At 69.1% G+C, this 55448-nt stretch carries 61 protein-coding genes and 1 pseudogene (2 of these 62 cut by a window edge); 10 read left to right on the forward strand and 52 right to left on the reverse strand.

Annotated features, from left to right (window positions below; translation table 11 throughout):
• The 5 genes from RKE50_RS17945 to fliK form a co-directional block, all read right to left on the reverse strand.
• On the reverse strand, positions 1–269 hold the 5' end (the start) of the coding sequence (locus tag RKE50_RS17945) for an inactive transglutaminase family protein (RefSeq protein WP_350038843.1). The gene continues 1249 nt to the left of window position 1, outside the view; the window shows 269 of its 1518 coding nt (coding positions 1–269); it begins with the start codon at positions 267–269; its stop codon lies beyond the left edge, outside the window.
• Positions 266–1063 (reverse strand): ATP-dependent zinc protease family protein, encoded by a 798-nt coding sequence (locus tag RKE50_RS17950; protein WP_350038845.1) that lies wholly within the window; start codon positions 1061–1063, stop codon positions 266–268. The genes RKE50_RS17945 and RKE50_RS17950 overlap by 4 nt, the downstream gene beginning before the upstream one ends.
• Positions 1064–1094: 31 nt before the next feature.
• A complete protein-coding gene (locus tag RKE50_RS17955) occupies positions 1095–2606 on the reverse strand; it encodes a diguanylate cyclase (protein ID WP_350038847.1) in 1512 nt (503 codons plus the stop codon).
• A 66-nt stretch (positions 2607–2672) separates the two neighbouring features.
• Complete coding sequence (locus RKE50_RS17960) at positions 2673–2978, reverse strand: EscU/YscU/HrcU family type III secretion system export apparatus switch protein (RefSeq protein ID WP_350038849.1); 306 nt, start codon at positions 2976–2978, stop codon at positions 2673–2675.
• A complete protein-coding gene (fliK, locus tag RKE50_RS17965; RefSeq protein WP_350038851.1) occupies positions 2975–4063 on the reverse strand; it encodes a flagellar hook-length control protein FliK in 1089 nt (362 codons plus the stop codon). The genes RKE50_RS17960 and fliK overlap by 4 nt, the downstream gene beginning before the upstream one ends.
• A gap of 123 nt (positions 4064–4186) precedes the next feature.
• On the opposite strand from fliK, the gene pomA reads away from it, so the two are divergent.
• Genes pomA through RKE50_RS17980 form a run of 3 tightly spaced genes read left to right on the forward strand, consistent with a single transcriptional unit; the run spans position 4187 to position 6452 of the window.
• Complete coding sequence (gene pomA, locus RKE50_RS17970) at positions 4187–4951, forward strand: flagellar motor protein PomA (RefSeq protein ID WP_350038853.1); 765 nt, start codon at positions 4187–4189, stop codon at positions 4949–4951.
• Positions 4948–5871 carry a flagellar motor protein MotB gene (locus tag RKE50_RS17975; protein WP_350038855.1) on the forward strand — a complete coding sequence of 308 codons (924 nt, stop codon included), beginning with the start codon at positions 4948–4950 and terminating at the stop codon, positions 5869–5871. Before pomA ends, RKE50_RS17975 begins: the two co-directional genes overlap by 4 nt.
• Positions 5868–6452, forward strand: a complete 585-nt coding sequence (locus RKE50_RS17980; protein ID WP_350038857.1) for a PilZ domain-containing protein — start codon at positions 5868–5870, stop codon at positions 6450–6452. Before RKE50_RS17975 ends, RKE50_RS17980 begins: the two co-directional genes overlap by 4 nt.
• A 33-nt stretch (positions 6453–6485) precedes the next feature.
• Here RKE50_RS17980 and RKE50_RS17985 read toward each other — a convergent pair whose 3' ends face one another.
• The 43 genes and pseudogenes from RKE50_RS17985 to flgB all read right to left on the reverse strand — a co-directional run bounded on the left by RKE50_RS17985 (position 6486) and on the right by flgB (position 44953).
• On the reverse strand, positions 6486–6659 hold the full coding sequence (locus RKE50_RS17985) for a hypothetical protein (RefSeq protein WP_350038859.1): 174 nt from the start codon (positions 6657–6659) through the stop codon (positions 6486–6488).
• 22 nt (positions 6660–6681) lie between these two features.
• Positions 6682–7542, reverse strand: a complete 861-nt coding sequence (gene motD / locus RKE50_RS17990) for a flagellar motor protein MotD (protein ID WP_350038861.1) — start codon at positions 7540–7542, stop codon at positions 6682–6684.
• Positions 7539–8312, reverse strand: a complete 774-nt coding sequence (locus RKE50_RS17995; RefSeq protein ID WP_350038863.1) for a flagellar motor protein — start codon at positions 8310–8312, stop codon at positions 7539–7541. Before RKE50_RS17995 ends, motD begins: the two co-directional genes overlap by 4 nt.
• Positions 8313–8319: 7 nt before the next feature.
• Positions 8320–9027: an RNA polymerase sigma factor FliA gene (locus RKE50_RS18000; RefSeq protein WP_350038865.1), complete on the reverse strand. Its 708-nt coding sequence runs from the start codon at positions 9025–9027 to the stop codon at positions 8320–8322.
• Positions 9020–9871, reverse strand: a complete 852-nt coding sequence (locus RKE50_RS18005) for a MinD/ParA family protein (RefSeq protein ID WP_350038867.1) — start codon at positions 9869–9871, stop codon at positions 9020–9022. Before RKE50_RS18005 ends, RKE50_RS18000 begins: the two co-directional genes overlap by 8 nt.
• Before the next feature lie 53 nt (positions 9872–9924).
• Positions 9925–11031 (reverse strand): flagellar biosynthesis GTPase FlhF, encoded by a 1107-nt coding sequence (gene flhF / locus RKE50_RS18010; protein ID WP_350038869.1) that lies wholly within the window; start codon positions 11029–11031, stop codon positions 9925–9927.
• Complete coding sequence (flhA, locus tag RKE50_RS18015; RefSeq protein WP_502937901.1) at positions 11031–13151, reverse strand: flagellar biosynthesis protein FlhA; 2121 nt, start codon at positions 13149–13151, stop codon at positions 11031–11033. The genes flhF and flhA overlap by 1 nt, the downstream gene beginning before the upstream one ends.
• Positions 13138–14301, reverse strand: coding sequence for a flagellar biosynthesis protein FlhB (gene flhB, locus RKE50_RS18020; RefSeq protein WP_350038870.1), 1164 nt, complete (start codon positions 14299–14301; stop codon positions 13138–13140). Before flhB ends, flhA begins: the two co-directional genes overlap by 14 nt.
• Positions 14302–14310: 9 nt before the next feature.
• A complete protein-coding gene (fliR, locus tag RKE50_RS18025) occupies positions 14311–15078 on the reverse strand; it encodes a flagellar biosynthetic protein FliR (RefSeq protein ID WP_350038872.1) in 768 nt (255 codons plus the stop codon).
• Positions 15078–15347 carry a flagellar biosynthesis protein FliQ gene (gene fliQ / locus RKE50_RS18030; protein ID WP_350038874.1) on the reverse strand — a complete coding sequence of 90 codons (270 nt, stop codon included), beginning with the start codon at positions 15345–15347 and terminating at the stop codon, positions 15078–15080. Before fliQ ends, fliR begins: the two co-directional genes overlap by 1 nt.
• 3 nt (positions 15348–15350) lie before the next feature.
• The gene (gene fliP, locus RKE50_RS18035) at positions 15351–16106 is read right to left on the reverse strand and encodes a flagellar type III secretion system pore protein FliP (protein ID WP_350038876.1); all 756 of its coding nucleotides are present in this window, start codon (positions 16104–16106) and stop codon (positions 15351–15353) included.
• On the reverse strand, positions 16103–16537 hold the full coding sequence (gene fliO / locus RKE50_RS18040) for a flagellar biosynthetic protein FliO (RefSeq protein ID WP_350038878.1): 435 nt from the start codon (positions 16535–16537) through the stop codon (positions 16103–16105). Before fliO ends, fliP begins: the two co-directional genes overlap by 4 nt.
• Positions 16534–16890 (reverse strand): flagellar motor switch protein FliN, encoded by a 357-nt coding sequence (gene fliN / locus RKE50_RS18045; RefSeq protein ID WP_350038880.1) that lies wholly within the window; start codon positions 16888–16890, stop codon positions 16534–16536. The genes fliO and fliN overlap by 4 nt, the downstream gene beginning before the upstream one ends.
• Positions 16887–17852: a flagellar motor switch protein FliM gene (locus RKE50_RS18050; RefSeq protein ID WP_350038882.1), complete on the reverse strand. Its 966-nt coding sequence runs from the start codon at positions 17850–17852 to the stop codon at positions 16887–16889. The genes fliN and RKE50_RS18050 overlap by 4 nt, the downstream gene beginning before the upstream one ends.
• A gap of 13 nt (positions 17853–17865) precedes the next feature.
• Positions 17866–18393 carry a flagellar basal body-associated FliL family protein gene (locus tag RKE50_RS18055; protein WP_350038884.1) on the reverse strand — a complete coding sequence of 176 codons (528 nt, stop codon included), beginning with the start codon at positions 18391–18393 and terminating at the stop codon, positions 17866–17868.
• A gap of 375 nt (positions 18394–18768) precedes the next feature.
• Positions 18769–20136: a flagellar hook-length control protein FliK gene (locus RKE50_RS18060; RefSeq protein WP_350038886.1), complete on the reverse strand. Its 1368-nt coding sequence runs from the start codon at positions 20134–20136 to the stop codon at positions 18769–18771.
• A gap of 84 nt (positions 20137–20220) precedes the next feature.
• Positions 20221–20679, reverse strand: coding sequence for a flagellar export protein FliJ (gene fliJ / locus RKE50_RS18065; protein WP_350038888.1), 459 nt, complete (start codon positions 20677–20679; stop codon positions 20221–20223).
• Entirely contained in the window at positions 20676–21983 is a 1308-nt protein-coding gene (locus RKE50_RS18070) for a FliI/YscN family ATPase (protein ID WP_350039076.1), read from the reverse strand. Before RKE50_RS18070 ends, fliJ begins: the two co-directional genes overlap by 4 nt.
• A 59-nt stretch (positions 21984–22042) precedes the next feature.
• Positions 22043–22633 (reverse strand): FliH/SctL family protein, encoded by a 591-nt coding sequence (locus RKE50_RS18075; RefSeq protein WP_350038890.1) that lies wholly within the window; start codon positions 22631–22633, stop codon positions 22043–22045.
• Positions 22626–23630 carry a flagellar motor switch protein FliG gene (fliG, locus tag RKE50_RS18080; protein WP_350038892.1) on the reverse strand — a complete coding sequence of 335 codons (1005 nt, stop codon included), beginning with the start codon at positions 23628–23630 and terminating at the stop codon, positions 22626–22628. The genes RKE50_RS18075 and fliG overlap by 8 nt, the downstream gene beginning before the upstream one ends.
• On the reverse strand, positions 23623–25269 hold the full coding sequence (gene fliF, locus RKE50_RS18085) for a flagellar basal-body MS-ring/collar protein FliF (RefSeq protein WP_350038894.1): 1647 nt from the start codon (positions 25267–25269) through the stop codon (positions 23623–23625). Before fliF ends, fliG begins: the two co-directional genes overlap by 8 nt.
• Before the next feature lie 72 nt (positions 25270–25341).
• Positions 25342–25665, reverse strand: a complete 324-nt coding sequence (gene fliE / locus RKE50_RS18090; protein WP_350038896.1) for a flagellar hook-basal body complex protein FliE — start codon at positions 25663–25665, stop codon at positions 25342–25344.
• Positions 25662–27038 carry a sigma-54-dependent transcriptional regulator gene (locus RKE50_RS18095; RefSeq protein WP_350038898.1) on the reverse strand — a complete coding sequence of 459 codons (1377 nt, stop codon included), beginning with the start codon at positions 27036–27038 and terminating at the stop codon, positions 25662–25664. Before RKE50_RS18095 ends, fliE begins: the two co-directional genes overlap by 4 nt.
• A complete protein-coding gene (locus tag RKE50_RS18100) occupies positions 27035–28255 on the reverse strand; it encodes a sensor histidine kinase (RefSeq protein ID WP_350038900.1) in 1221 nt (406 codons plus the stop codon). Before RKE50_RS18100 ends, RKE50_RS18095 begins: the two co-directional genes overlap by 4 nt.
• A gap of 138 nt (positions 28256–28393) precedes the next feature.
• A complete protein-coding gene (locus tag RKE50_RS18105; RefSeq protein WP_350039078.1) occupies positions 28394–28858 on the reverse strand; it encodes a helix-turn-helix domain-containing protein in 465 nt (154 codons plus the stop codon).
• Positions 28747–29544: pseudogene (locus tag RKE50_RS18110) on the reverse strand (sigma-54 interaction domain-containing protein); the annotation flags it as partial. The gene RKE50_RS18105 and the pseudogene RKE50_RS18110, both read right to left, overlap by 112 nt.
• 51 nt (positions 29545–29595) lie before the next feature.
• The gene (locus RKE50_RS18115; protein WP_350038902.1) at positions 29596–30180 is read right to left on the reverse strand and encodes a PilZ domain-containing protein; all 585 of its coding nucleotides are present in this window, start codon (positions 30178–30180) and stop codon (positions 29596–29598) included.
• Between the two features lie 70 nt (positions 30181–30250).
• Positions 30251–30619 carry a flagellar protein FliT gene (gene fliT, locus RKE50_RS18120; RefSeq protein ID WP_350038903.1) on the reverse strand — a complete coding sequence of 123 codons (369 nt, stop codon included), beginning with the start codon at positions 30617–30619 and terminating at the stop codon, positions 30251–30253.
• The gene (gene fliS, locus RKE50_RS18125; protein ID WP_350038905.1) at positions 30612–31007 is read right to left on the reverse strand and encodes a flagellar export chaperone FliS; all 396 of its coding nucleotides are present in this window, start codon (positions 31005–31007) and stop codon (positions 30612–30614) included. The genes fliT and fliS overlap by 8 nt, the downstream gene beginning before the upstream one ends.
• Positions 31008–31030: 23 nt before the next feature.
• Entirely contained in the window at positions 31031–32476 is a 1446-nt protein-coding gene (fliD, locus tag RKE50_RS18130; protein ID WP_350038907.1) for a flagellar filament capping protein FliD, read from the reverse strand.
• Positions 32477–32543: 67 nt separating this feature from the next.
• A complete protein-coding gene (locus RKE50_RS18135; RefSeq protein WP_350038909.1) occupies positions 32544–32948 on the reverse strand; it encodes a flagellar protein FlaG in 405 nt (134 codons plus the stop codon).
• A gap of 102 nt (positions 32949–33050) precedes the next feature.
• The gene (locus tag RKE50_RS18140) at positions 33051–34862 is read right to left on the reverse strand and encodes a flagellin N-terminal helical domain-containing protein (protein ID WP_350038911.1); all 1812 of its coding nucleotides are present in this window, start codon (positions 34860–34862) and stop codon (positions 33051–33053) included.
• A 202-nt stretch (positions 34863–35064) separates the two neighbouring features.
• The gene (flgL, locus tag RKE50_RS18145) at positions 35065–36267 is read right to left on the reverse strand and encodes a flagellar hook-associated protein FlgL (RefSeq protein ID WP_350038913.1); all 1203 of its coding nucleotides are present in this window, start codon (positions 36265–36267) and stop codon (positions 35065–35067) included.
• A 15-nt stretch (positions 36268–36282) separates the two neighbouring features.
• Complete coding sequence (gene flgK / locus RKE50_RS18150; RefSeq protein WP_350038915.1) at positions 36283–38199, reverse strand: flagellar hook-associated protein FlgK; 1917 nt, start codon at positions 38197–38199, stop codon at positions 36283–36285.
• A 6-nt stretch (positions 38200–38205) separates the two neighbouring features.
• Positions 38206–38613, reverse strand: a complete 408-nt coding sequence (locus tag RKE50_RS18155) for a rod-binding protein (RefSeq protein WP_350038917.1) — start codon at positions 38611–38613, stop codon at positions 38206–38208.
• A gap of 1 nt (position 38614) precedes the next feature.
• Positions 38615–39739: a flagellar basal body P-ring protein FlgI gene (locus tag RKE50_RS18160; protein WP_350038919.1), complete on the reverse strand. Its 1125-nt coding sequence runs from the start codon at positions 39737–39739 to the stop codon at positions 38615–38617.
• Between the two features lie 40 nt (positions 39740–39779).
• Positions 39780–40457 (reverse strand): flagellar basal body L-ring protein FlgH, encoded by a 678-nt coding sequence (gene flgH / locus RKE50_RS18165; protein WP_350038921.1) that lies wholly within the window; start codon positions 40455–40457, stop codon positions 39780–39782.
• A 20-nt stretch (positions 40458–40477) separates the two neighbouring features.
• On the reverse strand, positions 40478–41263 hold the full coding sequence (gene flgG, locus RKE50_RS18170) for a flagellar basal-body rod protein FlgG (RefSeq protein ID WP_350038923.1): 786 nt from the start codon (positions 41261–41263) through the stop codon (positions 40478–40480).
• Positions 41264–41286: 23 nt separating this feature from the next.
• A complete protein-coding gene (locus RKE50_RS18175; RefSeq protein WP_350038925.1) occupies positions 41287–42027 on the reverse strand; it encodes a flagellar basal body rod protein FlgF in 741 nt (246 codons plus the stop codon).
• Positions 42028–42045: 18 nt separating this feature from the next.
• A complete protein-coding gene (flgE, locus tag RKE50_RS18180; protein ID WP_350038927.1) occupies positions 42046–43311 on the reverse strand; it encodes a flagellar hook protein FlgE in 1266 nt (421 codons plus the stop codon).
• Between the two features lie 84 nt (positions 43312–43395).
• Positions 43396–44094 carry a flagellar hook assembly protein FlgD gene (locus RKE50_RS18185; RefSeq protein ID WP_350038929.1) on the reverse strand — a complete coding sequence of 233 codons (699 nt, stop codon included), beginning with the start codon at positions 44092–44094 and terminating at the stop codon, positions 43396–43398.
• A gap of 29 nt (positions 44095–44123) precedes the next feature.
• A complete protein-coding gene (flgC, locus tag RKE50_RS18190; RefSeq protein ID WP_350038931.1) occupies positions 44124–44540 on the reverse strand; it encodes a flagellar basal body rod protein FlgC in 417 nt (138 codons plus the stop codon).
• The gene (gene flgB / locus RKE50_RS18195; RefSeq protein WP_350038933.1) at positions 44537–44953 is read right to left on the reverse strand and encodes a flagellar basal body rod protein FlgB; all 417 of its coding nucleotides are present in this window, start codon (positions 44951–44953) and stop codon (positions 44537–44539) included. The genes flgC and flgB overlap by 4 nt, the downstream gene beginning before the upstream one ends.
• A 250-nt stretch (positions 44954–45203) precedes the next feature.
• Here flgB and flgA point away from each other — a divergent pair, with 250 nt between their 5' ends.
• The 7 genes from flgA (at position 45204) to RKE50_RS18230 (ending at position 49639) form a co-directional block, all read left to right on the forward strand.
• On the forward strand, positions 45204–45923 hold the full coding sequence (gene flgA, locus RKE50_RS18200; RefSeq protein ID WP_350038935.1) for a flagellar basal body P-ring formation chaperone FlgA: 720 nt from the start codon (positions 45204–45206) through the stop codon (positions 45921–45923).
• A 97-nt stretch (positions 45924–46020) separates the two neighbouring features.
• Entirely contained in the window at positions 46021–46329 is a 309-nt protein-coding gene (gene flgM / locus RKE50_RS18205) for a flagellar biosynthesis anti-sigma factor FlgM (protein WP_350038937.1), read from the forward strand.
• Between the two features lie 5 nt (positions 46330–46334).
• Positions 46335–46799 (forward strand): flagella synthesis protein FlgN, encoded by a 465-nt coding sequence (locus RKE50_RS18210; protein WP_350038939.1) that lies wholly within the window; start codon positions 46335–46337, stop codon positions 46797–46799.
• Between the two features lie 164 nt (positions 46800–46963).
• On the forward strand, positions 46964–47884 hold the full coding sequence (locus RKE50_RS18215) for a GGDEF domain-containing protein (RefSeq protein WP_350038941.1): 921 nt from the start codon (positions 46964–46966) through the stop codon (positions 47882–47884).
• Positions 47881–48096, forward strand: a complete 216-nt coding sequence (locus RKE50_RS18220) for a hypothetical protein (RefSeq protein WP_350038943.1) — start codon at positions 47881–47883, stop codon at positions 48094–48096. Before RKE50_RS18215 ends, RKE50_RS18220 begins: the two co-directional genes overlap by 4 nt.
• A gap of 77 nt (positions 48097–48173) precedes the next feature.
• Complete coding sequence (locus RKE50_RS18225; RefSeq protein ID WP_350038944.1) at positions 48174–49478, forward strand: DASH family cryptochrome; 1305 nt, start codon at positions 48174–48176, stop codon at positions 49476–49478.
• Positions 49478–49639, forward strand: a complete 162-nt coding sequence (locus RKE50_RS18230; protein WP_350038946.1) for a DUF2256 domain-containing protein — start codon at positions 49478–49480, stop codon at positions 49637–49639. The genes RKE50_RS18225 and RKE50_RS18230 overlap by 1 nt, the downstream gene beginning before the upstream one ends.
• 4 nt (positions 49640–49643) lie before the next feature.
• Here RKE50_RS18230 and RKE50_RS18235 read toward each other — a convergent pair whose 3' ends face one another.
• From RKE50_RS18235 to RKE50_RS18250, 4 genes are all read right to left on the reverse strand, one after another.
• The gene (locus RKE50_RS18235; RefSeq protein ID WP_350038948.1) at positions 49644–51182 is read right to left on the reverse strand and encodes a cryptochrome/photolyase family protein; all 1539 of its coding nucleotides are present in this window, start codon (positions 51180–51182) and stop codon (positions 49644–49646) included.
• 49 nt (positions 51183–51231) lie between these two features.
• Positions 51232–53700, reverse strand: a complete 2469-nt coding sequence (locus RKE50_RS18240; RefSeq protein WP_350038950.1) for a penicillin acylase family protein — start codon at positions 53698–53700, stop codon at positions 51232–51234.
• Between the two features lie 118 nt (positions 53701–53818).
• The gene (locus tag RKE50_RS18245) at positions 53819–55159 is read right to left on the reverse strand and encodes an ABC1 kinase family protein (RefSeq protein ID WP_350038951.1); all 1341 of its coding nucleotides are present in this window, start codon (positions 55157–55159) and stop codon (positions 53819–53821) included.
• Positions 55156–55448, reverse strand: the 3' end of a protein-coding gene (locus RKE50_RS18250; protein ID WP_350038954.1) for an ABC1 kinase family protein. 1108 nt of this gene lie beyond the right edge of the window; only the last 293 of its 1401 coding nucleotides appear in the window; its start codon lies beyond the right edge, outside the window; its stop codon occupies positions 55156–55158. Before RKE50_RS18250 ends, RKE50_RS18245 begins: the two co-directional genes overlap by 4 nt.

Here is a 55448-nt window from a genome sequence, read left to right on the forward strand (position 1 = left end):
CCGTCCTCCACGATGGAGAAACCGAAGCCCGGCGAGGCGGCCTGCTCCTGGGTGATGGTGAACTGCGGCAGGTCCTCGGGCACGGAAAGGCTCACGGAGACCGGACCACCGAGGGCGACGAGGTCCACCCGCGCTTCCACCTGCCACACGGAACGCTCCTGCCCGGGCAGGAACGGCGTGCCCGTTTCGAGGAACCTGAGGACGGCGACCAGAATGCCGGAAGCGGCAAGCAGCGCCACCGTGGCGAAAAAGGTGGCGCGGGGGTTCACTGTGCGGGCGGCTCGGGCGCGCGGTAAGGTGCGATATTCGACTGACCCACGTCGACGACCATGAGGTCCTTGAGGATATTCCGGCCGACGAGCATCTGGAAGTCCAGGTGGCTGCGGTCGCTTAGCGTGAACTCGGCCATCTGCCGTACCTCGCCGAGGACGATACCGAGTTCGATGACGGCTCGCCGCTCTGCCTCCTCGGACGTGGACTGGAGGATACGCACGACGCGGGCCACCGGTCGCTCGAGGGTCAGGGGCTCACCGGTCCCGGGATGGACGATATCGAAGCGGACCCACTCATCACCGTCGCGCTCGAACTCACGGATGTTGCGCGCGTCGAGGGAAGCCGTTTCGGCACCGGTATCGATGCGGGCGGGGAGTGCGAGCTGAAGGTCTTCGACCCAGACTTCCTCGCGGCGGCCGACCACCTGCTTGTCCCCCAGGCCGTCGGCGTCGTCCGCGCGGTCGCAGGCGGCCGCAGGCGTAAACGCCGGTGCCGTCTGCTCCGCCGCGACGAATTTCTCCATCGACTCGAGCATCGCGGGCACACCGGCGAGGCTCGCCTGCAGGGTCGCTACGTTGCCGGCCAGCGCCTGGCGTTCCTCGCGCGCTGCCTCCAGCCCCGCGGAAAGCCCGGCCAGTTCGTCCGACAGTCGATCGATGCGCTCGCCCACGCCCTGCGCTTCCGGCTCCGCCGGCGGCAGTTGCGCGCAGGCCGTGAGCAATGCGAGGAGGGATAGCAACCAGGCTGCCCGGTATCGCCCCAGCAGCGCCGCGGAGCGCTTTGGCCTCATGTTGTTACGCAGGGTCAGGCGCAAGACAGACTCAGGCGACCGCCTGGACCCGAGTGCCCTCGAGCTTCTTGGCGTTGTACATGGCCTCGTCTGCGCGAGCCAGGGCGGTCTCCATGGTGTCGTCATCGTTGAGTTGCGTCACCCCGCAGGAGATAGAGACGTCGAGCGGACGGCCGTTGTCGTTGAAACCGGCATGCGCGACTTCCTGGCAGACGCTGCGGGCAAAGATCTCCGCACCGGAGAGCGGCGTATCCGGCAGCAGCAGCAGGAACTCGTCGCCCCCGTAACGGCACACGATATCGCTCGCGCGGGAGCGCTCGTGAAGGATGTCCGCGACTTTCATGAGCACGAGGTCCCCGGCCGCGTGGCCGTAGGTATCGTTGATTTCCTTGAACTTGTTGCAGTCGACGAACACGATCGACAGCGGTGCCGCGGCCCGCTTCCAGCGCGCGTAGAGCTCCACCGAGCGCTCCTCGTACCCGGCCCGGTTATACACCCCCGTGAGCGGGTCCTTCAGCGCGAGGTCCGCCTTGTCGCGGATCTCGTTGCGCAGGCTGTCCGCCTCCTGCTCCAGCGTTTCCACCTGCTCGGAGAGTTCTTTCACCCGCGCCTGGGCCGCCTCGTACTGCTCGCGCTCCTCGGCGACGTGCCGCGCGAGACGCTCCGTGATGCGCAGCAGGGAGCCGTGCACCGCCTCCTGGTCGATACCGTGGGTCACCGCCTCGGACAGCCCGCTCACATCTGCGCCGACGTCGACTTCCAGCGCTTCCGACCGCTCCAGGGAGCGCCGCCCTTCGTCCGCCACGGAGGTGACGGCGTCTTCAAAGGACTCGAGCCGCTCGCGCAGGCTGCCGAGGAAATTGGACGCGTGCGCGCGCTCCTGCCGGATGCGATCGTCGATGCGATCGATCTCCCGGGTCACTTCCTTTAAGAGGGCCTCGGCCTGTTCGAGCGCCTGCAGCCCCTCGAGGCGCTGCCGGAGTTCGCCGCCGCGGGACGGCGAGCCGTTGAGTACATCGATGTGATCGACAAGGCGCGTGAGCAGCTCGACGAAGAGCATCACGGAGCGGTCCCGCTGCCCCTCCTCGCGGTCGGTACGCCGGCGCCCGAAGAGCCCGCGCGCGGCCCCGCTCTCGCTGCGGCCGCGGGCCGCGACCTCGACCAGTGCTTCTGCCGCGGCCTTCAACAGTGAGCTGAGGGCGGCCTGACGCTCCAGGGCGCTCTGGCCGGCGGCGATCCGGCGCACGAGGCCGTCGAGGTGCTGCTGGTCCTCGGAGCGGACGGGCATGCGCTTGACGAGCTGACTGAGCCCGGTGACATCCAGGGCGCCCGGCATGGCCTGGTTGCTATCGACGCCGACGCCGGTCGCCGAGAGCACATGGTGAGCCAGTTCCTCGGAGGCTTCGCCGAGCTGGTTGCCATCGGCCCCTTCGCGGACGAGACCCCGGATCTTGCCCAGCACCGCATCCACGTCGGCGTCGACGCCCTCGGCCATGCGCAGCAGCCTCAGGGTCAATCGCGCGAGCGCCTCGTCCCGATCCATGGTTGATGTCATCCCTTGTTCACAATGCCGCGGTCGCGGCCGACGTCCCGGCGCCGGACGCTGGCGTCAGGCGCGCTCCGACAGCGCCATTTCAAGCCGGTAGACGTACGCCAACACCTCCGCCACGGCAACATACAATGTTTCCGGTATTTCGTCACCCAGTGGAATTTCGCAGAGCAGCGTCGCGAGCCGCTCATCCTCCTGCAGGGGCACGCCGTGCGCCTCGGCAATGGCGCGGATACGCTGCGCGATATCGCCCTCTCCGCTTGCGACCACCCTCGGGGCGCCGACACCCGCGTAGACCAGTGCGGCGGACCGGGGCGGTACCCTGTTGTGGGTTTCGTTATGGTCTTCGTTGCGGTCGTCGTTCATGCCTTCCAGCCCGTCACGACGCCGCCGTCACTCTCCGTGCCGGCAGCTGCCTGCTCCGGCCCCAGCCGGACCTCGAGACCCTCGAGGGTAAGGCCCCGCGCCTTCATCGCATCACCGAGCTGATGCAGGCTGCCGCCGAGCACGGCGCCGCTGTCCGGCTTCTCCGCCTCGATACTCACCCGCGCCTGCTCCGGCCCCGCGTGCACGTGGACGACCAGCGCGCCGAGGCGCGGGAGATACAGGGACAGCACTGCATGCCAGCGGCGGGTGCCCGCGTCGCCGTCGGGCCGTTCGCGCCCTTCTTCCTCGTTGATGGACAGGCGTGCGCTGTGGATATCCTCGCCGAGGAAAAAGGGCAGATCGATGCGCCAGCTACGCCCTGCCCCCGCATCGCCGGGCAGTGAGGCGAGCTGGTTGAGCTGAAGGGCACCGAGCATGCCCTCGAGCTCGCGGGCGAACGCGCCCGCCCCCCGGGCGGAGGTCGCTTCCTCGCCCGACCCGCCGGCGCCCCGCAGCACCACCAGCAGGCGCTGCACGAGGACCTTGAGATCGCGCTCCGCCGACTGGCCCCCGCTCGCGAGCAGGCGGGCTTCGGAAAAGGTGCCGGATTGCTCGACGGCCCGCTTCAGGTTCCTCGCCTCGCCCAGCTGCGAGAGCCGGGGCAGCAGGTCCAGCAGCTGGCCGATGAGTGCCTGGGCATTGCCCGGCAGCCGCGCGATGCCCTCGGCACCCAGGGCCTGCAGGGCGGAAACGAGCGAAGGCGCGCCCGGGGTGGCGGCGGCGCGGACTGCGCCGCCCGTTTCCACGGCCTGGCCCGCCGGCGGGGGGATGGAGCGCAGCACCCGCAGCACCGGCACGGGCTCGAGTTGTTTCACCTCGAGCAGCAGCCGCGTACCCGGCTGCACGGGCACATCGGTAGCCGCAGTCAGCTGCTGCCCGCCCACTCGCAGCACGAGTTCACCGCTGGGTCGCTGCGAGGCAACCAGTGCATTGAGCACCTGCCCGACCTGCCAGTTGCGCAGCCAGATGCCGAAGTTCTTCTGGTCTACCCGGGTTGCAGTGAGGGCCAGCTGGACGTCTTCCACGACACCTCCGACGCGGTCTCTCGACTCAGTCTAGCACCGGGAAAACCCGACGGCTGCTAGGCAACCGACACGTGCGTTGGATACACTCTCCCTTCCGCTTTTTGCGAAGGTAGACCACAGCGCATGGATCTGGCCACGCTCCTCGGCCTGGTGGGCGCCATCGGCGTCGTCATGGCGGCGATTCTCACCGGCGGCTCTGCCATCGTCTTCTTCAATGTCCCCTCGATTCTCATCGTGCTCGGGGGCACCGTGCTCGTGGTGATGATCAAGTTCTCGCTGGCGCAGTTCTTCGGTGCCTTCCGCGTGGCCGCGAGAGCCTTCGTCTTCCGCCTCGATGATCCCGAGGCGCTCATCGCCCAGATCGTCGAGCTGTCCAACATCGCGCGGAAAGAGGGCATGCTGGCGCTCGAGAACCAGGAAATCGAGAACGAGTTCCTCGACGACGGCATCAAGATGCTCATCGACGGGAACAGCCGTGAGGTCGTCAGCACGGTCATGCAGAAGGACCTGCAGCAGACCATCGAACGCCACAACTGGGGCATGAAAGTCTTCAGCGCGACCGGCGATGTCGCGCCGGCCATGGGCATGATCGGCACCCTGATCGGGCTGGTGCAGATGCTGTCCTCCATGGACGACCCCAAGGCCATCGGGCCGGCGATGGCGGTTGCGCTGCTCACCACGCTCTACGGCGCGATCCTCGGCAACATGGTTGCCCTCCCCATCGCCGACAAGCTGAAGCTGCGCAAAAGCGAGGAGGGGCGCATCAAGGCCATGTGCATCGACGGGGTGCTCGCCATCCAGGAAGGCCAGAACCCGCGCATTGTCGAATCCATGCTCAAGGCCTACCTGGAACCCAAGAAGCGCAACAACGGTGACAGCGAGGAATGATCGACTTCGAGGACCCGGAAGACGAGCAACAGGGCGCGCCGGCCTGGATGGCGACCTTTGCCGACCTCATGTCCCTGCTCATGTGCTTCTTCGTGCTGCTCCTGTCTTTCTCGGAGATGGATGTCGAGAAATACAAGCAGATTGCCGGCTCCATGAAGCTGGCCTTCGGGGTCCAGAACCGCGTCAAGGTCGACGACATTCCCAAGGGAACGAGCGTGATTGCCAGGGAGTTCAGCCCCGGGAAGCCGGAACCGACGATCATGGACACCATCAACCAGGTCACGCAGCAGAACACGGAAAACTCCCTGCAGGTCGGCAACCCCGACGCACCGGAGCTCGACGACGAGCAAACGCGGGAGCTGCTCGAGAAAAAGGTGGAAGCGCTCCTCGAGGAGACCAAGGAAGACGCGGAGGAACTGCGCGAGATCCTGGCGCAGGAAGTGCAGACCGGGAAGGTCGACATCGAGACCGAAGGGCGGTCCATCATCGTCAGGATCCGCGAGAACGGTTCCTTCCCGTCGGGCTCGGCAACCCTGAATACCGACTTCCTGCCGGTCATGGACCGGCTGCGGGAAGCGCTGCTGGAGATTCCCGGCACGATCGCCGTCGAGGGCCACACGGACGACGTGCCGATCAGCGGCGGCCGCTTCCGCTCCAACTGGGATCTCTCGGCGAGCCGGGCACTGTCCGTGACCCACGAGCTGCTGAAAAGCGGTGAACTGTCCAATGACCGCCTCATGGTCGTCGGCTACGCCGAGACAGAGCCCTTCACGAACAATGAGAGCCCCGAGGGACGCGCGATGAACCGGCGGGTGGAACTGGTGATCAGGCAGTCCCTCGAGGACAGCCGCCAGGAGGACCTCGATGTCATCCGGGAGGCCAACTCGGACGTCGTCGACGTGCTGGAGCTGGATCGATGAGCGGGGGCGCTGACCGGAACCACGGAGAACGACGTCAGTTCTACCGCATCGCGGACCGGGTCAAGCTGCGCTACGAGACGATCGAAGAGGGGTCGGAAGCCAGCGGACAGGCAGGCGGGGCCATCGGCCTGAGTACCGGGCAGCTGCTGGGAGAGCTCGACGACGAGCTGGCGGAATGCATCAACCTGCTCGGGCGTGAAGACCCCCTGGCCGCGCGTGCGCTGGGCCTCCTGAACCGCAAGGTGTCACTGCTCGCCACCCTCAGCCTCTCCGAAGACGGCGATGAAGCCGCCAGCTACAAGGAGATGCTGGTCAGCCTCAGCGGCTGCGGCCTTGCCTTCGAGGCCGGCGAGCAGCTGCCGCCGGGCACCGCCCTGAAGCTGTGGCTTATCCTGCAGCCGTCGCAGCTGGAGGTGAGCATTACCGGACGGGTGGTCGATGCAGCGCCTGCCGGCCCCCCCGGGGAAGCACGCTTCTGGACACGCGTGGATTTCGATGATGAAGCCTGGGCCCGCGAGGAACTCATCCGCCACGTGGTGCAGAAGCAGGGCCTGCTGGTCGCGGAGCGCTCGGAGCAGTAAAGAGCCCTGGCTCCCGGGCCGGGGAATCCCGGGTCAGCAGTGCTCGTCGATGCGCCCGCGGCGTTTACCGCCGTCGCGGGGCCGGGTGCCATCCTGCTCCGCGGTCTTTTCCCGCTCGGCGCGCCGTCGCTTTTCCTCGGCACCGCGATGCACCGGCCGTGTCGGCCGCAGCGGTTTGATGCCTTTCGGATCGATGGGATCGACCATGGGTCCCTCCTCCCTCATCCGTTCACCCGGCGGCTGGATTGCGCCCCGCCGCGAGCATGATGCCGGGCAGGCGCTCCCCGGAGGCCGCGGATGACATGACCACCAGGACGACGCGGCGGTTCCGCGCCCTGCCCTCCGGCGTGTCATTGCTCGCGATGGGCCGGTGCTCACCGTAGCCGGTTGCAGACAGGCGCTCCGGCGCAATGCCGTTCTCCTCGAACAGCCGTACCACCGTCGCCGCGCGGGCCGCGGACAGCTCCCAGTTCGAGGGGAAGCGCCCGTTCAGGATCGGGACATTGTCCGTAAATCCCTCGACGTTGACCAGGTTGGGCACATCGCGCAGCACGAGCGCAAAATTCTCGAGCACCGGCACGGCATCGGAAAGCAGCACCCGGCTCCCCGAGGCAAAGAGCAGCTGCGCCTTGATCTCGATCTCGAGCCAGTAGTCGTTGCGCTCGACCTTAATCAGTTCCTCGTCGATGAAATCGGACACGCGGTTCTCTACGGCCCCGGCAAGGCGGTTGATCTCGCCCCGTGACTCGGCGGCGGCATCACCGGGCTCTGCCTGTGAAAGCCCCGGGTTGAGAAGCTCGGGCTTGAGCGGAATCAGCGCCTGGGAGGCATCGGCACCCGGCGCGCCCGCGGACCAGGCATCGGGCATCGGCACCCCGCCCGAACTGTCCCGCTGCAGCGCCAGGAGCGGCGTGTTCAGGGCGCGAACAATGGAATCCGAGAGGACGCGATAGCTGCCGTCCCGGGCCGTGGAAATCGAGTACATGACCACGAAGAAGGCGAACAGGAGCGTGATGAAGTCGGCATAGGAAACCAGCCACCGCTCGTGGTTCTCACTGTGCTCGAGCTGGCGCCGGCGCCGCCCCTTCACCCCAGGTAGCCCTCGAGCTTACTCTGAATCGCGCGCGGGTTCTCGCCCTCCGCGATCATGATGACACCGTCCAGCATCATTTCCTGGTACTGCAGCTGTTCGCCGTAGAGCGCCTTGAGCTTGTTGGCGACGGGCAGGAAAAGCAGGTTGGCGAAGGCGACACCGTAGATGGTGGCCACGAACGCCACCGCGATACCTGCCCCGAGGGCGGACGGATCGGACAGGTTTCTCATGACGTGGATCAGCCCGATGACCGCGCCGAGGATGCCCAGCGTCGGGGAATAGCCCCCCATGGACTCGAACACGCGCGCGCCGCGCTCCTCGCGGACGAGCTTGCTGTCGATTTCCACTTCCATGATGGCGCGGATCTCGTCGGGCTCGACGCCATCCACGAGTAGCGTGAGGCCCTTGCGCAGAAACGGGTCGGCCACGCCCTGCGCCTGCTTTTCGAGGGACAGGAGCCCGTCGCGGCGCACGCGCCGGCTCCATTCGAGCACGTCATTGATCAGGGGCTGCCGGTCGAAGCGCGGCGTGCGCAGCACCCACTTGAGCCGGCGCATGGCAAAGAGGAAATCCGCGAGGGGGGTCTGCAGCAGCACCGCACCGAGCGTACCGCCCACGACGATGACGAAGGCAGTGAGCTGCAGGAGGCTGGTAACGCGCCCACCCTCCAGGATGGTGCCGCCGACGATGGCACCGACCGACAGCGTGACGCCGATCAGGGTGAGGTAATCGAAGGCCGAGCCGGCCGGTTTGCCCTTGCGCGCCATCCTTAGATCAACCTGTCCAGGCAGAAAGCTTGCCGCGCAGCCGGGCGATGGCCTGGCCGTGCAGCTGGGAAACGCGTGATTCGGTCACCTCTAGCACGCCGGCGATTTCACGAAGATTCAGGCCCTCACTGTAATACAACGACATCATCAGCGCCTCCCGCTCGGGAAGGCGGGCGATGGCGTCCGCGAGCGCCCGGCGGAAAGCCTCGCGCGTCGTCTCGCCGGCGGGGTCTGCCTCGGCGGACGCGACGGCGTCCTCGCCCCCGAGCTCTTCCAGCGTGGTCATGCGCGCGCAGGCGAGTTCCGCCGCGAGCTCCCGGTACTCATCCACGGGCAGCTCCAGCTGCCGGGCAATGGCCTCATCGGTAGCGAGCTGCCCCTGCTCCTGCTCGACCACGGTGATCGCCTCGGAGACCTGGCGCAGCTTGCCCTGTACCGAGCGCGGCAGCCAGTCGTGGCGACGGAGTTCGTCCAGCATCGCGCCGCGGATGCGGATACCGGCGTAGGTCGCAAAGCTGGCGCCACGCGTGGCATCGTGGTCTTCGCTGGCCTTGAGGAGACCGATGAGCCCCACCTGGATGAGGTCGTCCGTGTCCACCGAGGCGGGCAGGCGCGCCGCCAGGTGCAGGGCGATCTGCTTCACGCGGGGAAGGTGTTCGAGCACGAGAGCCTGTTTCGGATCCCCTGCCGCGCCGGCGCTCGCCACTTCAGCCATGCTCGGCCTCGGCCTCGATCAGGCGCTCGAGGAAGAACCCGATGCCCCCTGAGACCGCGGTCGCGCGCAGCGTTTTCTGCACCCGCGCCGCGGCGCGACGGAAGGCCTGGGCAGAGGGCGCGCGGGGATAGGCCGTCATGACGGCCTGCTGCTGCCGCACGGCCCGCCGCAGGTAATCGTCCCGCGGAATGTGGCCGAGGTAGCCCAGGTGAACATCGAGGTAGCGGTCCGCAACCCCGCAGAGCTTGTCGAACAGGCGGCGCCCCTGGAGCTCGTTGTCGACCATGTTGGCAAGCAGTTGAAAGCGCTTGACGCCGTGATCCCGGCTCAGGACCTTGATCAGCGCGTAGGCATCGGTGAGCGAGGTCGGCTCATCACAGACGACGACGATGATCTCCGGGCAGGCGCTGGCGAAGGTCAGTACGGCACTGTCGATCCCGGCGCCGGTATCGACGAGGAGTGTGTCCAGGGGTCCCGGCAACTCGCTGAAGGCGCTCACCAGGCCCGCCTGCTCGGACGCGCTCAGGCTCGCCATGCGCGCCACGCCGGACGACGCGGGCACGATGCGTATACCGGCCGGCCCGGCAACGATGGTTTCGGCCAGGGTGCACTCACCGGCCAGCACCGCGCTGATATCCCGCTCGGGCTTGAGCCCCAGCGCGACGTCGACATTGGCGAGGCCCAGGTCGGCATCGAACAACAGCACGGCCTCGCCGGTTTCGGCAAGCGCCACGGCGAGATTGACCGCTACACTGGTCTTGCCAACGCCCCCTTTACCGCTACTGACTGCAATGACGTTGATAGGGGCTTCCTCGCCCTGGTTACGGCCCAAAGTGCGGCCCATAGTGCGCCTGCCTCCAGCGCCAGTGACATTGACCCATGCTCAGGCCGGGAGGCTCAACTCGCCACGGCCCCGGGCAGGGTGCTCCGACGCGACCGGGCGTCTGTCAGGGCCATGGCCACCCGCACCAGTTCCCCCGCCTTGGCGGGCTCAATATCGTCCGGCACACGCTGGCCGTCGCAGGTAAGCAGCGCCGGCAATTCCGTGCGGACCAGGGCCTCGAGGACGCCGCCCAGGCTGGTCGCTTCATCCATCTTGGTGATGATAGCACCCGCCAGCTGCTGTCTTCCAAAGGCGAGTACCACTTCCTTCGTCTGCGCGGCCTGGGCCGCCGCCGAGAGCACCAGGCACAGGGTCACCGGCGCTATCCGGCCCCCCAGCATTTCGCACTGGTCCAGCAGTCGCCGGTCCCGCTGGCCCATGCCGGCGGTGTCGATGAAAACCCGGCGGTCGCGGAAGCCCGCCAGGGCCTCGTCGAGCGCCTCGCGGGTAGTGGCGCTCACGTGGGGGATGCCGAGCAGGCGGGCAAAGGTCGCGAGCTGCTCGTCCGCGCCGATTCGGTAGGCGTCCGCGGTGACGAGCGCCACGCTGTCGCGGCCGTGACGCAGCGCGGACAGGCCGGCCAGTTTGGCGACCGTGGTCGACTTGCCCACCCCGGTCACGCCGACGCAGGCCAGCGCCTCGCCCGGTTCGATCGCCGGTGGCCGGGCCGTGCGGATCCGGTCGGCGAGCACCTGCATGGCGATCCGCCACTGGGCGTCGAGCCCCCCGCGCGGCGGGACTGCGTCGAGCAGGCTCCCGCTGATGCCTCGGGATAACCCGAGCCGGGCCAGCCGCTGGCCCACGGCGGCGCGCACCGGCGGCACGCCCGCGCTGTCCTTCCAGCTGCGACCCCTGAGCTGCTGTTCGAGCACGCTGCGCAGCTCCACGAGCTCGTCCTGGAGGCGCTGCATGGTGAGCTCCCGCGCCGGGTCGGCGGCTACCCGCGGCTCGGCCCCGCCGAGCGCCTCGATGTGCTGCTCGTCGAGCTCCCGCGCCGCCACCAGCTCCACGCCGTCGGCCGAGCGGCGGGAGGAGAGGATGACCGCCTCCGGCCCCAGCGCCTCCCGGACCTGGGCCATGGCCGCGCGGCTGTTCTTGCCTCTGAAACGCCTGATATCCACTATTGACCTCCTTCAGCGGTCGCCGTCGCCGCGGGAGCGGCGCTGCCGATCGTTGCCACGACCCTGATCGACTTGTTGGGGGGAATCTCCTCGTAGGCGAGGATGTAGAAATTCTCCATGCGCCCGCGCAGCAGGCGCGACAGGAAGGCCCGCAGGCCGCTGGACACCAGCAGCACGGGCGTGCGGCCCTCGGCCTCGAGCTTCTTCGAGCCGTCCATGACCTGGCGGATCACGCTGTCGACGAGCGTGGGCTCCAGGCCGCCGGCCCCGCCCTGCAGCGAGTTGTTGAGGATCTGCTCCAGCTGCGAATCCAGCACCATCACCGGCATCTCCCTCGCCGTGCCGTTCACGGCCTGGAAGATCGCCGGCCCGAGCGCCACGCGGACCCGCGCGGTCAGTTCCTCGACATCCTTTTCCTTGCCCGCCTGGGCCGCGAGCGCCTCGGCGATGGTGCGCATGTCGCGCACGGGAACGCCCTCCTCGAGCAGGTTCTGCAGCACGCGGGTCACCTCCGCCAGGCTCATGGTCGTGGGCACCAGGTTCTCGACCAGCTTGGGCGAGGAGCGGGCCAGCTTGTCCAGCAGCTGCTGCGTACCGTCCTGGCCGAGCAGTTCCCGGGCATGGTTCTTGAGCAGCTGGCTCAGGTGCGTGGCGATAACCGTGCTGCTGTCGACCACCGTGTAGCCCTTGGACTGGGCGTCATCGCGCTGCGACGGGTCGATCCACACCGCCTCGAGACCGAAGGTGGGATCCCGGGTGGCGACGCCCTCGAGTTCGCCGAAGACCTGCCCCGGGTTGATCGCCAGCTCGCGGCCGGGAAACACTTCGCCCTCGCCGACGACGACATCGTGCAGACTGATCCGGTAGCTGTTGGGTGAGAGATCGAGGTTGTCGCGAATGTGCACGGAGTGCACGAGGAATCCGAGTTCCTGCGACAGTTTCTTTCGCACCCCCTTGATCCGCGCGAGGAGGTCTCCGCCCTGGTTGCGGTCGACCAGTGAAATGAGCCGGTAGCCGACCTCGAGGCCGATCTCGTCCACGTCGCTGACATCGTCCCAGCTCAGCTCCGCGGGCTCCGACGGCCGCGCTTCACGCTCCTCCACGGCCGCTGCGGCCGGCGGCTCCTGGCCGCGCTGCCAGCGCAGCCAGGCGACGCTGCCGAGGATCCCCGCAATGGCCAGGAAGACGAGGTTGGGCATCCCCGGCACCAGCCCCATGAGGCCGATGCTGCCCGCCGCGACGATCATCACCCGGGGATTGTCGGTCAGCTGGCTGGCCACGGCCTCGCCCATGTCCTGGGCACCGGACATGCGCGTTACGATGATCGCCGCCGCGGTCGACAGGAGCATGGACGGTATCTGCGCGACCAAGCCGTCACCGATGGTCAGCAGCGTGTAGTTCTGTGCCGCCTGGGCGGCGGTGAGATCGTGCTGCAGCGTGCCGATCGCGAAGCCACCGATGATGTTGATGAACAGGATCAGGATCCCGGCGACGGCATCGCCGCGGACGAACTTGCTCGCGCCGTCCATGGCCCCGTAGAAGTCCGCTTCGCGGCCGACCTCTTCGCGCCGGGCCAGGGCGTCCTCCTGGGAGATGAGGCCGGCGTTCAGGTCAGCATCGATCGCCATCTGCTTGCCGGGCATCGCGTCCAGGGTGAAGCGGGCGGTCACCTCGGAGATGCGGCCGGCACCCTTGGTCACGACCACGAAGTTGATCACCACCAGGATGGTGAACAGCACCAGGCCGACCGCGTAGCTGCCGCCGACCACGAATTCCCCGAAGGCGCGGATCACGTTACCCGCGGCATCCGTGCCCGTGTGGCCCTCCAGCAGGACCACGCGCGTCGAGGCGACGTTGAGACCGAGGCGCAGCAGGGTCGCGATGAGCAGCACCGTGGGAAAGACCGCGAACTCCAGGGGCCGCGCCGCGTAGACGGCGGCCAGCAGCACGATGATGGCGAGGGCAATGTTGAAGGTGAACAGCAGGTCCAGCGCGAGCGGCGGCAGCGGCAGGACGATCATCACCAGCATCAGCAGCAGCACGAACGGCGTGCCGACGCCCTTCAGTAACATGCCGATACCCGGTGCTGCGGCGCTCTCGAGGGCGTCACTGGTCGCCATCTGCAGGCTCCTCGTCCATGTTGTCGGCAGCCGCCCACTCCTCGGGGACCTCGAGGTCCGCCGGCGGCGGCACGTAGTCGGTCGGCCCCGCGCGGCGCAGCTGCAGCAGGTAGGCGAGCACGCGCGCTACGGCCAGGTAGAGCTCGCGCGGAATCTCCTGCCCGAGCTCCGTCGTCGCGTAGAGCGCACGGGCCAGGGGCGGGGCCTCGAAGACCGGCACCTCGGCAGCGCGGGCGACGCTGCGGATCTGTAGCGCGACAAGGTCCCGGCCCCGGGCCACGACCGTTGGCGCCCCGCCCCCGGCCTCGTCGTAGCGCAGCGCGACGGCGACGTGCGTCGGGTTGGTAATCACCACGTCCGCCTTCGGAACGTCCTGCATCATGCGGCGCTGGGCTACATCCCGCTGCAGCTCGCGGATCCGCTGGCGCACCTCCGGGCGGCCGTCGGTCTCTTTCAGCTCCTCGCGCACCTCCTGCCGGGTCATGCGCAGCTGGCGGTTGAAGTTCCAGAGCTCGAACGGCACGTCGAGGGCGGCGATGAAGACCAGCGTTCCGGTCAGCAGCAGGAGCCCCCAGAGCAGCACCTGCACCGCCGCGCGGCTGGCATAGCCGGGCTCGTAGGCGCCCAGGGTCAGGATGTCGCGCTCGAAAAGCACGAAAACGACCAGCGTGGCGCCGAGCAGCAGCAGGAACTTGCCCAGCGCCTTCAGCATCTCGACCAGCCCCTTGGCCGAGAAGACCCGGGCGATGCCCTTGACCGGGTTGAGCTTTTCCAGGCTGAAGGCGATCGCCTCGCCGCTGAAGGTCCAGCCGCCCATGGCCAGGGGTCCGGCGAAGGCGGCGACGATGGCCACTGCAAAGAGCGGCAGCAGGAGCAGGATCGCCTGCGCCAGCATCCAGCCCAGGTGTACGGGCAGCCGCTCGCTGGCGAAGACCAGCTCCCGGCTCACCGAGAAGCCGTCGGCGAGCAGCGCCTGGAACCCCCGCACGAGCGTGCCCCCGAGGACGAGAAGGCCCAGGGACAGGGCCAGCAGCGACAGCAACGTGTTGAGTTCTTTCGAACGCGGCACCTGGCCGCGGCGCCGGGCCTCCTGCTTGCGGCGCTCTGTCGGCTGTTCTGTGCGTTCCTGGCCGGTCTGCTCTTCTGCCACAGCGCCCCCTCAGAACACGAGCAGGGTGCGCTGCAGCCCCGCCTCGATGAACCGCCGGAGCGTGTCCAGGAACCCGGGGAGCGCGAGCAGCATGAAGAAGAAACCCGCGAGGATGGTCACGGGGAAGCCGACGGCAAAGATGTTCAGCTGCGGCGCCGCGCGCGTGATGACGCCGAAGGCGATGTTGATCATCAGCACGGCGGTGAGCGCCGGCAGCGCCAGTAGCAGCGCCGTGGCGAAGATCTGTCCGCCGAAGGCGGCGACGTTGCCGAAGCTGTCGAAGGCGAGGCCCGGCTGCGCAACCGGCAGCAGGCGGAAGCTCTCGGCCAGCGCCATGAGGAGCACCAGGTGCCCGTCGATGGCAAGGAACAGCAGCGTGGCGAGGATGACGTTGAGCTGGCTGACCACGGGCACCTGCACCCCGTTCTGCGGGTCCACCGTCATGGCGAAGCCGAGGCCCATACTCATGGCCACCGTTTCACCGGCGACGATCACCGACGCGAAAACCATCTGCATGATGAAGCCGATGCACAGGCCGATGGCCACCTCGCGCACGGCGAGCAGCAGGCCGATACCGCTGATCGCGTCCGGCGGCGAGGCGGGCGCGGCCAGCGGGGCGAGCAGGGCCGCCACCACCACCGCCAGCGCGATACGCACGCGCACGGAAACGGTGCCGGCGCTGAACACCGGCGCGACCAGCAGCAGCGCAGACAGGCGCAGAAACGGCCAGTACCAGCCGCGCAGGGTCGCCAGGATCAGGTCGAGGTCCAGGGCCACTAGCCCAGCAACCCCGGGATATCGCCGTAGAGGCGACGCGCGAAACTGATCGCGACCTGCAGCATCCAGGGCCCGGCGATGAACAGGGCCGCCACCAGCGCGATGAGCTTGGGGATGAAGCTCAGCGTCATTTCCTGGATCTGGGTCGCCGCCTGGAAGATACCGATGAGCAGGCCGATCGCCAGCGCAGACAGCAGCAGGGGCGCGGCGAGCAGCACCGCGAGCCAGAGGGCATCGCGCCCGACATCGAGTACCTGCTCCGGTCCCACGGCTTACACCGCGAAGCTGGAGACGAGCGTCGCCGCAATCAGCGACCAGCCGTCAATAAGCACGAACAGCATGAGCTTGAACGGCAGCGATATCAGCATGGGGGAGAGCATCATCATCCCCATGGACATCAGCACCGCCGCCACCACCAGGTCGATGACCAGGAAAGGCACGAACATCAGGAAGCCGATCTGGAAAGCGGTTTTCAGCTCGCTGGTGAGGAAGGAGGGCAGCAGGACGACCATCGGCACGTCATCCGGCGTCGCGAACGGATCATAGCCCCCCAGCTCGCCGAACATGATCAGGTCGTTCTCGCGGGTCTGGCTGAACATGAAGTCGCGGAAGGGCCGCTGCGCCGTGGTGAGCGCCTCCTCGAACCCCACGGACTCGTCCAGGTAGGGCTTCAGGGCCTCGTCGTACGCCGTCTGCAGCACCGGCGCCATGATGAACAGGCTGAGGAACAGCGAGAGACCGAGGATGATCTGGTTCGACGGTGTCTGTGCCGTACCCAGCGCCTGGCGCAGGATGGCGAGCACGATCAGGATCCGCGTGAACGAGGTCATGGTGATCAGCGCCGCCGGCAGCAGCGTGAGCACGGTCATCAGCAGCAGGATCTGGATGTTGAGCGCGTAGCTGCTGCCGCCACCCTGCGCAGGTTGCACCGATACCAGGGGGATCGTGGCCTGGGCCTGCGCGAGCCCCGGCAGCAGCGCGAGCAGTATCGGGAGCAGCGGCAGCAGGAGCGGTAGCCGGCGTCTCATCGCCCCGCTCCCCGCTGCCCGGCAAGGCCACTGAGCAGGCCGGCGAAGTCCCGCCCCGGGGCGGTGCCGGCATTGTCCGCCGCATCGGCGACCGGTTCGTCGAACACGTGCAGCGTGCGCACGGTCCCCGGGGCGACGCCGAGCAGCAGCTGCCGGTCACCCGCAGCCAGCAGCACGACCTTCTCGCGAACGCCCACGCTGGCGGTCGCGAGCACCCGCAGCGAGCCGCCGCGCCCGCTGCCCGCGCGGTTCACCCGCCGCAGCAGCCAGATCACCGCAGCCAGGCAGAGCAGCACCAGCAGCAGCGAACCGAGCACCTGCGCCGCGTACCCGGGGCTCAGCACATCCGGTGCCGAGGGCGCAGCGGCGGCGCCGGGGGACACGGCGGCCAGCGCGAGGAAGCGGAAGCGGGCTGGGGACAGGTCGATCACTTCAGTTTCTTCAGCCTCTCCGACGGGCTCACCACGTCGATCAGGCGCAGGCCGAAGCGGCCGTTGGACTCGACCACCTCCCCGCGCGCGATCAGCGTGCCGTTGACCATGAGGTCCAGCGGATCATTGATGTCGCGCTGGAGCTCGACCACCGTGCCCTGGGTCAGCGACAGCAACTCCTTGATCGGCATCCGGGTGCGGCCGATCTCCACCGAGAGCGTCACGTTCACGTCGAGGAGCAGGTCGAGGCTCACCTCGCCACTGCCCGCGGCCGCCGCCCTATCGCTCTCTAGGGGCTCGAGCGCGGCAGCTTCGCCGCCTGCCGCCGGGTCCTGCCGCTCTTCATCGCTCATGACTTACCTCCGTTGCCTGCGGCCTTTGCCAAGGCCAGCCGCGTTATCTTGATGGCCTTGCGACCCTCGTGAGTGCCGTAGCTGCCGCTGGCAAGGGGCTCACCCTCGACCAGCAGCTCCACTTCCCCGGGCATCTCGAGGGGCAGGACCGAGCCGACGCGCAGGGCGAGCAGGTCGGCAAGCGCGTATTCCCGCGTGCACAGCACGCCGGTCAACTCCAGGGGAACGGCGCGCAGTTCGCGCCGGAAATAGGGCTCCCAGCCGGGCCCCGTCTCGGCGGAACGCCGCGGCGGGGCAAAGCGCTCCCGGTGCGATTCCAGGGCCGCGAGGGGCAGGGCGAGCTGCAGCTGGCTGCGGAACTCCCCGGCGGTGATGTCGAAGCCGATGAGCAACGCGACATCCCTGGCCGGCTGGGCCTCCAGCCGGTCCGGCGTCGGCGCCACGGATAGCTCGCCGGGCGTGAGCGCGAGCTTGTCGGCCCAGGCCGCCGCCATGGTGTCGAGGCTGAGGCCGGCAACGCGCTCGGCGAGGCGCAGCTCGCTGGGGGTCAGGGCACTGCGTTCGCGCGCGGCGGGGGGGCCGCTGCGGCCACCGCCGAAATAGTCGTTGACCAGCAGCGACAGGAAATCCCCCGCCATGAGCACGTGACAGTGGCCCGCCAGGGGCGCGACCTCGGCGCTGGCGACGCCGACGACCGGGCCGACGGAGACGGCGAGGTCGCCGTAGCTGGAGAGCTGGAGCGACTGGGGCTGCAGCTCGAACTCGATGGAAAAGGTGTCGGAGAGAGCGCTCGCGAGCAGGTCGGCGTGGCGCTGGTTGATGCCGGCCAGCGCGGCGAACTGGCCGAGCACCGACCGCTCGCGGGCGGTGAAGTCGAAGGGACGATAGCTCCCCTCGGCCGCGGTGTCTTCGCGGGTCAGGGCATTGATCTCATCCTCATTCAGGATCTCGCTATCGGCCATAATCCCTCATCGGCTACTGCAACACGAACGCGGTGAAGTAGACCTCCTGCACCGCATCCTTGCCGGATGCGCCCAGCGCCTTGTTGACCGCAGCTAGCGCGTCGCGGCGCAGCTGCTCCTTGCCCTCGACGGTCCGCAGGGCATCGAAATCCTGCCCGCTGAGCAGCATGATCACCTCGTTGCGCACGGCGGGACGGTTGCGCTCGGCGCGATCGATCGCGTCCTGGCTGTAGGCCATGAGCTCCATTTCCGTCTGCACGTAGCGAATGCCGCCCTTGTAATCGAAGTTCACCAGGAAGCGCCCGAGGTCCAGGTACAGCGCCTCGCGCTCTTCCGGCTCTTCCGGCTCCTCTTCGGCAGCGGTCTCGGCCCCTGCCGGTTCTTCGCCGCCCGCGAGGAAGAACCAGGCGCCGCCGGCCCCTCCGCCAAGCAGCAACACGGCGAGCAACACCCAGAGGAGAAGCCTGCCCTTGCCACCACCGCTCTTCTCCTGCGCTTCCTCGCCGTTCCTGTTCAGGTTCAAATCGTCATTGCGTGCCATGTTCCTTCCTCACCATCGGCCATCCGGTCGGGTGCAGCGACACGCGCCACCCCTCCCAGCAAGAGCTGTACCACCGTCGTTTTTTCTATTAAAAACAATGCATTAAGGGATTCCCGGGGACGCCGCGACAACATTTTGACGCCCCCACGGGGGTGCCTGACAGCGGACCGGCGTCCGCCGGGCAGTCTAGACGTATTCGGCAGAGAGGACTATCCGCGAAGCGTGAGCGGGCGCACGTCCCGAGCCGGGGCTTCGACACCGTGTTCGCGGCCAGGAACGGGGACCCGGGCGGTGGGCCCGGGCAGTGCTACCCGGCAGTAGGGTCGGCGTGTGCTATCGGGCGGGGGTGGCGGGCGGTGCTTGCAGCCGGTGGTGTCAGGCAAAGGTATCGAGGAGCCCGTCGACACGCAGCGCCAGCGTCCCGGAGGTCTGTCCCTCCGGCGCTTCGGCTGTCAGGCCGGCGGGATCGCTCCCGCCGGGGGTGCCGGGCAGGCCATCGCGCTCACCCCCGTCGCCCCGGGCCTGCTGCTGTGGCTCCCGGTAGCTCACATCACCCTCGGCCAGATCGAGCCCGCTCTGCTGCAGCAATTCCCGCAGCCGGGGCAGGGACTGCTCGATGGCGTCGCGGGCGTGGGCCGTGTCGGTGACGAATACCACCCGGGCCTGGTCACCATCGGTGTTGATAGTGACGTGAAGGCGGCCGAGTTCCGCGGGATGGAGCTGCATCGTGGCCTCGCGCGAGGCCGTGCCGACGAGGATCCGGACCTGGCCGGCCAGGCCCTCGGCAAAATCGCCCTGCGGGCCCGCCAGGTTGTAGGCCAGCGCCGTCGGCCGCGGTGACGCGCCGCCGTCGGTAGACAGCTGCGACAGCGCCGGCAGCGCCGCGGCATCCGCCCGCTGCGCCGCGACACTGTCGCCGCCCTGCGCGGCGGCAACCGGGCCGCCCGGCAGCGGCGGGCGCCGGGTGTCGGCGTCGGGTGGTTCCGCTGCCGCCGCCATGAGGTCGCGGGCTGCCGGAGAAGCCGACGGTACGGGTGCCTGCGGTACGTCGGGGACATCCGCCGCGGCGGCAGCGGGGCGGATGCCGGGACGGGCGCCCGCGCTGTCCGCCTCGCCCGTCCCTGCGCCGGTCGCGGTGAACGGGACGGGAATTCGCGGTTCACCCTCTGCCGCCGGGGCCGCGCCCGCGGGCAGGGTAACCGCCCCCCGTCCATCGGCCGCGGGCAACGCCGGGGCGCCCGGCCACGGGCCGGCCTGGGGCAGCGACTGCCCGGCGGGAGGCCTGGCAGCCATGGGCCCCTCGATACCTTTCGCACCGGCGGCAGCACCGGTGGCAGGACCGGTGACAGCACCGTTGGACGCACGAGCGGCGGTGAGGGCGATGGAGAGTCCCGGCGCCGCCGGAGGCGTTGCCGCCAGGCGCGCCCCGGCCGGGGAGATCGGCGCCGGCTCCGCGGACAGGCCGGCAGCCGCTCCCGGCGCCAGCGGGCCCGCCACTGGCGCGGTGATGACCAGCGCCTCCGGCGGGCCCTCTGCGAGCGGCAACGGGCTGCCGTCGGACGGCAGGCCCTTGCCGCCGGCACTGGCCTGCGTGCCGGCGGCAACCCGGAGCCCCGCCAGCAGCCCGGCAAAGGGGTCGGCGGGAGCCTCGCCGGCCGGGCGCTGCGGTGCCACGCTGTCAGCGGCAACGCTCTCACCGGTGGAAACGGCGGGCCCGACGGCCAGGGGCAGCTGTGTCAGCATGGGGGTGAGTGTCCGTCAGTGGGTCGTCGAGGAAGACTTAGCAAGGGACGTGCCAGCTTTCCCTGCCGCCCCCTGGCGCCGGCTTCAGGTCTCGCCGTCCGGCTCCCCGGGCCCGGCGGCCTGGCTGGCGTGCTGGTCGTCGGCAACGCGCTGCGCCCGGCGCTCTTCGGCCAGGCTTGCCTCGAGGCGCCGCCGCGCGAGGTAATCCTCGAGACCGCTGCTGCGCTGGCGCTGCCGGGCCATGACCTCGCGCTGCTGCTTGAGCTCGGCGCTGCTGCGCGCGACCTCGCCGTCCTGCGTGGTGATGGCCCGGTTGAGGTTGGCGAGAAAGCGCCGGTAGTCCTCCAGCTGCCGCGGGCTGATGCCCCCCGCGGCGACCTGCGCCAGGCGCTCCTCGTACTCGGCCTTGAAGCGCTGCAGCTGGTCGAGCTGTGCGGAACTCGCTTCGTGACGCTCGCGGGAGGCGTTCAGGCCCCGCGCCGCGCGCGCCTGGTCGGCCCGCGCCTTTTCCGCCACCTTGTCGAGCTTGTCAATCGGGTTCATCTGTCACTCCCGATGCCGCAGGCGCGGGCAGTCTCGACCAGGTCCGCCAGGCTTCGCGCCATGTCGACGCGCTGCTCCCGGGGCTGGCGCACCAGCTCCCGCAGCGGCCCGACGGCGGCCAGGGCCCGGTCGACCAGGGGATCCGCACCACGCTCATAGGCACCAATATTAAACAGGTCGCGGTTCTGCCGATAGGTGCTGTACAAGTTCTTGATCTCGTGGACTATGGCCAGCTGTGCCGGGTCCACCAGCCCGGGCATGGCCCGGCTGATGGACGCCTCGATATCGATGGCGGGAAACAGCCCGCTGTCCGCTACCTCCCGGGATAGGACGATGTGGCCGTCGAGGATCGCCCGCGCCGCGTCGGCAATGGGATCGGCCGGGTCATCGCCCTCGACGAGGACAGTGTAAACCGCGGTGATCGAGCCGCTCGCGACGTTGCCCGCGCGCTCGACCAGGCTGGGCAGCAGCGAGAAGACCGAGGGCGGGTAGCCCTTGGTGACAGGCGGCTCGCCGGCCGCCAGGCCGATCTCGCGCTGGGCCTGCGCAAAGCGGGTGAGGGAATCCATGAGCAGCAGCACGTTACTGCCCTGGTCGCGGAAGTACTCGGCGATCGCGGTCGCCCGCCAGGCCCCGTGCACCCGGCGCAGCGGCGGATCGTCCGCGGGGGTGGCCACGATGATGGCGCGCGCCAGGCCCCCGGGGCCGAGAATCTGGTCCACGAACTCGCGGACCTCCCTGCCCCGCTCCCCGACCAGGGCAATCACCACGACGTCGGCGGCGGTATGGCGGGTAAGCATGCCGAGCAGCGTACTCTTGCCCACCCCGCTGCCGGCGAAGAGGCCGATGCGCTGACCGCGGCCGATCGTCAGCAGGGCATTGACGGCGCGGACCCCGACGTCGAGCGGGGTGTCGAGGGTGCGCCGCGCCAGCGGGTTGATCGACTCGCCGCGCAGGGGCACGTGCTCGCGGTACTGCGGCACCGGCCCGCCATCGAGGAAACGACCGGCGCCATCGACGATGCGGCCGATGAGCTGCCCGTCCACGGCCACGCGCTGGCTGGGGCCCAGGGGCTGCACGCGGGCGCCGAGCATGACACCGGCGACATCGCCTTCCGGCATGAGGATCAGGCGGCCCATGGAGAAGCCCACGACCTCCGCCTCCACCGAGCCGCCGTCCTCGGTGATGATGCGACAGCGCGAACCGACCGCGCCGCGGCAGCCCTCCGCCTCGAGGCGCAGGCCGACCATGCGCACCAGGCGGCCCTCCCGCAGCGGCGGCGGCACCGAGACCGCAGCGCGCACGCGGGAGAGGCCGGCCGCAAGGCGCTCCCGGCGCCCGGCGAGTTCCTCCGCCGCGGTGCTCACGAGGGTTCCTGCAGCCCGTGCTCGGCCTCGCGGCGCAGGCGGGCGAAGAGTTCCTCCAGCGCCTGCTCGAGCGACGCGTCGATGTAGGACACGGGGGTGTGCAGGCGCAGGCCGCCACGGGCAAGCGAGGGATTCTCCTTCAAGCGCCACTGCGCCGGTTCACCGCGGCGGCCGAGGAGGTCGTTGACGAGCTCCACGTCCGCGGGGTGCAGCTCCACCTCGAGCAGCCCCTCGATGTCGCCGAGCTGGCCCAGCGCTTCCGACAGCACCGCCTCCACGTCGGCGCCCCGGACAAGCTCCCGGCGCAGGATCGCCTCGGCGGCATCCAGGGCGATGCCGGTCAGGTCGCGGAGCAGCGTTTCCTCCTGCTCCGCCAGGGGCCTGGCCATGGCCTGCCAGAGTGCGCTCAGCTCGGCGACCATGGCCTCACCGCGGGCGCGGCCCGCGGCCACGCCCTCGGCATAGCCGGCCTCGAAAGCCTCGCGCCGCAGCGCATCCGGGTCCGGCACCGCCGGCTCCTCCCGCCTAACCGCGCGCCCGGAGAGGTTGGGCGGCTGCCAGGGACGCGTATCGGCGGGGTCAGACAAAATCGTCGCCTCCCTTGCCCAGGGCCAGCTCCCCCTCGTCTGCCAGGCGCGTGGCGACGGAAAGAACTTCCTTCTGCGCCAGCTCCACTTCCGACAGCTTCACCGGGCCCTTCGCCTCGATGTCCTCCTTGAGCATGTCGGCCGCGCGGCTGGACATGTTGCTGAAGAACTTCTCGCGCACCGCGTCGTCGACCCCCTTCAGGGCGATCACGAGGTTATCGACGGCGATCTCCCGGATCAGGCGCTGCATGCCGCGGTCGTCGAGGTCGAGCAGGTCCTCGAAGACGAACATCAGCTCGCTGACCTTCTCGCCGAGGTCGCTGTCGGCCTCGCGCAGCGCGGTGAGCAGCGCCGACTCCATGTTCGTGTCGACGTTGTTGAGTATCGCCGCGGCACTGGTCATGCCGTTGACGGAGCGCGGCGGCGACTTGCGCACCTTGCCCAGCTGGCGCTCGAGGACCTGGTCGAGCTCTTCCATGGCCGCCGGGTCGATGACCTCGAGCCGCGCCACCCGCAGCATCGCCTCCGGGCGCAGCGCCTCGGGCAGCGCGGCGAGGACCTGCGCAGCGTGGTCGTCATCAAGGGAAGCAAGCACGATGGCGATGATCTGCGGGTGCTCGTCCTCGATGATCTCCGCCACGGCGCGCGCGTCCATCCACTTCAATGCCTCGATCCCCCGGGTCTGCTGCTTGCCCGGGAGGACCTTGGAGAGCATGGTCCGCGCCTTGCTCTCGCCCAGGGCCTGCACCATCACGCGCTGGGTGAAATCGCTGGCACCGATGGCCAGCGGGTTGACGTTCCCGGCCTCCTGGTGGAAGTCCCGCAGCACCTCCGCGACCTGGGCGTTCGATACGCCGGCGAGCGAGGCCATGGCCTCGCCGACCCGCTGAACCTCCCGCGGCTCCATGTGCCGCATGATGGCGGCGGCCGCCTCTTCGCCCACGCCGAGCAGGAAGATGGCCGCGCGCTGCGCGCCCGTGAGCGTGGCTTCAGCCATCGGTGGAGACCCAGCCGCGCACCACCTGCGCGGCCCGCTGCGGTTCTCCCTCGGCCAGGTTTCGGGCCATCTGCAGCTGCTGCTGGTAGCCGCCGCCGCCCGCGCCCTGGCCGCCGAGGGTCACCCGGTCGTCCCCAAGCTCGCCCGCGCGCTCCTCGCCGGGCAGGGCCCGCTGCCCGCCGGCGGCGGGCAGCGCCGCAGGCACCGGCGCCGCGGAGAATTTCATCAGCGGGCGCAGCACGACGAAGATCAGCGCCCCCAGGGCCGCGGCCGCCAGCACGCCGCGGCCGACGCGCCAGGGCCACTCGGCGTCGAGGAAGGACGGCTCCTCCAGCGGCGCCAGCTCCGGCGGCGGCGCGAAGGAGGCGTTGATCACGCTCACCGTGTCGCCCCGCTCCGCGTCGAAGCCCACCGCCTCGCGCACCAGCGCGCGGATCTCCTCGAGCCGCTCCTCAGCCAGGGGAACCCGGCCGGTACTGCCGTTCTCGCCCTCACCCTCGATGTAGTCGACGACGACGGCGACGGAGAGCCGGCGCAGCGTGCCGGGCTGCTCGCGCACATGGCTGATGGTCTTGTCCATCTCGTAGTTGCGCGTCACCCGGCGGCTTACGGGCTGCAGTTCCTCAGCCGCCAGTGCCGGATCCTCGGGGTTAGCGGGATTCCCGGGCGGTGCCGCCTGCACCTGCGCCTCCGGCGGCGGCTGGTTCGCCAGCGTGCCGGGAACACCGCCGGTATCCAGCAGGCTGCCGCGCTCCTCCGCCGTCTGCTCGCTGCGCACGACCGTCTCCGGCGCATACTGCTCGCTGGTGCGCTCCACGCGCGTGAAATCGATGTCGGCGGCCACCTGCGCCCGGACGCGGCCGGGGCCGAGGATCGGCTCGATGATGTCGACGATGCGCCGGCTGTAGCGCTGCTCGAGCTCCTGGGCGAGGCGGTACTGCTCCTGCGTGTAGCCCAGCCCGTCATCCACGGCCTTGCGCGACAGCAGCCGGCCGCGCTGATCGACAACCGATACCTGCTCGGGCTCGAGATTGGGTACGCTGGAGGAGACGAGGTGCAGGATACCGGCCACCTGGCGATCGCTGAGCGTCTGCCCGGACAGCAGCTGCAGCATGACCGACGCGGCCGGCTTCTCGCGCTGCCGAAGGAAGGCCGACTGCTTGGCCATGGCCAGGTGCACCCGTGCCGCGCGCACCCCGTCCATGGCGGAGATCGTGCGTGTCAGCTCCTGCTCCAGTGCCCGGTGAAAGCGCGCCTGCTCCATGAAACTGCTGACGCCGAGTTCCTGCTCCTCGTAGAGAGTCTCGAAGCCCAGCCCCTCACCGCGCGGATAGCCATCGCTGGCGAGGGCGAGGCGGGCGCGATGCAGGTCCGAGGCCGGCACGGCCACCATGCCGGTGCGCGGGTCCAGCCGGTAGTCGAAGCCGTTGGCTTCCAGCGCGCTGATCACGCCGTTCGTGTTCTCACCGCTCATGCTGCCGTACAGGGGCTTGTACGCCGGTGCGAAGCCCCACTGCACGAGCCCGATGCCGAGCGCGATGCTGGCCGCGAGACCCAGCAATAGCGCCAGCTGCCGGGCCACGGGCTGACGGCTGTAGTTGGAAAAGCGGTTGACGATGGGATTGGCGCTTTCGGCCATGGCGCAATGCGACTCCTCAAGACCCTAGTTTAACAGACAGTGTGCAGCGAACAGCGCGCGCTGCGGCAGCCATCACACCTGCATGTTCATGATTTCCTGGTACGCCGTCAGCAGCTTGTTGCGGACCTCCGTCAGCGCCTGGAACTCGATGTTGGCCCGCTGCGCGGTCACCATGAGCTCGGTGAGCGAGACCTCCGGGTCGCCGCTCTCGAAGCGCTCGGCGAGGTGCTTGGAGTCCTGCATGGCCCGGTTGACCTCGTCGATCGACGCCTTCATCAACTCGCCGAAGGCGGGCTCGCCCGCCGCGTTACCGGCGCTCCCGGCCTCTTCGCCGCGCGCGGCAGCGGCCATGGCGCGCATCTGCGCCAGCACCTCTCCAATGGCGACGTCACTCACTCTGCACCTCCTGCACGTAGCTCCGATCCCGGTACGGGCACACCCTGTTCCTTCATCCGCGCCAGCTTGTAGCGCAGCGTCCGCGGGCTGATGCCCAGGCGCTCAGCCGCGGCCTTGCGGCTGCCCCCGCTGGCGGTCAGGGCGTCGAGGATCACTTCCTGTTCACGCTGGCGCAGGTCCCCCTCCAGCTGCGGGCGGCGAGGCGCCGGGGCAGCCGCGACGGCGTCCCGAGGCGTCTCCCCGAACTCGATGTCTGCGGCGCCGATCACCTCGCCCGGCGCGAGGATGGCCGTGCGCTGCATGCAGTTCTCGAGTTCGCGCACGTTGCCGCGCCAGCCGTGCGCCAGCAGCCGTTCCCGCGCCCCGGGTGCCAGCACGAGCTCGCGGCCGCGGGGGCTGTAGCGGGCGAGGAAGGACTCCGCCAGGGCGAGGATATCGCCCGGCCGGTCACGCAGCGGCGGCACGGTCAGCGGCAGCACGTTGAGCCGGTAGTAGAGGTCCTCCCGGAAAGCGCCCTCGGCGACCGCATCCGCGAGCCGCCGGTTCGTTGTCGCCAGCACGCGCACGTCGAGGGGAATCAGCCGCTGTCCGCCGAGCCGCTCCACCTCGCGCTCCTGCAGCACCCGCAGGAGCTTGGCCTGCAGGGCCAGGTCCATCTCCGAGACCTCGTCGAGGAGCAGCGTGCCGCCGTTGGCCTGCTCGAATTTTCCGGGCCGGGACTGGTGGGCGCCGGTGTAGGCGCCCTTCTCGTAGCCGAACAGCATGGACTCGAGCATGTTCTCGGGAATCGCCGCGCAGTTGACGGCGAGGAAGGGCGACGACGCCCGCGGTGAGCAGTTGTGCAGGTAGCGGGCCAGCACCTCCTTGCCGGTGCCGGATTCACCGCTGATCAGCACCGTTGCGTCGCTCGCCGCGATGCGGCGGGCAAGGTCCAGGAGTTCGCGCGTGGCCGGGTCTTCGGCGACCGGCTCGCCCGTCGGCGGCGCCGGCTGCAGCCGCTCCACCATCGCCAGCAGGGCTTCCGCGGGAAAGGGCTTGAGCAGGTAATCGGTCGCCCCGCCGCGCATGGCGTGCACCGCGTCCTCCACGGAGCCGTGCGCGGTGATCATCACGAAGGGCAGCTCGGGGCGGCGACGGCGGACCTCGCGTAGGAGCGCCTGCCCGTCCATGCGGTCCATCTGCACGTCGCTGATCACCAGGTCGACCCGCTCCTCGTCCATCGCCAGCAGCGCCGCCTGGCCGTCGGCGGCGGTGACCACCTCGTAGCCGCCGTCGAGCAGGGTGTCCTGCAGCGCCTCGCGCAGCGTGGCGTCGTCCTCAACCACGAGGATGCGCCCCGGTTCGCCGTGGGCCAGCGCCTGCGGGGCATTCATGCCCCGCCCTCCTGCGGGGTCGCCTGCCCGGTCACTTCCCGGACCATTTCACCTGACAATGCCCTGAGCGGCAGTTCCAGCGTGAATTCCGCACCGCCGCCGGGCCGGTTCGCCGCGACGACGGCCCCCCCGTGATCGGCGACCGTGCGCGCGACCACGGCGAGGCCGAGGCCGGTGCCCTGGGCGCGGGTCGTGAAGAACGGGTCGAAGACCTTGTCGAGGTGCGCCTCGGGAATGCCCGGGCCCGTGTCATAGACCCGGAGCTGCAGGGTGCGGGCATCGGTGGCGCCGGCCCAGAGGGCGATCTCGACGCCTTCGCCGCCGTTCTCCACGGCGTTGCTGACCAGGTTGGCCAGGGCGCCCGCCAGCTCTTCCCGGGCGCCCTCGACCACCAGGCTCCGGTCCACGGGCGTCACGGCCAGGGCGGCGCCGGCGGCTTCGACCTGCGCCTGTACGAGACGCCGCGCATCGGCGAGGAGGTCCTGCACGTTGACCGCGGCATACGCCGGTCGCTCGCCGCGGAGGAAGGTCAGGGTGCTGTCGATCAGGGTTTCCGTGTGCCGGAGACGGTCGGCCAGGCGGTCGCAGATCTGCTCGCGCCGCTCCGCCGGCAGGTCCGGCCGGCGCAGCATCGACAGGTAGAGTGTGGCCGACGCCAGCGGCGTGCGCACCTGGTGCGCGAACCTCGCCGCCATCTCGCCGAGGGCCGCTAGGCGTTCCTCGCGGCCGACGCGCGCCTGCAGGCGGTGCAGTTCGGTGGTATCGGTGATGAGCACGACCCGCTCACCCTGGCCCTCGGCGCCGCGATCGGCGCTCTGGCTGTCGAGCACGCGGCTGACCACGGACAGCTGCCGGCCGGCCGGGTCGGCCGTGAGCGCTGCCACCCGCGCCTCCACGGCGGCCCAGGCCTCGCCGAGCAGCGGCCCGCCGAGGAGCTCCTCCGCGGCCGGGTTGGCGTCGCGCACGAGGCCGGCGCCGTCGACGAGCAGTACCCCGCCCGGCAGCACCGCCATGAGCGTGGCCATGCGCTCGAGCAGCTTTTCCTTTTCGGCGAGTTCGGCGATGCGGGCGGAGCGGGCCAGGGAGAGCTCCTGGTTGAGGCGGGCGACGCGGCCCTCCAGGTCCCGGTAGGACGCATCCAGCTCACGGGAAACCCGCTCCAGGCTCTCGAGCACATTGGCGCGCTCACCCTCGTCCGCCGCGGCTGCCTGTCGCATCGTCCCTCCCCACCCGCCTGCCGCGGATGCCGATCCCGTCACCGGGGCCGACGGCCCCCTGCTACCTGCACAGCAGGCTTAGCAAGGACCGTGCCCGCAGGCTTTTTCCTTTTCGATCAGGGAGTTGGCGTGAGGGCGTCAAGGATCCGACGTTGGCAGGGGGCGCTCGATGCCGTGCTTGCGGAGTTTTTCCACCAGGGTCGTGCGCTGCAGGTTGAGCAGCTTGGCCGCCCGGGACACCACCCAGTCCGAGCGCTCGAGCGCCTGCTGCAGCAGGTCGCGCTCCAGCTCCGCCAGGTGCGCGCCCGGAGGTCGAGGCCGTCGCCATCGAGCGCGGTGCCCGCGGCCGGCAGCTGGAACGGCGCGACCGGCCCCGGGTCTTCGCCCGGGACCTTTTCCGTAATCTCGCCGTTCACGGCGGGTTCGTCCCCGGCGGGTGCAACGGCCTCGAGCGCGCGCGGTTCCGCGAAGGCATCCCCGCCGATGTCCGCACGGAAGCGGGCGGGCAGTTCCTGCACGCCGACCCGGTCGTCGGGATAGAGGATGGCGAGGCGCTCCATGAGGTTTGCCAGCTCGCGCACGTTGCCCGGCCAGGGGTAGCACTGCAGGGCCGCCAGCGCCCGCTCATCGAGGGACAGTTCAACACCCTGGCTGCGGCGCAGCTCGGCGAGGAAGTGACGGACGAGCGCCGGGATATCACCGCTGCGTTCGCGCAGCGCAGGCATTTCGATGGGGAAGACATTCAGCCGGTAGAAGAGATCGGTACGGAACTGCCCGGCCTCGGCCAGGGCCTCGAGGTCCTGGTGGGTGGCCGCGATCACGCGGACATCGCAGGTCTGGGAGACGTTGCTGCCGACCCGCTCGAAGCAGCGTTCCTGCAGCACGCGCAGGAGCTTGACCTGCATGGCCAGCGGCATGTCGCCGATCTCGTCGAGGAACAGGGTGCCCCCGGCGGCGAGCTCGAAGCGCCCGCGGCGACTGTTGATGGCACCGGTAAAGGCGCCTTTTTCGTGCCCGAACAGCTCGGACTCGAGCAGCTCACCGGGGATGGCCCCGCAGTTCACCGGCACGAAGGGCCCGTCGCAGCGCTGGGACGCCTCGTGCACCCCGCGGGCCACCAGTTCCTTGCCCGTGCCCGATTCACCCAGCACGAGCACGGAAGCGTCGCTGGGCGCGACCTGCGCCACCAGCTTGCGCACGTGGGACATGGCCCGGCTCGCTCCCACAAGGGTTTTCTCCAGCCCCTGCATTACGGAAGCGAGCTGGTTTTCACGAAGTCGAAGGGCCATGGAAGTTCCTGCAGCGCGAGGCGGGAGTATCCCTACCCGGCCGGTCCGCTGTCAAGAATTTGACGCTTCCTGGTCCTGTGCGCGGCGGAACGCCACCTCCCGGCGGTGGTGGCGGAAAATAAGCTTGTCCAGCCAGTCGTGGGCCGAACCGGACAGCCCGATGAAGCGGGCGCGGGCCATGCCGGCCGCGTAGTCTTCCGGGCTGGTCACCACCTCGCCGTAGCAGCACAGGGGCTTGGGCAGCCCGCGCTGGATGTAGAGTTCGAGGAATACCTGCTCGCCCGGCGCCGGCACCGCTTCACCGCGCCAGGCGACCCCGGTGGAGGACACCTTCACGGCCCGGGCCTCGGGGATATCGAGCTCGCGGTAGACCAGCGTGGCGACCAGGTCGAGCACGAGGTTGAGCTTTAGGTCGAGGCGGGCCACCTCGGCGCCGAGGGATGAGCCCGATTCCGGGGGTTCCTTCCCCGGCCAGCCATCGCCGAGGATGGCCACGGCGCGCAGGAAGGCCTCGTTGGAGGCGCTCACCATGGCGAGATGGGTCTGGTCGAGATCGTGGTCGGCGGGCTTCCAGCTCAGCGAGATATTGTCGCTGTAGGTCAGGCCTTCACCGGGCTGCGGTTCGTTGTCGGCCATGCCGGGTTCCCTCGCTCACCGTGCCCCTTGCCGGCGTCGGGGCAACGATAGCACAGGGTTCCGCGGGCGGTCAGCGGCCGCCGTTCACGTCGCGGTAGCGGTCGATCGCCGTGCGCGTGCGCACCTGGGCGACGCCCTGCTCGAGGACGCGCTCCCGCGCCGCTGCGAGCAGCGCCATGAGTTCCTCGTTGAGGTGCAGCAAGGCCGCCAGGGCCTCCGCCACCAGCTCGCCGTGCTCGGCCGGGGTTGCCTCTGTAAAGCAGCGGCGGAGGTCGTCGCGGCGCTCGCGCTCGCGCTCGGCCACGGCGTCCCAGTCTTCCTCCCGGGCGTGTTCGAGCATCTCCTGGGTCATGAGGAGGACCCGCGCGAGGCGGCGGCACTGGGGAGAGGCCGCAGCGGCCACGGTCTCAGTACCGGGGAAGGGCAGGACCTCAGCCACCGGCCCGCTCCGGCGCGATGCCCTCCCAGCCGGCGCGGATTTCGCCGAGGAGACCGTGCACTTCTGACAGCCCGGCGACGTCGCGCTCCTGCCCCGCGGTAAGCAGCCGCGTCTCCATGTAGTCGTAGAGGTCACGCAGGCGCTCTGCCAGCTCGCCGCCCTGCTGCAGGTCCAGGCTCGCCCGCAGGTTGTCGATGATGGCGATGGCCTTGCCCAGGGCCTCGCCCTGCGCCTGCCGGTCGCCCCGCTCCATGGCCCCGCGGGCCGTGGCAACCCGGTCCATGGCCCCCTCGAAGAGCATGGTCACCAGCCGGTGCGGGGAGGCATCGGTCACCGCGCCGTGCGCGCCGACGCTGCGGTAGGCATTCAGGGCCTGGCTTGCATTCATGGGGGCTGTACTCCTTGGAACAATCAGTTGTCGCGGTCACCGGGCAGCGGGATGTTGGCCAGCTGCTGAGCCACGAAGTCGCCGGTGCTCTGCAGTTCGGCGAGCAGGCTGTCGAGGGCGTTGAACTGGGCGCGATAGCGGGACTCCAGGGCGTCGAGGCGCCGGTTAAGGGCCTCCCGGTCGTCGGCGATGCCGTCCACCCGGGCCTGGATGCCGCTGGTGCGCGTATCGAACAGGCCGCCGCTGCGCAGGTAGCCGTCGAGCAGCGCATCGGTGCGCGTGGCCACGCCGGTGCCCTCCGTGGAGAACAGCGCGGCCACGGACGGCAGGTCGGCTTCCAGCGCATCGGACAAACGGCCGTCGTCGATGGAGAGGGTGCCGTCGGCGCCGGTAGTGATGCCGAGCTCGGCGAGAGACCCGGCGCCGCCGACGCTGTCGGTCACCGACCGCCGTACCTGGTCGAGGATGGAGCGCGCGGAGATATCGCCCTGCAGCGGGCCGGCGTTGCCGGTCTCGGCGTCGTAGCGGGTGAGCTCGCCCGCGGTGCGTACGAAGCCGTTGTAGGCCTCGACAAAGCGCTCGATGGCGCTGCGCACGGCGCCGCGGTCGGCTTCCACAGAAACCGTCGCCGGCTGCCCCTCGGAAACGCCCCGCAGGGTGAGGCTTACACCATCGACGGCGTCGGCCACGGTGTTGCTCGCGCTGGTCAGCGCGAGGCCGTTGATGCTGAAGGCGGCGTCGGTCCCGGCCGCGGTCTGCTCGAGGTTGGCCGCGTCGCCGTTGAAGGCGAGCCGCGACAGGCCGCTCGCGTCGAGATCGTTGCCGTCGTTGTCGTCCACGGTAATCTCGACACTGTTGGTCACCCCGGTTTCGTCGGCGGTCAGGAGCAGCCGTGCACCCGAGCCGTCGGCGACGATGGAGGCGCCGACGCCGGCGTCGGCCGCGTTGATCGCGTCGCGCACGCCCGCGAGCGTGTTGTTGCTGTCGTCGATGGTAATCGTGACCGGGTCGCGGTCCGCGTCGACCGTGAAGCCGTTATAGCTGGCAGGCCCGGGGTCGGCCGGGGTGTAGTCCGTGCTGCCGAAGCGCAGGGTCAGCGTGCCCTCGCCGACCACCGCCGCGCTGTCGGCGAAAGCCGTGGAGGCCAGCGACTGGGCGCTGGCCAGCTGGTCCGCGCGGACGCTGTAGCTGGCGCTCGCCGCTTCGCCGGTCGCGCTGGCGGTGACCACGCCGTCATCGCTGCTGCTCGCGTTGCGGCCGCTGAAGTCCGCCGCCGAATCGAGGCGCGCGAGCCGATCCTGGAAGCTCGCCAGGGCGCTCTGCAGCCGGCCGAAGGCCGACAGCTCGCTGGTCAGCCGCGTCTCGCGCTGCAGCAGCCGGTTCTCGACCGGCGCCCGCTCCGCGTTGACGAGCTGGGTCACGAGCCCCTCGATATCGAGGCCGGAACCGATGCCTGTCGCCTGGACCATTTTCCCTACCTTTTACCGCTTGTAGCGCCGGTGAGCAGGCAATATCAGTGCCAGCACGGGCGGCACGCTAACTCTCGCTGTCCATGAACAAACCGCGAACCGGGGCGTCTTCCGCGGACATTTCTGCGCGCTGCTGCGCGATAAAACGGGCGATCTCGACAAGTTCTTCCTGCGGAATCTGCCGGATGACCTCGTCGGTCTCGCTGTCGACCACGGTGATGATAGTGGAGCCGAGTTCACTGTCCACGGAAATCTGCAGGGAGCGGTTCACTGTCTGGATGAACTGCGACAGGTCTCGAGCCGCATCCGCCACCCGCTCCGCGCCGGCACTGCTCGCGGCCTCGGGCGCCGGCGTGCCGTTGCCGCCGGCGGCAACCGATTGCCGGGCCTCGGACCGGGTATCGACGGCCGCGGGACGCGGCGCCAGCTGCGTCACCGATGCCATGTTGCTGGTATTGATTGGACTGGCCATGGTCATTGCCTCCGTGGACAACAGGCAGTCAGCCGATGACGACAACGGCGGGGCCCGCCTGAGCGAACTCCACCGTTATCACGCCACTGCTCGGCCATTGGCTTACTGCAGCAGCGCCAACACGTTCTGCTGCTGCGCGTTGGCCTGCGCCAGCACGGCGATGCCGGCCTGCTGCAGGATCTGCGCCCGGGCCAGGGCCGCCGTCTCCGCTGCAAAGTCCGCGTCGCGGATCCGCGAGCGGGACGCCTCCAGATTCTCGGTCGTGGTCGCCAGGTTGGCGATCGTCGACTCGAAGCGGTTCTGGATGGCGCCGAAGGTGCTGCGCAGGTCGGCGACCGTGGTCAGCGTGGCGTCGATGGCCTGAATCGCCGAGTTGGCGTTCGCAACCGATGTCACACTCACATCCGCAAGGTTGCCCGAGGCGGCGAAGGAAGTTGCAGAGAAGACCGTGGCGGCGTCACCACCGCCGATGGTGATTGCCTCACCAGAGGTAAAACTGAGCACGCCCTCATCAACTGACGCGGTCGCGTTACTCCCCAGAGCCTGATTTACTGCATCGGTGAACGCCTGGACTGAGGTGTACGTTCCTGCGGCAACGGTGATCGCATCATTGTCACCGAATTGAATGGTCAGATCCGAGATTCCAATCGAGACACCATCGTCGGTCCCGGGCGTACTGGTGGGCGCGGCCGATAAACTGTCAAACAGGCTGTCCGGGTCAGCCGAAATGGAGAACGATCCTTCTCCATTCTCCGTGGCGGTCAAAGTCACCACGTCACCAGCGGCCGTCGCGATGTCGTCGCCAGTGACAGCGTCATTGATAGCAGCGGCCAGATCAGCTCCGTTAGTGATATCACCATCAAGGGTGACATTCACGGTGTTACCTGACGGATCGGTAATAGTGAAAGAGCTATTCGTTACCTCATCGGTGCCAGGCGAGCTCCCGTCAATCGTGGGAAGCGCAGTGGCAATGGTGCTGTCGGTACCGTCACTATCTGGGTCGAGATTAAGGTTCGCAAAGCTAACGGTAGTGCCGGCTCCAGTCGCATTATTGGTAATAGTGATGTCCGTGCCATCGTCGGTAACCGTGAAGTTAGTAAGCTGGCTGTTTAGCTCGGCGGTTACGGCACCTACGTTGGCCAAGTTGGTATTCAAAAGCACCGTTTCATTAGGATTGGTGCCCGAATCGTCTACGACCTCGAAAGAGATTTCCTCATCCGCAGTGCTAAAGTCACCAACAAGGTCAGCGCCTGTAAATGTTGCACTGCCGCCAGTCGCCGCCGCGGCGGTGAAATCTGCGATTAAGTCGCTGCCGCTGATGTCAAAGACAAAAGTGGCTTCAGTGCCGGCATCATCGGAGAACTCGGTAGACAGATTGACCGAAGTCGCGGTCGCAACGGCCCCAACATCCGCCGTGCGAACACTGGAATCCAGGTTCAGCCCGATGGTCTCGCCGACGTTCGCACCCACCTGGAACTGGGCGTTGCCGAAGGTGCCGTCGAGGATGTTGCGACCGTTGAAGGAGGTCTGGCGGGCGATGCGGTCGAGTTCCGCGAGGCGCTGCTGGACTTCGAGGTCGAGGGCCGCGCGGTCGCTGTCGGAGTTGGTGGCGTTGGCGGACTGGACGGCCAGTTCGCGGATCCGCTGCAGGTTGTTGGTGAACTCGGCCAGGGCGCCCTCGCCGGTCTGGGCCAGGGAGATGCCGTCGTTGGCGTTCCGCGCCGCCTGGTTGAGGCCGCGGATCTGCGTGGAGAAGCGCTCGGAGATGGCGAGGCCGGCGGCGTCGTCCTTGGCGCTGTTGATGCGCAGGCCGGAAGAGAGGCGCTGCAGGGCAGTCGCCACGTCGTTCTGCGAACCGTTCAGGTTGCGCTGAGCCGTCAGCGACGGGATGTTCGTGTTGATTACCTGGGCCATGGTTTCGTTCCCTCTGTCCGCGTCCCGGGCCTTGCCCTTAACGACGCTGTTCACCAGTTGCTGGCAGCCCGGCTGCCGTGCTCGGCATTGCTGCCTTCAACCGGTTTAGCGACGTAGCCGGGGGGAACTTTAGGGCGAAAATCGAAAAACTTTGCAGAAAATGTTGACAGCCGTCACACCCTGCGGCGGCGGCCCGGGGGAATCAGAGGAAATTGAACAGGGAGAGGCCCTGTACGCGGACGAAGGTCTGCTGCGCAGCCTGCAGGGCGACGAGCTGGAGGTTGAGGCGGGAGATGGCCTCGGCATAGTCGAGATCCTGCACCTCGGAGAGCGTCTCTTTCAGCTGCAGGGCGAAGTCCTCGCTCACCGCCTGCTGCGTCTCGACGCGGTTCAGACGCGCGCCGATGTCTGCACGCTTGCCGAGGATGACCTCTAGGCCCTGGTCCAGGTTGCGCAGGCCGCTGTTCAGCGCGTTGTTGACCGCCGCACCGCCGGCGGGCGTGTCTTCCGCACCCCTCAGGGCATCGGCGATGGCAGACAGGGTGCCGAACAGGTCCTGCCGGCGCGCGGTGCCGATGCTGAAGCTGTCGCCGTCCGCCGGCGCACCCTCGAGGGTGACGCTGGCGCCGTTGAAGGTGATGGGCTCGCCGGCCGTGTAGCTGCCGCTGGCCACCACCGCGGCGCTGCCGTCGGTCACCTCGTAGGTCACCGGGTCCTGCGGCGTGGGCTGGCTGAAGGTGATCGTGTAGTTGTCCGCGACGTAGCTGCCGGTGGCCTCCGTGACCTGCACCACCCCGGTGCCGCCGTTGCCCGGGTCCGCGGCGATGGCGAAGCGGCCGTTGCCCACCGGCACGTCGACGAAGATGCCCGAGCCCGGCTCGCGCACGGCCACCTGCGCATCCGCGCCCACCTGCAGGAAGCGCTGACCCTCGTCGCCCTGGTAGACCACCTGCCCGCCGCTCAGCTCGAAGGGCCGGCTGCGGCTCTGGAAACCGGCGAAGATGTACTCGTCGTTGGCATCGCGGGTATTGGCGAGATCGACCAGCTCCTGCAGCCGCTGCTCCACCTCAACGGCGATGGCCTTGCGGGCCCCTGCATCCTGGGTGGCGTTGTTGGCCTGCACGACCAGCTCGCGGACCCGCTGCAGCACGTTGCCGACGTCCGCCAGGGTGGTCTCGGCGAGGGCCAGCTGGGTCTCGGCGAGCGAGCCGTTGCGCTGGAACTGGTCGACGCGCTCGAGGTCCTCGGAGATATCCAGAATCTGCACCGCCGCGATCGGGTCATCGGCCGGCGAGGAGACGCGCTTGCCGCTGGCTATCTGCTGCTGGGTCTGGTTCAGCTCGAACTGGCGATCGAGGATGGCGTTGACGCCCTGCTGGAAGATCTGGACGGTGGACAGGCGCATGCCGGCTCCCTCCCCTTAACGCCGCGTGGCGGCGAGCAGGGTCTGGAAGACCTCGTCGGCCACCGCGATCACCTGGGCCGCCGCCTGGTAGGCCTGCTGGTAGCGCAGCAGGTTGGCGGCCTCTTCGTCGAGGTTGACGCCCTGGGCGCTGTCGCGGGCGTCGATGGCCTGCTGTAGCAGCGCGCTTTCCGTATTCGCCGCGGTCGTCGCCTGGCGGGTCTGCACGGCCACGCCGGCCACCAGGGAGGCGTAGGCATCCTGGTAGCTGGCCTGGCCGCCGTTCAGCACCGGCGCGCCCTGCAGGGCGCCGAGGGCGAGGGCATTGCGGTTGTCCCCGACACCGTCGACGTTGTTCTCGATCGTGAGTACGTCCCCGGCCACGGGCTGGCCGCCGAGGGTGAAGGTCGCGCCGGCGAGCGTTACCTCGATACCGCCGGAGTCACTGGCCGGGTCGAAGGCGATCGGGCCGCCGGGCACGCCGGCGACGTCATAGCCGGGCACGCCGGCGCCGAGGGCATCGGGGTTGAAGGTCAGGGTTACCGGGGTCGCCAGGGGCAGGCCAGACGGGTCCTCCACGGCGAGGCCGGTGAGCGTGCCGCTGCCCGCGTTGCCCGGCGAGGCGGCCGAGCGCAGGGGACCGGCAGCAGCGATCGCCGCCGCATTGGGCACGACCACCTCGAACAGGTTGGCGCCCTGGGCCACCGGGTCGATGAGGAACGCGTCGCCCGCGGCCGGCGTGCCGCTGATGGTCACGGTGACGCCATCCACGGAGAATGCCGGGCCGGCCCCGGTCTGTGCACTGCCGGTGGTCTCGTTGCGCAGCGTCCACTGCGCACCGTCGAAGCTGAGCCGGTAGCTGTCGCCGGTGAGCGCCGACGCATCGTCGATGGCCGCGGTCACGGCCGCCGTACCGGTATTGGCGTTGGAGTCGACCACCGTCGGCGTCAGCGGCCGGAAGAAATCCCCGCCGAGCTGGCCGTTGAGGTCCAGGCCGTTGCGGTGCTGGGCGTTGAAGGTGCTGGCAACCCCGGTGGCCAGCAGGCCGAGCTCGTTGCGGGTGCCATCGAGGACACGGCTGCGGAAATCCAGCGCCGCCCCGAGCTGGCCACCGCTCAGGAAGCGGCCGATGTCGCCCTGGGTGGGCAGGCCGGCGATGCCGACGTTGGTGCGCGTGGGGTCGAAGGGGTCGGTGAAGGTCGCCAGCGCCTCCGCGTTGAAGCCGACCACCAGGGCCTGGCCGTTGCCGACCAGCACGTTGATCGCGCCGTCGTCCTGGGTGACGGTCGTGACCCCGATCTGCTCGGCGAGCTGGTTGATGGCGCGGTCCCGCGCATCGAGCAGGTCGTTCGGCGGCTGCCCGCCGGCCTGGGCCGTGGCCCGCACCACCTGCTCGTTCAGGTCGGCGATACTGCGGGCGAGGCTGTTGATGTCGCGGACGGCGTTCTCGATGCGGACGTTGACCTCTGCCCCGAGTTCCCGAAAGCGCGTGTCCAGGTACTGGAAGCGGTCGGCGAGGCCCTGGGCCTCGCCCAGCAGCACCTGCCGTTCCGGGAGCGAGGAGGGATTGTTGGCCACGTCCTGGATGGACGAGAAGAAGCTGTCGAGCGCCGGCCCCAGGCCCACCGCCGGGTCGGCGAGAATGCCGTCCATACGCGAGGCGAGGTCACGGAACAGCTCCACCCCGGTGCTCGAGGATGTCCGCGCGCGCACGTCATCGGCCAGGAACTGGTCGAAGCTCCGCGTGATGGAACCAATCGTGACCCCGGTGCCGAGGAAACCCGCCCCGGTGCGCTGCGGCGGCAGCGTGGCGAACTCCACCCGCTGCCGGCTGTAGCCCTCGGTGTTGACGTTGGCGATGTTGTGCCCGGTCGTGCTGATCGCGCGCTGCAGCGACAGGAGAGCGGACGTGCCGATGTTCAGTGTGTCTGCCACGATGCCCTAGCCAGCCGCGCCTGCGCCGGTGTTGCCTTCTGATTCATGCCCCTCTAGCGACCCCGGGGCGGAAAGCTTTAGCCCGTCGTTCATCAGCCGGTCGAGCATGGGCGCACCGTCCGCGCCCGCCGCCTCCAGCTGCCGGACGATGACATCGGCCAGGCCGATACCCCCGGAGCGGGCCAGGTCGGCGGCGAGCTGGCGGTCCGCCATCTCCCGGAAGCTGCGCACGGCATCGCTCTGGAAGAGATCCCCCTCGATGGTGGCGTCGCGCATGGCCTCCAGCGCCTGCTGCAGGAACAGGGCCTCGAACTCCGCAGCGACCGTGCGCAGCTCGCCACCGGCATCGCGACCGGCGGCATGGCGCAGCTCGGCGAGGCCGGCGAAATCGTTGTAGAGCGCCGCCGCCTGCATGCTAGATGACGACCAGCTGGGCGCGCAGGGCGCCCGCCTGCTGCAGCGCCTCGAGGATGGCGATAAGGTCCCCCGGCGCGGCGCCCACCCGGTTCACGGCGGTGACCAGCTCCTGCAGCGTGACGCCCGGTTCCAGCAGGAACATGCGCGCGTTCTCCTCCTCGATGCTCACCTCGGAATCCGGCGTGATCGCCGTGTCGCCGCGGCGCGAGAAGGCACCGGGCTGGCTCACGTTGATACTCTCGGAGACGGTGACCGTGAGGTTGCCGTGGGCCACCGCCGCGGTCTCGACCCGGACTTCGCTGCCGATGACGATGGTGCCGCTGCGCGAGTTGACCACGACCCGCGCCGGCGACGAGGCCGGGTCCACCTCGAGGTTCTCGATCACCGAGACGAAGGCGACCTTGTCCTCCGGCGTCTCCGGGGCGCGGACCTCGATGGACACCGCGTCGACCGCGCGGGCCGTGCCCTGGCCGATGCGCCCGTTGATCGCCGCGGCCAGGCGCTGCGCGGTGGTGAAATCCGGGGCATTGAGGTTCATGACCAGGGCCGGGGCGTTGCCGAAGGGGCTGGCGACGGTGCGCTCGACCGTCGCGCCGTTGGGGATGCGCCCAGCGGCCTGCGTGTTGACGGTCACGCTGGAACCGTCGGCCCCCTGGGCGCCGAAGCCGCTGACGATCAGCGAGCCCTGGGCGAGTGCGTAGGTCTCGCCGTTGGCGGCCTTGAGCGGGGTCATGAGCAGGGAGCCGCCGCGCAGGCTCTTGGCATTGCCGATGGAGGCGACGGTGATGTCGATGGTCTGCCCCGGCTTGGCAAAGGCGGGCAGTTCCGCCGTGACCATGACCGCCGCGATATTGGTGAGCTGCGGGTTGACGCCCTCGGGCACGTTGACGCCGAGCTGCGCCAGCATGCTTTTCAGGCTCTGCACCGTGAACGGCGCCTGGATCACCTGGTCGCCGGTGCCGTCGAGGCCGACCACCAGGCCGTAGCCCACCAGCTGGTTGGTGCGCACCCCGGCGATCGAGGCGATGTCCTTGATGCGCGCGGCCTGCGCCGGCACGGCGAGGACCGACACCAGGAGGAACAGCACCAGCAGGAAAAGCAGGGGTTGGACGAGACGGCGCATGGCGGGACTCCGGGACATCACAAAGGGCCTCACAGCCGCATCAGAAAGGCATCAGGGGGCTCATGAAGAAGCGCGTGAGCCAGCCGGGCGTGTTGGTCTCGTTGGCGACCCCGGTGCCGCTGTAGGAGATCCGCGCGTCCGCCACGCGGGTGGACGGGATCGTGTTCGTGGGGCTCAGGTCCTGGGGCCGGATGATGCCGCGCAGGCGGATGTATTCGTCGCCCTGGTTGATGCGGATCCATTTCTCGCCCTGGACGACCAGGTTGCCGTTGGGCAGCACCTCGGAGACCTGCACGGCGATGGAACCCTGCAGGCTGTTGCTCTGGCTGCTCTCGGCCTCCCCCGCGAAGTTGCTCTCGCTCTCCGCCGCGACGCTGAGGTCGTACTCGCCGCCATTGATCGACACGGGCTTGCCGAAAACCGTCGGATTGCCGATATCGATGCCGCTGGCCCGGTCGAGGGCGGTATCCGCGCTCTTGCTCGCGTCGGTGGATTCCACCAGCACGATGCTGACGATGTCGCCCACCTGCCCCGCCCGCACGTCGGCAAAGAGCGACAGGTAGCGGCCCTGGGTGTATAGCCCACCGTTGTTCTCGGGCTGGGGCAGCTGCGAGTAGTCGATCGGCTCGACGGGGCCGTAGAGCGGGTGGCTGTCCTCCGGGATACCGCCGCAGCCGGCGAGGACCAGGAGGAAAAAACCGGCAGCGAGGTGTTTCATGGTCTCAGTCGGCGTCACGGTCACAGGTTCTGGGACACGAACTGGAGCATCTGGTCCGCCGTCGAGATGGCCTTCGAGTTCATCTCGTAGGCACGCTGCGTCTCGATCATGCTGACCAGCTCCTCGACCACGTTGACGTTCGAGCTCTCGACGTAACCCTGCACCAGGGTACCGAGGCCGTTGATGCCCGGGTTGCCGGGCTGCGGCGGGCCGCTCGCCCCGGAGGCGACGAACAGGTTCTCGCCGCGCGCCTCCAGCCCCGCGGGGTTGATGAAGTCAGTCAGCTGGATGTTGCCGACCTGGCTGACCTGGGCGACGCCCGGCAGGCTGGCGGACACCGTGCCGTCGCGGGCGATGCTGACCGAGAGGGCGTTCTGCGGGATGCTGATCGGAGGCTGCAGCTGGTAGCCCTCGGAGGTGACCATGACGCCCTGGTCGTTGATCTGGAAGGAGCCGTCCCGGGTGAAGGCCTGGGAACCGTCGGGAAGCAGGATCTCGAAGAAGCCGCGCCCCTGTACCGCGATGTCGAGGGAGTTCTCCGTGCGGGTCAGGTTACCCTGGGTGAAGAGCTTCTCCGTGGCCACCACGCGCACCCCGGTGCCCAGCTGCAGCCCCGAGGGCAGCAGCGTCGTCTGCGAGGACTGGGCGCCGACCTGGCGCACGTTCTGGTAGAGCAGGTCCTCGAAGATGGCCCGGCTGCGCTTGAAGCCGGTGGTGCCGACGTTGGCCAGGTTGTTGGCAATCGTGGCCATGCGCGTCTGCTGCGCATCGAGGCCGGTCTTGGAAATCCACAGGGACTGGTTCACGCTTCGGGCTCCTTCCTGGACACCTACTGCAGGCTCATGAGTTCGGCGGAGGAGCTGTCGAGCTCCTGGCCGATCTTCATCATGCGCACGTGGGTTTCATACTCGCGGGCGAGCTCGATCATCTTCACCATGGCGGACACGCTGTTCACGTTGCTACCCTCCAGCGCGCCGGGGGTGAGGCGCACCGCCGCATCGGCCACGGACTCGAGGCCCGGGCCGAGGCGCAGCAGGCCCTCGGGGCCCTTTTCCAGCAAGGCTGCCGGAGGATTGACCAGCTTGATCCGGTCGATCGCCACCTGGTTGTCCGGGCGTCCGCCGATCGGCACGATGGAAACGGTGCCGTCGGTCCCGATGGTCAGGGTGCTGAACGGCGGCAGCGCGATCGGCCCGTCGTTGCCGAACACCTGCTGCCCGGCGCCGTTGGTCAGCTGGCCGAAGGGGTCCACCCGCAGGTCGCCGCGGCGGGTGAGGCCCTCGGTCCCGTCCGGTCCGCGCACGGCCATCCAGCCGTCGCCGACGATGGCCACGTCGAGGTCCCGGCCCGTGGTCTGCATGGGCCCGGCGGAAAAATCCACGCCCTGGTCGCGCAGGGCGCCGAAGACCCGGGTCTCCTCGCCGGCGCCGACCAGGTAGCGGCTCTCCGCCTGCACCAGGTCGGCCTTGAACCCCGGCGTGGAAACGTTGGCCAGGTTATGGCTGTTGACCGCCTGCGCAAGGAGTACCTCGCGCGCCCCGGAAGCTGCCGTGTAGATGAAGTGGTCCATGGCGTCCGGTCAGTCCCGTTAGCGGAGGTTGATCACGGTCTGCGTGATCGCGTCTTCGGACTGGATCACCTGGGCGTTCGCCTGGAAGTTGCGCTGGGCGACGATCAGCTCCACGAGCTGCGCGGTGATCTCGACGTTCGACTCCTCCAGCGCCGCCGACTGGATCACGCCCAGCCCGGAGGTGCCGGGTTCACTGACGTTGGCCGGACCGGAGGCGAAAGTCTCTACCCAGTTGGTGTCGCCGATCGGCTGCAGGCCGTTCTGGTTGTTGAAGTTGGCCAGCGCAATCTGGCCCAGGGCCCGGGACTCACCGTTGGTGTAGCGCGCGAAGGCCACGCCCGACTCGTCGATCTCCAAACCCCGGAGCTGGCCGGCACTGAACCCGTCCTGGGCCACGCTGCTGACGGCAAAGGGCGTGCCGAACTGGGTAGTATCGGAGAGGTTCACCACCAGGTCCTGGGCGTCCGCCCCGGTCGGCACCCCCGCGTCGTTGAGCGGCGTCCAGCCGGTGATGTTCACCTCGATGGGGAGCGAGGCCGGGTCGAACTGGCCGTTGGACTGGAAGGTCAGCGTGTCGGGGCCGGACGTGGTCACACCGTCGATGAGCGAGTGGACCTCCCATTCGTTCGCCGTCCCGGTCTTCACGAAGAAGAGGCTCAGCACGTGCGGATTACCCAGCCCGTCGTAGATAGTGGTCGAGGTCGTGGCGTTGTAGGAGGCGGGATCCGGGGCCGTCGGCGGCGTGGCAAAGGCATCGAAGGGACCGCCGAAGGGCACCGTCGGCTGGATCTCCCGGGAATCGAGGTTCGAGGTGAGATCGACCAGCCCCGTGGGGTTCGGGTCGATGAGGGACGTATCGATCTGGATATCGCCGATCTGCCCGGAGATTTCCCCCGCCGGTGTCACCTGGAAGCCCTGCAGCCGGGCCCCCTGGTTGCTGGTGATGAAGCCCTCCCGGTCGACCTGGAAGGCACCGGCCCGCGTGTACTCGAGGGCGCCCTGGTTGCTGAGCTGGAAGAAGCCGCCACCGTTGATGGCCAGGTCCAGCGAGTTGTTGGTAAAGCTGACGTTGCCCTGGCCGAACTCCTGGGTCACCCCCACCAGGCTGACGCCCTTGCCGATCGCGTTGCTGCCAGCGCCGAGCAGGCTCGTCGCGTAGACATCGGCAAACTCCGCGCGGGAACTCTTGAAGCCCACGGTGGACGCGTTGGCGATGTTGTTACTGATCACGTTCAGGTCGGCGGTTGCCGCGTTGATACCCGAGATTGCCGTGTCGAATGCCATGTTCCTGCTCCTGACGATCGCTAGCCGGGAAGGCGCCGGGCGCTCCGCTGGCTGTTGCTGCCGGTTACCGGCCGTTGACTGTTGCTAGAGAAAACTCACTACCTGGTCGATGGCGATGTCCTGGCCGTTGGCGAGGCCAAGGGTGACGCCACCGCTGCTGCTGTCGAGGGCGACGGAGGTCACCTGCTGGTGTGCATTGACCGCCATCGTCACCGGCTCGCCATTGCGCACCGCCTCGGCGGAAATCCGGTAGGCACCCGCCGGCAGCTGTTCACCGCCCGCATCGACACCGTTCCAGCTGACCGGCAGCTGGCCCTCGCCGACCGGCAGGTCCGCGCTGTAGACCAGCCGGCCGCTCATGTCCTGGATGAAGAGCCGCGCGGCCGTCACACCGGAGGGCACCTCGACGGTCGCGCCGAGGGACAGCTGCTCCGGATCCGCCGCACCGGCGCCACCGGGCGCCAGCAGCGCGACGTTGCCCTCCGTCGCCACGCGGCGCCCGACGAGGTTCGCCGCTTCGAGGGCGCGGGAAGCCGTCAGGCTGCTGGACAGGCCGGAAAAGCTGTCCTGCAGATCCTGGATGCCGGAAACGGTGCCGAACTGGGCCAGCTGCCCCATGAACTGCATGTTGTCCATGGGCTTGGTCGGGTCCTGGTTCTCCAGCTGCGCGACCATGAGGGCCAGGAAGTCCTCGGACCCCATCTGCTCCACGCTGCGCGGGCCCCGGTCGCTGGCGCTTCCGCGCGCGGGGAAAAGTTCACTCAGGGGGTTGACGCTATCCATGGCTCTCGTCTCTTCGCTCTGTATCCTGCTCAGCGGCCCAGCGTCAGCGTGCGCAGCATCAGCTGCTTGGCCGTGTTCATGGTCTGAACGCTGTTCTGGTAGGCGCGCGACGCGGCAATCATGTTCGCCATCTCATCGACGGCATCGATCTGCGGCCGGTAGATATAGCCCTCGGGATCGGCCAGCGGGTGGCCCGGGTCATACTCCTGCCGCGGCGGCAGCGCCGACTCGACGACCCCCCGCACGCGGACCCCGGCACTGGCACCGCGTTCACCGGCCGCACCCCGGTAGACGGTCTCGAACACCGGCAGGCGGGCGCGGTAGGCGTCGCGCTCCGAGCCGGCCACGCTGTTGGCATTGGCGAGGTTGCTGGCGATGGTGTTCAGGCGCAGTCCCTGTGCCTCGAGGCTGCTGCCAGAGACCGCCATGATGTTGAAGAGGCTCATCGCTGGCCACCGCGCAGCGCGCTGATCGCGCTCTTGATGCGGCCATCGAGGAGCGTGAGGCTGGCCTGGTAGCGCACGGCGTTATCCATGAAGGCTGCCTGCTCGCGCTGGGTCTCCACCGTGTTGCCATCCATCGATGGCTGCGACGGGATACGGAAGCGCACGTCGGCTGCAGCGTCACCACCGGGCGCCAGCCCGGCTGCCGTGAGGTGCCGGGCGTGGGTCCGCCGCAGCTCGCCGGCACCCGGGGCAGCGCCCGAAGCGGCGGCCATGGCCTGCCGGAAGTCAATGTCCCGCGCCTTGTAGCCGGGCGTATCGGCGTTGGCGAGGTTCCCTGCAATGAGTTCGAGGCGCTGGGCGCGCAGGTGCAAAGCCTGCGGCGAAACGCCCATGACCCGGTCTGCAAATGCCATCAATCCTCTCCCTGAACGCTGAACTGCTTCGCTGGCTGCCGCCCATCTGCATCCGTCTGCTATCAATTTGCGTGCCAGTTTATTTATTTCAATTATTTCAATGAGTTAGAAAGAAGGCGGGATGCCGGGACAGCAGGTGCAGGCGGCGGAGCGGCAAGCTTTGCCGCCGGCCTTGCCGCCCCCAACGATGGCACGGATGCTGCACCCGGATTCAGCAAAAGGCCTGGCAACGGGCATTGTGGAGGTGAAAGTGACGTTTTTTTGGCGCTACCCGGCCCCTTTGGCTGCACTGGCAGTCGCTGCGCTGGCCGTGCTGCCAGGCACCGCGGTCGCGGAGCCCGTGCAGTCGCTGCAGGCGATTGCGGATGCCGCCTCCCGGGCGGCGGTGTCGCGGGCCCGGCAGGCCGGCTTCGAGGACCTCGAGGTCACGGTGCAGCCCCTGGACCAGCGGCTGCGCCTGCCCGCCTGCGGCACGCCACTGGCAACGGCGGTCACCGGGAGCAGCCCGCGCCTCGGCACCATGAGCGTCAAGGTCCGCTGCGCCGAACCCGCACCCTGGTCGCTGTACGTGCAGGCCACGGTGCTGGCCACCCTGGAGGTACCGGTGCTGGTGCGCTCCGTCGGCCGCGGCGAGCGCATCGCCCGCTCCGACCTGGAACTGGTGCGGCGGGAGATCGGCACCCGCCCCGGCACGCTCATTCTCGACCCGGCGCGGATCGTGGGGCTGGAGGCGCGCCGCGACCTGCCGGCGGGATCGACCCTGCAGCAGGGGCTGCTGGCGGCGCCGCTGCTCGTCGAACGCGGCCAGACGGTCACGCTGGTGGCGGGCAGCGCCGGCCTGGAGGTCAGGATGCAGGGCCGGGCGCTGGACAGCGGTGCTGCCGGTGACCGCCTGCGCGTGACCAACCTGAGCTCCGGCCGGGCCGTGGAAGGGGTGGTCGCCGAGGATGGCACGGTGCGCATTCCGTGAGCGGACCGGTGCGCTATGCTAAACTTTCTTGCGCTCTGGTCGCTAAGGGCGAAGTAAGCCGCAGAACGGGGCGCCACGCGCACCCATCGGGAGATTCATGGATCCCATCGACAACAACGTGAACGTCCGGCCGGGGCGCTCGGAGACGGAGGGAACGCGTCCCGCCGGCGGGGCGGCGCGCACCGGCGCTTCCGGCACCGCGGCAACCGGTGCCCGGGGGGACCAGGTTTCGCTGACGCGCACCGCCGAGGAACTGCTGGCCCTGGAGACGCGGCTGCAGGAACTGCCCGGCGTCGACGAGTCCCGGGTTGCCGAGCTGCGCGACGCCGTCCGCGAGGGCAGCTACCGCATCGACCCGCTCGATATCGCCGACAAGCTTCTGCGCGCCGAACAGGAGCGATCCTAGCCCCCGTGGCGCAATCCTCAATCGAGACTCCCGCTATGCTCGCTGCTCTCGAGGAGGAAGTCGCGTCACTGCAGGCGCTTGAGTCCGCCCTTATCGCCGAACGCGACGCCCTCACCGGGCGCGACCCCGCCGCCATCGAGGCCGCCGTTGCCGACAAGGCCACCCGGCTCGAACAGCACAGCCGCCTGCAGGCGGAGCGCGTGGACCGCTGCGGTGGGCGTCCGCTGGGCGAAATCATCGATGCCCTGGCGGACGCGACCGCCGCGGCGGCTCTGCGCGACCGGCTGCTGGCGCAGGGCGAGCGCTGCGAGGCAATCAACCGGGAGAACGGCCAGCTTATCCGGCGGCAGCAGGATCGCGCCGAGCGCGCCCTTGGCATCCTGCGGGCCACGGATTCCGGGCTTCGGCTCTATGCCGGCGATGGCAGCACGGAGCGATCCGGCGACCGGCAGACCCTGGGCAAGGCGTGACGGATCCTTGACACCTTGCCGCCTTGCCGGTGGGTTTCATGACATCATGGCAAAAAGCACACCAAAAGCACCGATCAGGCGCTTAAAATCGCCTAAAATCCGCTAAAACAAACTGGCACGCGGTTTGCAGATCAGTCTTGGGTACATTTTGCCGAGGCATGATCGTGGACACTGTAATCCCGCTGATCCGGCACCGGGCACCGGCCCGGAGAGCCATCAGCCCCCCGGAAACCGCCAGGGCCGAGCTCGCGGAGCGCCTCCTCGCGCTCCACGAGCGGCTGCTCGGCTGCGACAACGACGACCTGCTGCTGCAGCGCTTCCTGTCCTGGGCGGAGGGCGCAGAGCTCGCGCAGGGCCTGGGCCTGCACCTGGATAGCGAGAGCACCGAGCGCCAGCTGGGCCAGAGCCACCCGTACCGCTGCACCTACCGGCTGCAGCTGGACGGAGAGTACCTCGGCGAAATCACCCTCATGCGCCGCGCCCAGTACGAGGAGGCGCACCTCGTCGCCCTCGAGCGCGGCCTCGGTGCGCTCGCCAAGGGGCTGCGCCTCGCCCGGGAGCGGCAGCGCCTCGAAGACCTCGCCACCCGCGATGCGCTGACCCGCCTTCTCAACCGCAACGCCCTCGACGAGGGTCTTGCGACCGAGTTCGCCCGCGCCCGGCGCGTCGGGACACCGCTTTCGCTGCTGCTGCTCGACGTGGATGACTTCAAGGCCCTGAACGACCGCCACGGGCACCTAGCCGGCGATCGCGCGCTGCGCGGCATCGGCGAGATACTGCTCGCGAGTACCCGCGACACGGACCTCGTCTTCCGTCACGGCGGCGACGAGTTCGCGGTGCTCATGCCCGGAACCGACGAGGACATCGCCGCCGACGTCGCCGCACGCATTCGCGAGAACCTCTCGCGGGGACTCCTGCAGCCGGCTGATGCCGAAGGCACGAAGAGCCTCGCACTGCCCCGGGTCAGCATCGGCCTGGCGGCACACCAGCCCGGCGAGTCGCCCACGGCGTTGCTGGAACGCGCGGACCAGTCGCTCTACCGCGTCAAGGCGTTCCGCTCCCGGCTGCCGGAGCAGGCGCCATGAGCCGACGGCGCCGGACACGCGAGGACCGGCTCGAGGCCGGCGCCGGCCAGCCTGCGCCCAGGAACCTCTGGCTGCGGCGGGATCTGCTGGAGAAGATGGAGAAGGGGACGGCACCGGCAGACATACCACGCCGGGTATCGCCGACGAGAGCAGCTGCAGCGCCGGAGGACGCCCCGCGACCGCACGCCGAGCCCCGCCGCGTCTGGCGATAGCGTCCCCGGGGCGCCAATCTGCCGCAGCGGCGCCTGCGTAGCCTCCCCACACCCTCACGCGCCCCGCGAGCTCCCCGATGCGTCGCCTCTACTGGTTTCAGAACGATCTGCGCCTCGCCGATAACCCGGGCCTGGCTGCCCAGGCCGAGGGCGAGCAGCTGCTGCTTCTCTACCTGTGGCCGCGGCAACGTCCCTGGTGTCACCAGAACGAGCCCGGGCCGCAGCGGGAGCGGTTCCTCGTGGAAAGTGTCCGCGCCCTGCGCGAGGCCCTCGCAGCGCTGGGCCAGGACCTCCTGGTGGTCCAGGGCTCGCCGGAGCTGGTCATCCCGCAGCTGGTCGAGCAGCTGCGCATCGACCGCGTGGCAACGGCGCGCACCCCCGGCGCCTACGAGGAGGCCTCCCTGGCGCGCCTCAAGCGCACGCTCAGCGTGCCCGTGGACGATCACCAGGGCGACACGCTCTTCGCCGAGGCGGACCTGCCCTTTCCGCTGACCGGGCTGCCGGCGCAATTCACCCCCTTCCGGCGCGCCGTGGAGGAAAAGGCCGTCCCGCTGCCGCCGCTCCCGGCGCCGACGGTGCTCCCGCCTCCGCCGGCCGTGCCCTTCGACGACACGCCCCCGCCGTCCACCCGGCCGCCCGCGGCGCTGCCGCTGCGCGGGGGCCGCGCCGAGGGCGAGCGCCGCCTGGCCCGCTTTGTCAGCCCCGGGGGCGGCCTCTACCGCTACAAGGAGACCCGCGACGGCCTCGACCCCCTCGACGGCTCGTCGACGCTGTCGCCGTGGCTCGCCACCGGGTGCCTGTCACCGCGCGAGGTGGCCGCGGCCATCGCGGACTGCGAGGCCGCCCACGGCAGCAACGAGTCCAGCTACTGGCTGTTCTTCGAGCTGCTCTGGCGAGAGTTCTATCACTGGCGGGCCCTCGCCGACAGCCGCAGCCTGTTCCGCCTGCACGGCGGTAACCGCAAGCGGCGGCTGCACAACTGCACCTTCGAGCCGCGCAACTTCGCCCGCTGGTGCCAGGGCGACACCAATTTCCCGCTGGTCAACGCCTGCATGCACCAGCTGGTGGAAACGGGCTGGATGAGCAACCGCGGCCGCCAGCTCGCCGCCAGTTGCCTGGTGCACGAGTACGCTATCGACTGGCGTTTCGGGGCGGCCTTCTTCGAGAAGCACCTCATCGACTTCGATGTCGCCAGCAACTACGGCAACTGGCAGTACATCGCCGGTGTCGGCGCCGATCCGCGCGGCGGCCGCCGCTTCGACCAGGCGGCGCAGGCGGCGCGGCACGACCCGGAAGGCGTGTTCACCGCCAAGTGGGACGGGGAGCGACCGAAGCAACCGGACTACGTCACCGACGCCGCCGACTGGCCCATCGGTCACTGATGGCGGGAAAGGCATCCCCGAAGAAACCGAAGCCCAGCAAGGTTTGCCCGGTGTGTGAGCGCTCCTTTACCTGGCGCGCCCGCTGGAAGCGGAACTGGGACGAGGTGGTGTACTGTTCCCGGCGCTGTTCGAGCCAGCGCTGGAAGCGGCGGGACCGCTAGACGACTAGTTGCTTTCCGGCGCGAGGCGCTCGAGTTCACCGTCGGCCCAGGCGACAATAGCCCTGCGATCGGCGGCCTTGCGCTTCTGCCAGCTGCCCACCATGAGCCCCATGCGGGCGTTCTTCTTCAGGTAGTCGGCGTGCCGGTCGATGAAACGCCAGTAGAGAGCGTTGTAGGGGCAGGCGCCCTCCCCCGTGGTTTTGCGCACATCGTAGCGGCAGCTCGCGCAGTGGTTACCCTGGCGCTGGATGTATTTGCCGGAGGCCGCGTAGGGCTTGCTCGCCATGATGCCGCCGTCCCCGTAGAGCGCCATGCCCAGGGTGTTCGGCAGCTCGACCCACTCGAAGGCATCCACGTAGACCGCGAGGTACCAGTCGCAGACCGCCCGCACGTCCAGCCCGGCGAGCAGGGCAAAATTGCCGATGACCATCAGGCGCTGGATATGGTGGGCGTAACCCAGGTCCAGCGTCTGCTGCAGCGCCTGCTGCAGGCAGCGCAGGTCCGTGTCGCCGCTCCAGAACCAGCCGGGCAGCGGGCGCGTGGCGTCGAGCGCGTTGTGTTCGCCGTAGCCGGGCATGTGCAGCCAGTAGATGCCGCGCACGTACTCGCGCCAGCCGAGGATCTGGCGGATGAAGCCCTCGGCAGCGGCCAGCGAGCAACCCCCGTCACGCCAGCGCGCTTCCACCGCCCGGCACAGCGCGAGCGGCTCGAGCAGGCCGATGTTCAGGTACATGGAGATGAGGCTGTGGAACAGCCAGGGTGACTCCTCCGCCAGCGCGTCCTGGTAGGTGCCGAAGCGGTCCAGCGCGTGATCGAGGAACCACCGGAACTGCGCCTCCGCCTCCTCTGCCGTGACCGCGAGGCGGAAGGCCTCGAGGTCGCCGGGGTTATCCGGAAAGCGCTCGGCCACCAGGGCCAGGACTTCCCTGGTGATGTCATCGAGGGGGGCTGCCGGGCGCTCGGGCACGGCCTCGCTCGCCCGCCAGCCGCTGCGGTTGTCGGCATCGTAGTTCCACTGGCCGCCCTCGGGCTCGCCACCGTCGTCGAGCAGCAGCCGGTAGCGGCGGCGCATCTCCCGGTAGAAATACTCCATGCGCAGTTGCTTGCGCCCCTTTGCCCAGGCGGCGAAGTCGTCGATGGAGCAGAGGAAACGACTGTCCTCGAGCAGCGTCACCGGCACGCCCAGCCGTTCTTCCCAGCCCGCCATGGCCTCCGCGAGGCGCGCCTCACCGGGCTCGCAGCAGCGCAGCGCTCCGGCTTTCGAGGCATCGAGCGCCCGCCCGGCAGCGGCCTCGAGGCTTTCCACGCCGTCCTCGTAGGCGATGTAGTGCACCGTGTAGCCCTCGGCCTCGAGCACGTCGCGAAAGTGGCGCATGGCCGAGAAGATCAGCGCGATCTTGTGCCGGTTGTGGGCGACGTAGGCGGCCTCCTCGGCCACCTCGGCGAGGAGCACGGGATCGCGCTCGCGGTCCGTGGCCGCGAGCGCCGGGTTGGCGAGAGATAGCTGGTCGCCGAGGACCAGGGTGAGGGTCGCTGCACTCATGCAGGGAGCTTACGCCCGCGGCGCGGTGCGGGCGCGTTCCTGTCGAGCTTCAGTCGAACTTTTCCAGGACCAGCGTATCGCCGAGCTGGTTGGCGGCGATGTCGTCCTCGCAGAAGGGGAAACGCACCCAGCGCTTGTCGGCGTACAGTTTCGTCTGGTCCGCGAAATGCGGCGAGGCCGGGTCCGTGGACTGCGACGGTACCAGGATCACGTCGGCGATGGGGCAGTCGCTCTCATCCCAGGTCACGGCCTGGATGTAGGAATTCCCCGACGACGGGTTGGCATAGCCGCCTTCGGAAAGACTCGCGCTGATCGCCCCGTAGACGCCCATGTTGCCGGGACCGCCGTGGATCGGTACGCGCTCGTTGCCGCGCTCGAGGAACTGGACCTCGCCCCAGGGGGCATCGAGGGCCACCCCGGCATCGGCCAGGCGCGTGCTGGCGGCGGCCAGGGCCTCGATAACGCGGGTCTCGTTTGCCGGCAGGTCGATGGCGATGCCGCGCGGCGTGTTCAGCGGGTCGGCAGGGTCGAAGCCCACCGCCCAGAACTCCTCGCTGTCGACCACGCTCTGGAAGTCATTGCCGAGTTCGCTGCGGATCTCCCGCCAGAACTCGTTGAACACCTGGGCGCCGCGGCTGTCCAGGTCCACGCGGCGGTCCCAGGCGGCGAGCACATCACACGCCTCGCTCACCCCCGCGGCGGCCTCGCGCGCGCAGACCGCGAGCACGTCGTCGAGGGTCACCTCGGCACCGTAGACCCGGTTCGCGTACATCAGGCCTTCGAGGGTATCGAGGGTGAACAGGGGCGTCTCCGAGAGGCCGTCCGTCGCCGCCTTGCGCTCGGCCACCATGAGGTGGCCGATGCGGGTGCGCAGGAATTGCTGCAGCCCCTCGTAGCCCAGCGGGCCCATGATCGTGGGGAAGCCCTCCAGCGGATTGTTGGCGTCGCTCAGCCAGTAGCTGTTGTTGCTGTTGCCCACGTAGTCCCGGGTGCGCAGCTGCGGCAGCAGGCGGCTCGGGTAGAGGCCGCTGCCCTCCGGCGCCTCCGGGTCCTCGCCCCAGGCGCAACCCGGGTCGGAGCCGTCCAGGGCGAGGATCACGTTGGTGGTGGCATCGGCCAGCAGCGGGCCGACGACGCCGTCGATGCAGCTGTCGAGCTGCGCCTGGGTCAGGTAGGGGATCGCCGAGATCTCGCCGTAGAAGGCTTCCCCGTTGCGATCGGCGGCGAGCTCGTGGAAGACCGGGTTGCCGAGGCTGTCGAGGGCGGCGATGTAGCCGTCGAGGTCCGTGGCCTTGCCCTTCTCGATCCACTGCTCGATACCGCGCACGCCGGTGTCAAGGTTGGCATCCTTGAAGGCCAGGAGACGGCCGCCGGGGAGCGGCCAGCCGCCGAGCAGCGGCGACACGCTGGCCAGGTTCACCACCGGGCCGTAGCGGGTCTCATAGAAGGTGAAACTGCGCGTCTCCAGGGTGCCGTCGGCGAGCCTGACCTCGATCTCCACGGGCACCGGCACGATGTCTTCCCAGCCGCCGTCGTAGTCATACTGCAGCGGGTCGTCCGGGTTCAGGGTGAGTTCGTAGAGCGTGAAGCGGTTGGCGAAGGACACGGTGTGGGTCCAGGCCACGTCCTTGTTGAAGCCGATGCCGATGAAGGGGAAACCGTGCAGCGCCGCGCCTGCCACATCGTACTCGCCGGGCAGGGTCAGGTGGGCCTGGTACCAGGCGCCGGCCCCGAACCAGGGCTGGTGCGGGTTGCCGAGGAGCATGCCGCTGCCGTCGACGGTGGCCTCGCTGCCGAGGGCGAGACCGTTGCTGCCGCGATCGATATCGCGCAGCTCAGCGGCCGCGGCACCGATGGCGTCGCGGGCACCCTCGAGGTCTTCCGGACTGGCATCCGGGGCGACGCCGTCGGGGCCGGTGACCGATAGCAGCGCGTTGCGGAAGAGACCCTGGTCCGAACTGCCGCGCAGGGCCTCGCGGCGCAGGTAGTAGAAATAGTCGACCACGTCGAAGGCGTAGACCCAGTCGGCACCGCGACAGCCGCGATCGCCCTCCGGGAGGTTGTCGACGCCGGTCTCGTCGAGGTAGCGGTTCATACCGGCAGTGAAACCGGCGGCAAGATCCCGCGCGAACTGCGGCAGCGCATCGATGAACTCGGCCTGGAAGGCCTCGCGGTCACCGTTCAGGTAGGTGAACAGGAAGTCGGAGTCGACGCTGCCCATGTCCTCGCCCATGAGCGCCGCCGACTGCCCCGTGGCGAAGACGATCTCGCGCATGGTCACGCAGAAGTTGTCCTGCGCGTAGGCATAGCCGAAGCCGTAGCCGAGGCTCTCCCAGTCGTCGGCCTTGATGTGCGGGATGCCGTACTCGGTACGGCGGATCTCGGCGCTCAGGGTGGGCTCCGGTTCGGGCTCCGGGGGCTCCGGCGCAGGCGGGATGTCGGGATCGTTGTTGTTGTCGCTGCAGGCAGCGATGGCGAGGGGCAGCAGGCAGGTGGCCAGCAGGTGCTTCCAGCGCATCGGTTCTTCCTTGTTGTTATCTGTTTCCGTCGAGCATTCTAGCGGAACACGGCGCCGGGCAGGAGACGCGCCTCGCGCTGACCCTGACCCGTCTGGGGGTCACCCGGCGGCGCAGGGATCAAAGGCGCTCGACCATCAGCGCGTTGGCGTCGACGCGGGCATCCATCCGGTTGGCGAGGAGGAACATGCCGCCGACCTTGCGGTGGAAGTAGACCACATCCGTCGGCGGCGCGTGCCAGAAATCCGCGTAGGTCGCCGCTTGCTGGGCCAGGGCGGCGAGGCGTGCAGGCATGTCCGACGCCCCGAAATCGTAAGGCCCCTCGTGGCGCAGCGGCTCGAGCACCAGCAGCAGGAGTTCCAGCAGCAGCGCGCGGTACTCGCCGTCCTCGTCGCCGACGGCGTAGCCTACCTTTTCCGCGGCATCGGCCATGGCGTCCTTGTCGCCGTCGATCGCGGCACCGGCCAGCTCCCGGTAGCTGTCGACGAAGCCCTCGTCGAAGCGCCGCGTGGCGCCGAAATCCAGCAGCACGATTTCACCGCTGGCGTAGCGGTACTGGTAATTGGCGAAATTCGGGTCCGTCTGCACCATGTGCAGGTCGAACAGCTCGGTGACCATGAGGCCCACCAGCGCACTCATCACGCGGTCACGCTCCGCCCGGGGCTTGCGCGCCAGGCTCTCCATGGGACCGCCGCTCTCGTAGCTCATCGCGAGCACATTACCCCGGGTGAGCTCCCGGTGCAGCTGCGGCAGCACGAAGCGTTCGTCGTCGCCGAGCACGCGGTGAAAGTCCTCGAGGTACCCGGCCTCCAGCAGGTAGTCCGCCTCGTCCTTGAGCTGGCGCTTGGCGTCCTCGAGCAGCGGCCCCACGTCCACGTGGGCCGGGAGCACGTTCGCGACGCGCAGCACGTAGGCAATGTTGTCGATGTCGCTGTCGATGCTGTCGGCGATGCCGGGGTACTGGATCTTGAGCGCCAGCTCCTCGCCCTCGTGGCTCACGGCCCGGTGCACCTGGCCGATGGAGGCCGCGGCGATCGGGTTCGGGTCGAACTCGGCAAATTCGCGCCGCCACTGCTTGCCGTAGGCACTGCGCAGGGCCGTCTCGAGCTGCGCCTCGGGCATGGCCGTGGCCTCGGAGCGCAGCCGGGCGAGGATGTCCGCGAGCTCCCGGGGCAGGAACTCGCCGTTGTCCATGGACAGGATCTGCCCGAGCTTCATGGCGGCGCCGCGCATCTCCGAGAGCTGGTCCGCCACCCGGCGGGCGTTGTCGGGCGTCAACAGCAGGTCGCGCTTGCGCGGGCGCTTGCCTGCGCGCCACTGCCGCGTGCCCTCGGCGAGCATGCTGCCGGCCACCCGGCCGGCGAGGCCGGCCACGCGCAGGGCGCGCCCGGTGCGGCCGGTGGGTACTGCGCGGCTGCGCGTCTTCGCCCGGCCAACCTCGTTGTCGCTGTCCTCGCTCACGGCGCCGTTCGGCCTCCCGCCTCCGCGTAGTCGTCGATGTAGTCGTGCACCGTGTCGTGGGCATTGAACTGCGCGTCGAGCACGGCGATGAAGGTGAATACGCCGGTGAGCTTTCGCGCGATCATGGCGAACTCCCGCGATGGCGTGGTGAAGTGGCGCGTCGCCGCCGAGCTGGCGGCCTGCCTGCCCACGCGCTGCATTAGCCGGGAACGGCCCCAGCAGTACTCGCCGCGCCGGTTCAGGTGCTCCCGGGGCAGGGCCTCCGGCGGGCGCAGCGGCTCCAGGAGCT

Origin of the sequence: Pseudohaliea sp., from assembly GCF_040217025.1 — a bacterium.
Taxonomy (GTDB): Bacteria; Pseudomonadota; Gammaproteobacteria; order Pseudomonadales; family Halieaceae; genus Pseudohaliea.

Excerpts from the sequence above, each read along its gene's own strand:
- RKE50_RS18060 (WP_350038886.1), bottom strand. The coding sequence starts at position 20,136 with ATGCTGACACAGCTGCCCCTGGCCGTCGGGCCCGCCGTTTCCACCGGT.
- fliS (WP_350038905.1), bottom strand. The coding sequence starts at position 31,007 with ATGAATGCAAGCCAGGCCCTGAATGCCTACCGCAGCGTCGGCGCGCAC.
- RKE50_RS18095 (WP_350038898.1), bottom strand. The coding sequence starts at position 27,038 with ATGAATGCCCCGCAGGCGCTGGCCCACGGCGAACCGGGGCGCATCCTC.
- RKE50_RS18225 (WP_350038944.1), top strand. The coding sequence starts at position 48,174 with ATGCGTCGCCTCTACTGGTTTCAGAACGATCTGCGCCTCGCCGATAAC.
- RKE50_RS18140 (WP_350038911.1), bottom strand. The coding sequence starts at position 34,862 with ATGGCCCAGGTAATCAACACGAACATCCCGTCGCTGACGGCTCAGCGC.
- RKE50_RS18155 (WP_350038917.1), bottom strand. The coding sequence starts at position 38,613 with ATGCAGGCGGCGGCGCTCTACAACGATTTCGCCGGCCTCGCCGAGCTG.
- pomA (WP_350038853.1), top strand. The coding sequence starts at position 4,187 with ATGGATCTGGCCACGCTCCTCGGCCTGGTGGGCGCCATCGGCGTCGTC.
- flgL (WP_350038913.1), bottom strand. The coding sequence starts at position 36,267 with ATGCGCCTGTCCACCGTCCAGATCTTCCAGCAGGGCGTCAACGCCATC.
- fliJ (WP_350038888.1), bottom strand. The coding sequence starts at position 20,679 with ATGAACCCGATTGACAAGCTCGACAAGGTGGCGGAAAAGGCGCGGGCC.
- RKE50_RS18185 (WP_350038929.1), bottom strand. The coding sequence starts at position 44,094 with ATGGATAGCGTCAACCCCCTGAGTGAACTTTTCCCCGCGCGCGGAAGC.
- RKE50_RS18230 (WP_350038946.1), top strand. The coding sequence starts at position 49,478 with ATGGCGGGAAAGGCATCCCCGAAGAAACCGAAGCCCAGCAAGGTTTGC.
- RKE50_RS18005 (WP_350038867.1), bottom strand. The coding sequence starts at position 9,871 with ATGGGCCGCACTTTGGGCCGTAACCAGGGCGAGGAAGCCCCTATCAAC.
- fliF (WP_350038894.1), bottom strand. The coding sequence starts at position 25,269 with ATGGCCGAAAGCGCCAATCCCATCGTCAACCGCTTTTCCAACTACAGC.
- flgB (WP_350038933.1), bottom strand. The coding sequence starts at position 44,953 with ATGGCATTTGCAGACCGGGTCATGGGCGTTTCGCCGCAGGCTTTGCAC.
- RKE50_RS18100 (WP_350038900.1), bottom strand. The coding sequence starts at position 28,255 with ATGCGACAGGCAGCCGCGGCGGACGAGGGTGAGCGCGCCAATGTGCTC.
- RKE50_RS17995 (WP_350038863.1), bottom strand. The coding sequence starts at position 8,312 with ATGGCGCGCAAGGGCAAACCGGCCGGCTCGGCCTTCGATTACCTCACC.
- flgC (WP_350038931.1), bottom strand. The coding sequence starts at position 44,540 with ATGAGCCTCTTCAACATCATGGCGGTCTCTGGCAGCAGCCTCGAGGCA.
- fliN (WP_350038880.1), bottom strand. The coding sequence starts at position 16,890 with ATGAGCGATGAAGAGCGGCAGGACCCGGCGGCAGGCGGCGAAGCTGCC.
- RKE50_RS18055 (WP_350038884.1), bottom strand. The coding sequence starts at position 18,393 with ATGGCACGCAATGACGATTTGAACCTGAACAGGAACGGCGAGGAAGCG.
- flgH (WP_350038921.1), bottom strand. The coding sequence starts at position 40,457 with ATGAAACACCTCGCTGCCGGTTTTTTCCTCCTGGTCCTCGCCGGCTGC.
- RKE50_RS18235 (WP_350038948.1), bottom strand. The coding sequence starts at position 51,182 with ATGAGTGCAGCGACCCTCACCCTGGTCCTCGGCGACCAGCTATCTCTC.
- RKE50_RS18220 (WP_350038943.1), top strand. The coding sequence starts at position 47,881 with ATGAGCCGACGGCGCCGGACACGCGAGGACCGGCTCGAGGCCGGCGCC.
- RKE50_RS18000 (WP_350038865.1), bottom strand. The coding sequence starts at position 9,027 with ATGGCTGAAGTGGCGAGCGCCGGCGCGGCAGGGGATCCGAAACAGGCT.
- flhA (WP_502937901.1), bottom strand. The coding sequence starts at position 13,151 with ATGGCGACCAGTGACGCCCTCGAGAGCGCCGCAGCACCGGGTATCGGC.
- RKE50_RS18050 (WP_350038882.1), bottom strand. The coding sequence starts at position 17,852 with ATGGCCGATAGCGAGATCCTGAATGAGGATGAGATCAATGCCCTGACC.
- RKE50_RS18160 (WP_350038919.1), bottom strand. The coding sequence starts at position 39,739 with ATGCGCCGTCTCGTCCAACCCCTGCTTTTCCTGCTGGTGCTGTTCCTC.
- fliP (WP_350038876.1), bottom strand. The coding sequence starts at position 16,106 with ATGAGACGCCGGCTACCGCTCCTGCTGCCGCTGCTCCCGATACTGCTC.
- RKE50_RS18240 (WP_350038950.1), bottom strand. The coding sequence starts at position 53,700 with ATGCGCTGGAAGCACCTGCTGGCCACCTGCCTGCTGCCCCTCGCCATC.
- RKE50_RS17960 (WP_350038849.1), bottom strand. The coding sequence starts at position 2,978 with ATGAACGACGACCGCAACGAAGACCATAACGAAACCCACAACAGGGTA.
- RKE50_RS17950 (WP_350038845.1), bottom strand. The coding sequence starts at position 1,063 with ATGAGGCCAAAGCGCTCCGCGGCGCTGCTGGGGCGATACCGGGCAGCC.
- flgM (WP_350038937.1), top strand. The coding sequence starts at position 46,021 with ATGGATCCCATCGACAACAACGTGAACGTCCGGCCGGGGCGCTCGGAG.
- RKE50_RS17980 (WP_350038857.1), top strand. The coding sequence starts at position 5,868 with ATGAGCGGGGGCGCTGACCGGAACCACGGAGAACGACGTCAGTTCTAC.
- fliD (WP_350038907.1), bottom strand. The coding sequence starts at position 32,476 with ATGGTCCAGGCGACAGGCATCGGTTCCGGCCTCGATATCGAGGGGCTC.
- flgE (WP_350038927.1), bottom strand. The coding sequence starts at position 43,311 with ATGGCATTCGACACGGCAATCTCGGGTATCAACGCGGCAACCGCCGAC.
- RKE50_RS17955 (WP_350038847.1), bottom strand. The coding sequence starts at position 2,606 with ATGGATCGGGACGAGGCGCTCGCGCGATTGACCCTGAGGCTGCTGCGC.
- RKE50_RS17985 (WP_350038859.1), bottom strand. The coding sequence starts at position 6,659 with ATGGTCGATCCCATCGATCCGAAAGGCATCAAACCGCTGCGGCCGACA.
- fliG (WP_350038892.1), bottom strand. The coding sequence starts at position 23,630 with ATGGCTGAAGCCACGCTCACGGGCGCGCAGCGCGCGGCCATCTTCCTG.
- RKE50_RS18135 (WP_350038909.1), bottom strand. The coding sequence starts at position 32,948 with ATGGCCAGTCCAATCAATACCAGCAACATGGCATCGGTGACGCAGCTG.
- RKE50_RS17975 (WP_350038855.1), top strand. The coding sequence starts at position 4,948 with ATGATCGACTTCGAGGACCCGGAAGACGAGCAACAGGGCGCGCCGGCC.
- RKE50_RS18115 (WP_350038902.1), bottom strand. The coding sequence starts at position 30,180 with ATGGCCGACAACGAACCGCAGCCCGGTGAAGGCCTGACCTACAGCGAC.
- RKE50_RS18175 (WP_350038925.1), bottom strand. The coding sequence starts at position 42,027 with ATGGACCACTTCATCTACACGGCAGCTTCCGGGGCGCGCGAGGTACTC.